Genomic DNA, 45,623 nt, shown 5'->3' on the forward strand with positions numbered 1-45,623 from the left:
TCGATCTCGAGGAGTTCCGTCCCGATACTCTCGACATCCAGGGCCTCGTACACGGATATGCGTACCTGAACCTGTCCAATATGCGCACCTTCGGCGCTCGCATGCCCGGCGCGAGTCCCGACCTGATGGACCGCACCTACCTGGGAGACACCGCGGCCCCGCCCTACGTCCCGCATCTCGATGACCACAGGCCGGAGTACGCCGGGCGTATCGCCGCCACCATCGGGCGGGTCATGTCCGAGACGAGCCGGCCGGATCTCGAGGTGCACCGGCAGCTGGCGGAGAAGTTGCGGGCCGAACGCCCCGATCTCGAGCGGCTGAGCGACGCGCAATTGCTCGAGCGGCAGCGTACCGTGCTCCGCGAGCACTACCCGCCCCTGCTGCGCACCCATCTGCGCATGGTCTACGAAGGTTCGGTCGTGGTCGGGGCGCTGGAGCAGGCGCTCGCCCCGCTCGATGATCCCGGACTGACGGTGACGCTGATGAGCGGTCTCGGCAACATCGCGTCCGCGACCCCGAATACGGCGATGTGGGAGCTGGGCCGCGCGATGCTCGCCTCCGCGGCGCTGTGGAAGGAGTTCGACGAGGGCCCCGTCGGGCTCGAGGCGCGGCTGCGCCGTTCCGACGACCCGGCCGTGGTCGAATTCGTGCGCGGTTTCGACGATCTGCTCTACCGCTACGGCTCGCGCTCGACCCAGGGGTGGGAGGCCAACGCGAAGACGTGGGAGTCCTACCCGGCGATCCCGCTCGGGATGATCGACCGGATGCGGCTGCAGCCGGAGGAGAAGAGCCCGGTTCGGCAGAGTCTCAGGCTGCGCCAGGAGCGGGAAGCGGCCTTGGCGCGGGTCCGGGCGCGGTTGGCCGACCGCCCCCGGGAACGCGAGGCGCTGGAAGCCGCCCTGCGCTCGGTGGCCGTCTACTCGCCGGCCAGGGAACAGAGCAAGACGAATACGGTGCGCGTGCTGCACGAGGGCAGGTTGCCGATGGTGGAGCTGGGACGTCGCTACGCGGCCGCCGGTCACTTCCGGCGCCCCGAGGATATCGTCATGTTTCGCGAGGACGAACTCGACGCGTTGATCGCCGATCCCGGCGGCTTCCGGTCGCTGATCGCCGAGCGCTGGGAGTGGTTCGAGCAGTTGTCCGAGGTCGAGCCGCCCTTCATCATCGAAGCGGGAAGGACACGGCCCATCACGTCCTGGACCAAACGCAAGGATCCGGTCGTGGACGTCGCCGTTGCCGGCGAGGTCCTGAGCGGACTTCCCGCGTGTGCGGGCGTGGCCACCGGTATTGCCCGCGTCATCGGCGATCCCGAGGACGCCGTCGACCTCGAACCGGGCGAGATACTGGTGGCACCGCTGACCGATCCGGGGTGGACGCCGATCTTCACCTCGGCTGCGGCCGTCGTCGTGAGCGTGGGCTCGTCGATGAGCCATGCCGCGATCGTCAGCCGTGAACTCGGTGTTCCCTGTGTACTGGGGGTGAAGAACGCCACCAAGCGGATCACCGACGGCGCCCTGCTCACCGTCGACGGTGGCGCCGGGACGGTCACCGTGCACTGATCGGCACCACACGAGCACGGGCCGGTTCCCCTCGTGAGAGGAGGAACCGGCCCTGCTTGCCTGTGTACCGGAACTCAGGTGGTGCGGCGCCGCGCGATGCCGAGCACCAGCAATCCCAGGCCTATCACGGCCATTGCCAGAGGCAGCCACAGCCCGAGGATCGACAGCATGGTCGAGTTCTTCGATATGGTGTCCACGGCGTCGGAGACCGCGGAGTCGGCGGTCCGCAGCTTCACGAGGGACAGGGGCAGGACGGGGACATCGCGGCCGTCGACGGAAACCGTGACGTACATGCCCTGGGCCTGACTCACCTGGAGCGGCGCGCCGAACTCCGCATCGACGGCGGCGCGGATCTCGTTGGTGCTGCCGAATCCGATCGGGGCCGGATCGGGCAGCGACGGCAGCGCGGCGGTGAGGGTCGCGCGTGACTGCTCGGGTACGACGCCGGCCTGCAGCAGCCCGCCGAGCACCGTCTTGGGCAGCTGCTTCGGGAAGTCCTTGAACTGGGCCAGTACCGTCGGGCCGGTGATCGGGCCCGCGGCGTCGATCCGGTAGTTGTAGACCTTGCGACCCTGCAGGTCGGTCTCGTCGACGAAGGTCGCGGGCTGTGCGGTGCGAGTTACCGAGTCGTAGAGGGCGGTCCCGTCCTTGGGGGGATCCATCGGCCAACTGAACGCCAGGCCCGAGTGCGGTTCGAAGGTGGCCTGTTTGTCCGAGGGGACCAGAGCGGACCGCTGCTCGTCGCCGAGTTGGGCGGGGGAGTAGTCGACCCGGCTGACCGCATAGGTGTGCACGTCGTTCTGGGTCGAGGAGTCGGGCAGGTTGATCACGGCCGTGCTGGTGACGATCGCGATATCGCCGTCGACCGCGTCCACCGTCAGCGAGCGGTCGGCCGTGATCGGCATCTCCGGAGTCAGCAGGTTGGCCAGATCACCGGCGGTGAAGGCCTGCGGGTTGATCGCCTGCATCGTTCCTTCGTACTTCTGCGCCTGACTGAGGTCGTCAGGCAGTTTCGTCAGTGATGGTAGGACCACGAACCTGATGATCACGGCGCCGACGATCAGCAGGATCCCCAGCAGTGACCACACCACCGAGGACTTTCGAACAGACATCGATGAGCTCCCTTGATTACCGATGGCACGCAACCGATCAGAGAGGGTTGCGCAGATTGGTCCGTCGCCCGGACCGAGTCGAGCGCCGTGAGGCGTGTGCCGGATTGTGCTCGCAGGGTGACGGGTGTCGTGTTACCCGTCACACTTTATCTAAGACTCGACTATTTCTTGTCATATCAAGGAATTTTGTTGTGACCAGTTGTGGCGCAGTCAGTTCGATGCCGGCGATTCGAGCTCGGTGAATGCGAACGTCTGCTGGGTGGCGCGGTCGAAGGCGGGGTGGATCTCCATGCGCTCGGCCGCGGCCGAGAGCGCCGCCAGTGCCGCGGGGAGATCGTCGGTGTCGATCTCGTAGACGGCGAGATAGGGCAATTCGGGGGTTTCGCCGTGGATACTCGGTACAGCGACGAAGCGGCGGGCCGCGACGAAGCCGTCCACCTGGAGTACATCCGGCAGGTGGACCATGTCGTACCAGGTGTTGTACTCGGCGTCGCGGCCGTCTCGGGGAGACGAGTGGACCAGCAGGATGTGGCGGGGCACGAGGGCGCTCCTTCAGGTGTCGGTGCGATCAGGTAGGCAGATACTCTAACCTTGGAGTATCTGCCTACTGCTCGTCTTTCTCGCCGGAAAGTCAGGCGTCACCGGCGGACTGACGCATGGCGGTGACTGCCGCGCGGAGCCGGGCGATGTCATCGTCGCTGCTTCCGCGCATGCCGAAATCGACCGCGGTGAGGGCGCGGGTGGCCTTGTCCGCGGTCTTTCGGCCGAGGTCGGTGATGGTGACGCAGGTGGCGCGCCGATCGGTCGGATGCGGGCTGCGCTGCAGCATGCCCTTGCCCTCCAAACGATCGGTGGCCAGGGTGGCCGTCGTCGCATGTACCAGCAGGTTGCGGGCAAGGCTGGAGATCAGGCGGGTGCCCGTCTCGGAGAGTTGCAGGGTCATCAGCAGCAGGTAGTCGGTCATGTTCAGACCGTGGCCGCGCAGCTCGGTGTCCACGCAGTCGGCGACGATCCGTTGATAACGCAGCAGGGAGGTGAGGGCGAGGAATCGCTGCTCGTCACCGTCGAGGTCCTGCTGTTCCCAGTAGTGTCGCGCCCAATCGACCGGGTCGGTGATGGTATCGGGCGTCCTGTGCGTGCTCGTCACGCTGGCCTCCTCGGTTCGGTAAGACCACTGAAAGTCTACTCTGCAAATATTTGAACAGCGACTTAACCTGCGGTAGCGGCTGGTCGTCGATCAGGGCTCACCTTCTGGAAAACTCATCTATTGAACAATATTTGTCTAATAGAGTTTAATATGTGTCGTGCGTCACAGTCCGTGGCGGTGAAGCTGTGGATCACCGCGGCGAAGCGCTTCGGCCGCCCTACGAATAGCAAGACCGAGGCGCACCGCGCCCGAGCAAGGAGATGCGTCGTGTTCATGGCCGTCAGCGACCCCATCCGCGGAAGTTCGGAGCCGGGCCGGTACTGGACCAGCACCAATCTGGGAGAGGCCTGCCCCGAGGTGATGACACCGATGTGCTGGAGCATTTGGGAGGAATCGGCCGAACTGGGCTGGCTCTACTCGATGTCCGCGTTCGGAGTCATCCCGAAGAAGAAGGTACGCATCTCCCCGGATGTCAACGAACGGGGGCTGTCGTGCTTCTACGGCAGGCAGGCGCTGAACGTCGATGCGATCAAGAAGATCATGGCGGGCCTGCCCGGTATCAGTGCCGACGACTTCGAGCGGGATCTGATGGGAAGCGTACGCCCGGATGCCCCCCGATTCCCGACCGGCTACACCCGCGTGCCGGTGCTGATGATGAAGGCGCCGTGGACGCTGCTGCGGACGGGCAAGCGGCTGCGCGGACTCCACGACCGGATGTACGAGAAGTGGCTGGAGACCGTGTACGCGCCGGACGACACCCGCGACTCCGGGCAGCGCCCGATCGAGCTGCTGGTCGCCGCCCGGGAGGACTTCGTCCGGAACTTCTCGGTGCACTGTGTGGTGCGATTCATGTTCCAGGGCGGGCAGAGTGCGGTGACCGGAGCCGCGGAGGCCGCCGGCGATCCGGGGCTTGCCGTGGAGCTGCTCTCGGGCGTGGGCGACGTCAACGAGACCCGCATGGCCGACGACCTGTGGCGGCTGGGCCGCGGGATGCTCACCGAGGACGAGTTCCTGAGGTCCTGGGGCTACCACGGTCCCAACGAGGGCAACCCCTACACCACGGTGTGGCGGGAGAACCCGGCGCCGATCCGGGCGCTGGCCCGCTCCGCGGCCGACCGGGAACGACCCGCCGAGCGCGCGACCCGGGCGCGGGAAGCCGGGCTGGAGGCCGAACGCAGGCTCCTGGCCGCCACCCCCGTCGCCAAGCGTGCGGGTGTGCGCTGGTTGCTGCGGCGGATGCGCAACATTGTGCGCACGCTCCAGGTCGGTAAAGCCGGGTACCTCCTGGCGATCGACGAATGCCGCTGGGCTGCCCGTAATTTCGGTGCGGAGCAGGCCCGTCTGGGCCGGTTGCAGGAGGTGGACGACGTCTTCTTCTTCACCGTTGAGGAGTGCCGCCGGCTCGACGCCGGTGAACTGGCCGACCCGCAGGCGATCGTCGATGCTCGTCGGGCCACCCGAGCCGGGTACAAGGCGATGGTGCTCCCGGTCTCCTTCTACGGTATGCCGGAACCGATCGTGGTCGACCCGGACATCGGCACGGATGAAACCATGGTGCTGAGCGGTGTCGCCGGCGGTGGCGGCGTGGTAGAGGGCCGCGCGCGGGTCGTGGTCGACCCGCAGCAGGAGATCGATCTCGAGCCGGGTGACATCCTGGTCTGTCGGTTCACCGATCCGAGTTGGGCGCCGCTGATGACGCTGGCCGAGGCGCTGGTGATCGACATCGGCGGCTCGGCCAGCCACGGCGCGGTCGTCGCCCGTGAACTCGGCCTCCCCTATGTGATCGGCACCGAGAGTGGTACCCGGGTGCTCCGGGACGGCGATCACATCCGGGTGGACGGCGCGAGCAATACGGTGCGAGTGCTCCAGCGTGGCACGACCGCGCGGACCGCCACGGCCTGACCGACGAGAAACGGCGGGCGAGCGCCTCATCGTGCTCGCCCACCGTGTGCCGAACCCGAACTCGGGGAAACCATTCCCGAAGGGATCAGCGTGGACTCTGCGCTGCCCTCAGGAAGTTGATCGTGGCCTCGGTTAACCCACCGTCGACATAGAGGACCTGACCCGTCACGTATCGGGAGTCCGCGCCGAGGAAGAAAGGCACCGCGTCGGCGATGTCCTCGGGCCGGGCGCGACGACCGAGCGGGACCACGGCATCGAAGCGGGCCTCACGTTCCTCGTCGGCAGAGACGGACGCCGTTCCCTCGGTCAGGACACCGCCCGGGGCGACAGCGTTGACCCGGATGCCGAATTCGGCCAGTTCCACCGCGCACAATTTGGTCAGCGACACCACTGCGGCCTTCGACGGGGAGTACGCGGCGGTGCCGGGGGTGACGACCTTCGCCGCGACCGAGGCGACATTGACCACTGCGGCGTCGGGTGCGGCGGTGAGCTGCGGAATGAACGCCTGCGTCATGATCAGCGTCCCGAGGACATTCACGTCCATCACTTTGCGGAACTGCTCCGGCGAAACGGTGGCGATCGGCGCCGGAGGAAAAATGCCGGCGTTGTTGACCAGTGCGTCCACCCGCCGCAGTGAGGCGGAAAGCTCCGCCGCCGCATCGGGGTCGGTGATATCGAGCGGCGCCGGTGTGCCGCCGACCTCATCGGCGATCCGCTTCGCGGAGTCGCTGTCGAGATCGGCCACGACCACGTGGTAGCCATCGCGGTGCAGCCGCCGGGCGATGGCCGCGCCGATGCCGCGTCCTGCTCCGGTGACGACGGCGACTGGAGCTTCGGTGGTCATCGTGCTGCGCTCGCTTCCGTGTCGAGAAGAGTAATGGCGGCCTTGTCGTCGGCCGGCATCGTTTTCATGGTGCGTTTGTCGAGTTTGCCGACCGCGGTGCGGGGCAGGGTGTCGACCAGGTACATGCGCTTGGGAAACTTATAGCCCGCCAACAGGGTTCGACCGTGTTGCTCGATCTCGGCCCGGGTCGGCGGATGCCGCGGGTCGGCGGGCACCACGAATGCGACGAGCATTTCACCCATCTCCTCGTGCGGCAGACCGAAGCAGGCGACGTCGCCGATCGCCGGATTCCGGATGAGGGCGTTCTCGACCTCGGCCGGGTAGATATTGACCCCGCCGGAGACCACCATGTCGGACTGGCGATCGGTGATCCACACGTATCCCTCGTCGTCCATCCGCCCGATCTCCCCGAGGGTGAATTCCGTGCCGCTGCGGGCGCCGGTGATGTAGGTGATGCCGTGTCCGCTGGTGTCGCGAAACCAGAGTGGCCCCTCGGTGCCGGGCAGTGCCGGTGTGCCGTCGGCCGCGCGGACGAACGCCTCGAACGGTGGGATGGCCCGGCCCACCGAGCCCGGCCGTTCCAACCATTCGGCGGCACTGATCATGCAGGTCGTGCCGACCTCACTGGCGCCGTAGCTTTCCCAGAGGATCGGCCCCCACCAGTCGATCATGGCCTGTTTCACCGGAACCGGACACTTCGCGCCCACCTGCAGCACGTACCGCAGCGACGAGATATCGGCCGACGCGCGTTGTTCCTTCGGCAGTGCGAGCAGGCGCTGGAAATGGGTGGGCACCATGATCGTCGAGCCGACCCGATCGCGCTCGATCACGCTCAGCAGGGTCTCGGCGTCGAACTTGCCGAGCACCGTCACCGGCGCGCCGCCTGCCAGCAGGCGAGTGGAGGTCAGCGGTCCGGAGTGGTACATCGGCCCGACCACGAGGTGGCGGCCGAAGGGGATCATCCGGTTCTGAGTGAGGCGCTGCAAATGGACGTCGACGGTGTCGCCGCCGACCCAGGAGGTGAACGGCAACTCGACACCCTTGGGCCTGCCGGTGGTGCCGGAGGTGTAGACCAGGGTCCGGCGAGGTGCCAGGTCGGTGCGGGGTTCGCTGTGGTCGACGCACCAGTCCCGCCACGCCGTCACCCCGTCCGGCAGCGGTTCCTCACCCCAGGCGACGACGGTCGTGATTCCCGCGGCGCGCGCGGCTTCGACTGCGACCGGGGCGGTTCGGTGGTCGCACATCACCACTCGTGCGTCGGAGTCCTCCAGGATGTAGCCGGCCTCCGGCGCGGTGAGGTGCGCGTTGACCGCAACCGCGGAAGCTCCGGCCAACGTGCACGCGACGTAGCCGAGCAATGTCTCCGCGGAGTTCCCGGCGAGGATCGCCACCCGTCCCGCGGGCCCCAGAGCCTGGGCCTGCAAAACGTTGACCGCGGGACGTAACCAGTCGTCGACCTGTTGCCAGGTGAAGGTGCGGTCGGCGTCGCGGACGGCGATTTCGTCGGGTCTGGCGCGAGCGAGATCGGCGGCGAAGGTCACGGCGTCACCTGTATGGCGGAGGCCCGGGCCCATTCCCGCAGCCGCTCGGCCGCGTCCCGCTCGGCGCCGTGCACATCGGCCAGCGGCAGCTCGCCGGCGAAGACCTCACCGCTCGTGCCGTCCACCGTGACGATCCGGCCGGTGAGGGCGTCCAGCGTCCCGCGGCCACAGCCCACCACGCACGGGGTGCCGAGTTCCCGGCTGACCACCGCGGCGTGGCTGGTCGATCCGCCGATCTCGGTGATGATGGCCGCCGAGACGACCATGCCACTGACGTCGTCGGGGTCGGTGGTGGGTCGGGCGAGCACGACGGCCACGCCGTCATCGGCGAGGTCCTCGGCTTCCTCGCAGGAGGTGACGACCCGTCCTGTCGCTACCCCAGGGCAGGCAGGCAGGCCGCTGACCAGCCGTTCGGCGCTCTGGCGGGCGACCGGGTCGACATGGGGGGCCAATGCCGCGGCGATCTGGGATTCGCTGACCAGGGCCACGGCCTCGTCCCGGCCGATGATGCCCTGGTCGGCGAGGTGAACGGCGAGGCGGACCGCGGCCTGCGGTGAGCGCTTGGCCGCGCGGGTTTGCAGCAGCCACAACCGTCCGGCCTCCACGGTGAACTCGATGTCCTGCACGTCGCGGCCGTGCTGTTCGAGTGTGGCCGCCGCTTCCAGCAACTGCGCGTGGACGTCGGGCAGTTGGGCTGCGAGTGCGTCGAGACGCAGCGCGTCGAACCGGCCGGACACCACGTCCTCGCCTTGGCCGCGCGGCAGCCATTCGCCGTACGGTTCCGGGTCGCCGGTGAGCGGGTTGCGGGTGAACAGCACGCCGGTGCCGGAGTTGTCGTCGTAGTTTCCGAAGACCATGCCCTGTACCGTCACCGCGGTACCGCCGTCGTGGCCGATACCGCGGTGGTCGCGGTAGGCCCGGGCGCGGGCGGAGTTCCAGGAGGCGAAGACCGCCTCGGCGGCGAGCGCGAGATCCTTCCACGGATCGCCGGTCGCGGGGGTGCCCACCACCCGCTCGAACTGTTCCCGGAATCGGCGGTGGGTGTCGGCAGCGAACGCCGGGTCGCCGGTGAACTCGGCGATACGTGCCGCCACGGCATCGTTCATACCCAGGTTGAGCACGGTGTCCATCATCCCCGGCATGCTCACCGCGCCACCCGAGCGCACCGATACCAGTAGCGGATGCTCTCCGCCCCCGAGGCGGCGCCCCAGGCTCTCCTCGAGCAGCGCGACACCGCGCTTGAGACAGTCCAGCACCGGCTCGGTGAGCTTGCCCTGGTTCGCGTTGACCTCGGCACAGAACTTGGTCGACAGGACGAAACCAGGAGGTGTGGGCATGCCCAGTGAGCGCATCCGGTTGATGCTGCGGGCCTTACCGCCGACGAGGGTCGGGTCGAGATCGGGACTGTCGCCCAGCCAGATGAGCGTCATTGCGCATTCCTCCTAGACGGCACGGCCGGCGGCCGCTTCTTCCTCACGAGTCCGGCCGAGCAGACCGATCAGCTCCTCGTGGAATTCGAACCACACCGTGTGGTAGCTGTCCGTGATCGGCCGGGCGAGGTAGCTGGTGTTGCCGGCGCGGATCTGCTCGACCGCGTTGCCGAAACGACGCTGGTAGGTGGCAAGACGCGGGGCGACCTGCGCGATCCGCGCGACGAGGAGCCGGAACTCGCTGTCGAGGCCGCTCAGCCGATCGATCACCGCGCGATCGTAGGCCTCGTCGGTGTGGTCGTTGGGAGCGCCGCCCTTGATCTGCCAGTCGCTGACGATCTGCTTGAGTGCGGTGTTGTGCCGGTCGAACTCTTCGTACAGGGCAGTGAGTGCCTGCTGGTCGATACCGGCGTGCTCGGCACGTACCAGGACGGCCAGCCGCTCGCGGCCTTCGGGAGTGAGGCGCACATTCGGTTCACCCTTGAGGTACCCGATCTCACGCAGAGCTGCGAGTTCGGCCTCGGCCGTCTCGGCATCGATGCCGCAGGAATCGGCGGCGAGCTGGGGGGACAAGCGCCCTTTGAGGCGGGTCGCTTGCAGGATGGCGAACTCGTGAGCCACGGAATTCCCCTCCTTCTCTGTCGTCGAACTTAATCTAGTTGTCGATCGTATAGTGATAGACTAATCGGAGCTTAGCTGAGAGCCTGATCACATGTCTACAAGGAGCCCTGCGTGCTGCTGACCCTCATGCGCCACGGTCTGCCCGTGCGCGACGACGGTAATCGGATGGATCCCGGCCTCTCGGAGGAGGGGTACGCCCAGGTCCGGGCGGTGGGACCTTATGCGCGCGCGAAGGGCTTTGATGTGGTCTACACATCACCGCAGCGGCGTGCGGCACAGACGGCGGACGTGGTCGCGGCAGCTCTGGATCTCCCGGTGGTTGTGGACGCAGGTCTGGTGGAGTTCGATCATGGTGCGGCCTATGTGCACTACGACAGTCCCGATGTCGAATTGTGGCAGCGCTACCGTGCCGGTGATCTGAGCCCCTGGGGTCTCACCGGCGAGGAGTTCCACGGCCGGATCGCGGCGACGATGGAACGCCTGTCCTCGGCGCACGCCGGGCAACGGGTGCTGGCCGTGTGTCACGGCGGCGTCGTGAACGCGTGGACGTGTCAGGTGCTCGGCGTGCCGGATCGGCTTCTCCTGTTCGAGCCCGGCTATGCCTCGATGCATCACTTCATATACTCCGGCGGCAAATGGGAACTGCTCGGACTCAATGAAGTTGCTCACGATCTGCCTCGACAGTTCACATAGTCTATGAATAGAGTAAATTGGGGCGGGGTCCGGAGGGAATGGCGATGGAGATGACGCTGGTCGGCGTCGGGGAAACGTCCGACGCGCTGCGGCGCGTGAGTGAGCGGCTCGCGGAGAACGACTGGACCGTTGTCCGGGTGCATGACGTCGTTGCCGGCCCGGTCGGCGAGAGCGGCGTGCTGGACGCCCTCTCCGGTTTCGCCGCTCGTCCCGAAGTCGTCGAAACCCTCGAGCTCGATCGGTTGATCGCCGACAACCCCGGTGGGCAGGTCCTCGTGCTGTGCGAGCCGGCGTGCGTCCGTGAAATGACGGCGCGGATTCTCGAGGTGCCGACGGAGTTGGTGCCACTACCCGAGAGCGGGTCGGTCACTCGCTTCCGCGCCGCCCGGTCCGAAGTCCGGACCGTGGTCTGTGTGAACGACACCCTGCACCTGGTCGATACCGCGGCCGTGCCGGACCTCGAGAGGATGTACTGATCGAATGAGCGACTTCGACGTCATCGTGATCGGATCGGGAGCCGCCGGGCTCTGTGCCGCCGTGGCGGCCGCGGAGTCCGGAGCCCGGTCGGTCCTGGTGGTGGAGGCCGAAGGACAGGTCGGCGGATCCAGTCGACTCGCGGGCGGCGTGATCATGGGCAGCGGCAGCGGCCCGCAACGCGCCGCGGGTATCGAGGACGAGCCGGAGAACCTGGTCCACGAGTATCTGGCCCTCAACGGTTGGGATGTTGCCGCCGGGCCGGTGCGCCGTTGGGCGCTGCGCACCGGAGAGACGATCGACTGGCTCGCCGACCACGGGGTTCGCTTCTTCGATCGCCTGATCTTCGGCGGTGACGAGCGGCAGGCCCGCTCGCACTGCGTCGACGGCGGCGGCCGAGCTCTGGTGGACGCGCTGAACGTCGCGGCACGCGGTCGCGGTATCGACTTCGCCTTCGGGCGCCGGGTCGATCGGCTCGTCGTCTCGGATGGTGAGGTGCGCGGTGTCGAGTCCGCCGGTGAGATACTCACCGGCGGATCGGTCGTGATCGCCACGGGTGGCTTCGGTGCCGCACCGGACCTGCTGCGTCGGTATTTTCCGTCGGCGTGGATTCCCGGCTGGAGCTGGTACATCGGCGCCGACTCCTCCCGCGGCGATCACTTCGCCTTCGCCGCTGCCGTGGGTGCGCAGATCACCGGCTTCGACCATGGGCTGCGCACGCTCGACCCGGGTTTGGCGCGTTTGAACGAGGCGTTCCTACCCGGATGGGCGGTCCTGGTCGGCTCCGACGGGCGGCGTTTCATCGACGAGACCGCCCCCTACGGACTGTTGGACCAGGTGGTGCGCGCGCACGGCGACCGGGCGTTCGTCGTGTTCGACGACGCCGCTCTGCGTCCACCCGCCGCGATCGCCGCGCGTTACCGGGACGCTTACAAGCAGGTGTGGCCCAACCACCCCCCATTTCGGACGAAGAACTACAACGCCGACATCATCGATGCCCATCTCGCCGACGGCGGAGACAGGGTTCATCGCGCCGATTCCCTGCACGACCTGGCAGCGGCGCTCGGTATGGATTCCCGGGGTCTGGTCGGCGAGATCGCGCGGTACAACGGTTTCGCGGCCGCGGGCACCGATCGGGATCACGGCAAGGCCGGCAAGTTCCTGCTGCCGTTGGAAACACCGCCGTTCTACGCCATCGAGGTGCGCCCGCTGACGATCAACCTGACCGCCTGCGGCCTGCGTATCGACGACCACGCCCGGGTGCTCGGGGAGGACGGGCGCCCGATCGCCGGACTGTTCGCTGCCGGTGAGTGCACCGGCGGAATCATCAAAACCTATATCGGAAGCGGGAATTCGCTGGCCAACGCCTGTGGGTTCGGCCGGATCGCCGGCGAGGAGGCGGCGCGCCGCGCTACCGATATCTCGATGCGAGAGGAACTCGGAGCATGACGACAGTCGGTGGCGCGGCAGCGCCCGCGACGCGGCCGGTGGACGCCGAGGCATATCGTCGGATGTACACGCTCATGTACGTCACGGCGCTGGCCGATCAGAAGTCCGTGGCCGAAGCCAAGGCCGGACGGTTGCAGGCCGCGTTCTATCCGATCCGCGGCATGGAGGCGGTGTGCGCGGCCCTGGGCGAGGTTCTCGATCCTCGCGACAGGCTGGTGTCGACCTACCGAAACCTCGGTGATGCCCTCGCCAAGGGCGTCTCGCTGCGCTCGATCATGGCCGAGCTGTACGGCCGTCGGGCAGGGCTCTCCCGAGGCAAGGGCGGCCCGATGCACCTGCAGGATCCGGCGATCGGCTTCAGTGCGACCACCGGCATCGTCGGGTCCGGTCTGCCGATCGCGGTCGGGCTGGCCATGGCCGCGCAGCTCGACGACGACGGCACCGCCACCGTCGTCACCTTCGGCGACGGCGCGACGTCGATCGGCGCCTGGCACGAGGCGATGAACTTCGCCGGGTTGTGGCAGCTGCCGATCGTGTTCGTGTGCCAGAACAACCAGTGGGGTGAGCACACCCCGATCGCGCGCTACGCGTCGAACACCGATCTCGCCGCCCGGGCCGCGGTCTACTCCGTGCCCGCCCGCACCGTCGACGGGTTCGACCCCATGGTCGCGCGCGAGGCCCTTGTGGAGGCGGTCGCTCGGGCGCGACGCGGTGAGGGGCCGACGTTCCTCGAGTTCGTCCACTACCGCTTGACCGGGCACACCGGCACGGCGGATTTCGGCTATGTGCCGGAGGACGAACTGAAGGCCGCCATGCAACGCGATCCCGCCCCGGCCTTCCGCAGGTGGCTGCTGGAGCACGGACATCTCGATGCCGTGCAACTCGACGCGATCGAGGAGCAGGCCCGCGCCACCGTGGACGACGCATTCGGCTACGCCGCCGGATGTGAGCTGCCCGCCGCGTCCGATATCTACACCGACGTCTTCGCCGACGACACCTGGGTGAGGAGCCTGCACAATGACTGACGTGAGGCCCGCCGCCGGCGCCCGCGAACCGTCCGGGACCACGACGATGACCATGGCGGCCGCGCTCAACTCGGCATTCCATCTGGCCATGGAGAACAACGACCGGATCGTCGTGCTCGGCGAGGACGTGGCCGATCCGATCGGCGGTGTGTTCAAGACGAGCAAGGGCCTGTCCACCGAGTTCGGTGAGCAGCGGGTGCGCGCCACCCCGATCTCGGAGCAGGCGATCGCCGGTGCCGCGGTCGGGCTGGCGCTGGGCGGCTATCGCCCCATCGCCGAGATCATGTTCTTCGACTTCATCACTCTGGCGATGGATCAGATCCTCAACCACGCCGCGAAGTTCCGGTACATGACCGGCGGTGCGACCCCGGCACCGATCACGGTGACGACCACCGTCGGCAGCAGCCATTTCGGGGCCCAGCACGCACAGTCGCTGGAGGCGTGGTTCATGCACACCCCGGGCATCAACGTGCTCTATCCGGCGACCCCCGCCGACGCCAAGGGGCTCATCGCGACGGCACTGGAATCTCCGGATCCGAGTCTGCTCATCCAGCACTCGGGGCTGCTCTACAGCGTCAAGGAACCGGTGCCCGTCGGGGTGCACAAGGTGCCACTCGGTGTGGCCAACATGGTTCGCTCCGGTACCGATGTCACCCTGATCACCTATGGCACCCAGCTCGGTGTGTGCCTGCAGTCGGCCGAGACCCTGGCCGAGTCGGGCCTCGAGGCCGAGGTGATCGACCTGCGTACACTGGTGCCGCTGGACTTCGCGACGATCGAGGAGTCGGTGGAACGGACCCGTCGGGCGGTGGTCGTGCACGAGGCGACCGAGTTCGTCGGACCCGGAGCCGAGATCGCGGCGCGCCTGAACGAGAAACTGTTCTCCGAGCTGCTGGCGCCGGTCGTTCGCGTCGGAGCGGCGTACACGCCGGTGCCGTTCTCGAGGTCACTGTCCGGATATCCCACCGTGGACAAGGTCGTCGCCAAGGTCCGCGGTTTGTTCTGACCCGCATCGCGGGCACCTCCGCCGGTCCGGCCCCGCTGCCGGACGATCGACCCGAACCAGGAGCGCAAGATGGGCGAACGCCTCGATGTCGGTGACCGCCGCGTCACGTACCAGGACGTACTCGCGTTGGACAGCAGGACGGTGCCCAAGCATCTGCTGCAGCCGGCCCCGGGGGAATTCGACTTCCACGAGGCCGCGATCGATCGCTACGTCTCCAGGGCCTACCACGAGGCCGAGAAGAAGCAGCTCTGGAACCGGGTGTGGCAGTTCGCCTGCCGTGAGGAGCACATCCCCGAGGTCGGCGATCACATCGTCTACGAGATCGCCGGAGCGTCCTACGTCGTCATCCGTTCGGCGCCGGACACCCTCCGCGCCTACCCGAACTCGTGCCTGCACCGTGGCCGGCAACTGAAGGACTTCGCGGGGCGATGCAGTGAGATCCGCTGTCCGTTCCACGGGATCGCATGGACGCTGGACGGTGAGCTGAAGCGGATTCCGGCGCCCTGGGAATTCGAACACGTCGATCGCGAGGAGTTCGCCCTGCCGCGCTGCAGCGTCGGCGTGTGGGCGGGATTCGTGTTCATCAACCCTGACCCGGATGCCGAGCCGCTGGAGAGTTACCTGGGTGAGCTGATCGATCAGTTCTCGCTCTGGTATGGCCACGAGCGCTATGTGGAAGCACATGTCTCCAAGGTCATCCGGGCCAACTGGAAGGTCGCGCAGGAAGCGTTCATGGAGTGCTGGCACGCACCGGCCACGCATCCGCAGACCGTGCCGTACGCGGCGTTCGGTGCCTGCCAGGTCGACGTGTACGAGAACTTCGCCCGGTTCATCACGCCGTCGGAGGTCGTCGGTCCGATGATGCCGTGGGACCCGAGCACCGAGGAGATGCTGCGCTCCACCATGGACGTGCGCCTGGACGAAGACCTGCCGGTGCGTCCCGAGCCGGGGGAGACCGCCCGCGACTACATCGTGCGCACGACACGGGAGAAGTGGCGGGGCCTGATCGGGGAGGAGGTCGAGCAGTGGTCGGACGCCGAGCTGGTCGACAACTTCACCTACACGGTGTTCCCCAACATGATGCCGTGGGGTGGGGTGCACAAGATCGTCTACCGCTTCCGGCCGAACGGTGACGATCACCGCACCTGCATCATGGAGGTTTTCATGCTCGCGCCGGTGGTGGGGGCACGACCCGCGCCCGCCGCGGAGATCGCCCTCGACGCCGATACGCCGTTCAGCAGCTCACCGCTCGGGATTCTCGGCAATGTGCTCGACCAGGATTGCGGCAACATGGAGAAAGTTCAGCAGGGCCTGGAGAGTGCCCGGAAGCAGACGGTGACCTTCGCGTCCTACCAGGAGAACAACCTCAAATGGATGCACCGCTTGATGGATCGTTACGTCACCGAGGTGGAGCGGTGAACGGCATCGTCCACCCGTACAGCAAGGATCTCTACGAGCGGGACCCCGAGGGCAACCGGGTGAAGGTGACCCGGAGCAATGGGGCGGTCGGTTATTTCGCACGCGATGGCCGCTGGCTGGAAGGTGAGCGGTTCGAGGCCGACCTGCACCTGTGCGGCTGGATCATGTCGCCCCGACATGCGCACCGTCTGGTGACCCGGCCTCCCACCCGATGAGAATGGTACTTCCCTCTCGCAAAGTGGTGCTTTCGTAATTTTCTCGACGATCGAGCCTGTCCTCTCGGGCTCGCGGAAGGACGCCTGTGGTGTTGAAGACCAGGTTCACCGAGGAATTCGGGATCGAACATCCCATCGTCTGTGGCGGTATGACGGCGGTGGGCAAGGCCGAGCTCATCGCCGCGGTCGCCGAAGCCGGGGCACTGGGGTTCCTCACCGCGCTGACCCAGCCCACCCCGGAAGACCTGGTGAAGGAGATCGCGCGAGTCCGGAAGATGACCGACAAGCCGTTCGGGGTCAACCTGACCATCCTGCCCACGCTCACCCCGGTGCCCTACGAGGAGTACCGGGACGCGATCGTCGACAGCGGGGTGAAGATCGTGGAGACGGCCGGCGCCAATCCGGAGCCGCATCTGCCGACATTCAAAGCGGCGGGCGTGAAGGTGATCCACAAGGCGGTCGCGGTCCGGCATGCGCTCAAGGCCGAGAGGCTGGGGGTGGACGCGATCAGCATCGACGGTTTCGAATGCGCGGGCCACCCGGGCGAGGACGATATCCCGGGCCTGGTGCTGATCCCGGCTGCGGCCCGCAAGCTGAGTATCCCGATCATCGCCTCGGGTGGGTTCGCCGACGGCGCAGGGCTGGTTGCCGCCCTCGCATTGGGCGCCGACGCGATCAACATGGGTACGCGTTTCGTCGCGACCACCGAGGCACCGGTACACGAGAACGTGAAGCGGCAGATCGTCGCCAACGACGAGCGCGCGACCACACTGGTGTTCCGGGAATTTCGTAATACCGCGCGGGTGGCGCGCAACGCGGTATCGGAGGAGATCGTCGAGATCTCGCGGCGCCCGGGCGCGGTCTTCGAGGATGTCGCGCATCTGGCGTCGGGGGAGCGCGGGCGTCGCGAGGTGCTGGGCGGTGGGGATAGGGACGGCGGCCTGTGGTGGGCCGGGCAGGCACAGGGGCTGATCGACGAGGTGCTGTCCTGCCGGGAGGTCGTGGACGGCATCGTCACCACCGCGGAGCAGATCATCGATAAACGGCTCGCGCAGATGCGTATCCCGTGAGCTTCGGTCTCGCCGCCCAGTGTGTGCCGGCGGAGGAAGCCGGCGCGTCGAGGAATGTGGCGATGGCAGTGGGCAATCCGGCTGCGCTGGTCATGGTGTCTCCGACGACTCTGAAACGGATGTGGACTCGGGACGTGCCCGTTCGGGTGGGCCCAGGTGTGGGAGCTCGCCCTCGGCCAATCGGCGCAGCACGCGATGCCGTTCACCGGCGTAGATATGCTCGCCCTCGATCAACCCGTCGGCGTCGATCGGCCAGAGCACCGTGGCTCGATGGCCGACCAGGTGGTAGTCATCGGGACGGACGTCCTCACCTGCCTCGGTGTGGGTGACACCGCCGAGGTCGCGCCCGGCGATGGCGTACTGGAAGTCACCTTCGGTGACGACGCAGTACTCGTCGACCACCACGCGAACGATTCGGTAGTCGAGCCGGTTGCGCCCGGCCGCTTGCAGCCGTCGATACCATTCGACCACGTGGTCGTAGCCGGATGGACCGGTGCTGTCGGATGCTCCCCACACGGTGTATTGCGGCTCGGCCACCAGCGTCGCCATCAGCGCCGGCATATTGCCGGCGACCTCCTCGACGACGTGGCGGGCGACCACCTCCAGGTTCGCTCGTCGGCGCGGATCGCGTTCGGCGGCGATCCGGTCGAGCAGTAGTTGCCAGCCCGGTGTCATGGTTTCACCGTAGCGTCGCGATGCCGCCGGTCAGGACATCTTTGCCGTCGCGGCCACGCACACCGAAGCGGACGGTCCGCTCGTCGGGCCGGGACAGGTCCACCTCGAGTGTGTCGCCCGGCCATACCGGACCGGCGAAGCGCGCGGCCATCGAGGCGAGGGTCCGGTCCGCTCCGGCCGACTCCAGGACGGCGCGGCCGGCGAAACCGAAGGTACACAGGCCGTGCAGGATCGGCCGGTCCAGACCGGCCCGGGCGGCGAAGGCCGGGTCGGAGTGCAGCGGGTTGTAGTCGCCGGACAACCGGTAGAGCAGCGCCTGGTCGGGGCGGGTGGTGTAGGTGATGGTCTTGCTCGGGCCGGTCGGTGCGGTGGCGGACTCGTCGTCCTTGGTGGCCGGGCCACGCTCCCCGCCCCAGCCGCCGACGCCGCGAATGAACAGCCCGGCCGAACTTCGCCACAGCGGCGTGCCATCGAGTGCCGTTCCGGTGGTTCGGGCGACGATCAGGGCGGCCTTGCCCTTGTCCCACATCTCGGTGATGTCGGTGACCGCCTCGGCCTCCCCTTCTACCGGGATCTCGCCCAAGATCTCCACTTTCTGCTCGGCGTGCAGGAGTCCGGCCCAGTCGAACTTGCCCGCCCGCTTGAGCACGCTGAAGTCCACGCCGAGGGTCACCGGCATGGTCGGGACCATCCGCTGTTCGACGCCCTTGGTGTTGTTCGTGGTGTAGGCGAGGTCGTCGACTCCGGCTCCGACGCCGAGGGCATAGAGCATGCAGTCACGCGCGGTCCAGGAGATCCGCTTGGGATTCGATCGCGCTCCGATAGCGCTGGGATCGAAAGGCGCGGAATCGGTCACGGTGCCTCCTCTGGATCGAACCCGGTTTGCCGGGCCGAGGTATCTACCCCTAGATTGTCGAGTCATAAATACTCTAGTACTCTAGCATTTGTTGAACGGCCTTCTGGGCCACTGTGGAAAGTCGGAGGATTCGATGACGCGAACCGTTCCCGCCGTCGACTACCTGGTGCTGGGCGACGCCCCGCATCTGGTGGCTCAGGAGTGCGGTAGCTGCGGTGCCCTGTACTTCGATCGCCGCAACGCGTGTGCGAAATGCTCGGAGACAACGTTCACGCGACGGGCACTGTCCAACGAGGGCGTCGTACGGGCGTACACGATCGTGCAGCGCGGGGCGAAATCCGGGCCCTTCACCTCCGTGGTGGTGGATCTGGACGGCGGAGGCGTGGTGAAGGCCAACCTTGTCGGTGTCACCGACCCGGACCGCATCCGGCCACAGACCAGAGTCCGGCTGGTCACCTTCGACGCCGGGACCGACGACGAGGGCACGGTGGCCGTGGCCTTCGGATACGAGCCGATCGGAGCGTGAAATGAGCGAGAACGTCTGGATCATCGGCACCTCGATGACGAGGTTCGGCCGGTTCCCCGAGCAGGACCTGCTCGACCTGGCCGCCACCGCCACGCTCGACACGCTGGCCGACGCCGACCTGACGATGGCCGAGATCGGCCTGCTCGCGCTCGGCAACGTGTACGAGGCCAACTCGCACAACGGCCAGCGCCTGCAGAAGCAGATCGGGCAGACCGGGATCCCGGTCTACAACGTGGTCAACGCCTGCGCGACCGGCGCCACCGCCGTACGGGTGGCGATGATGGGTATCAAGTCGGGGGAGTGCGATATCGCGCTGGCCGTCGGCGTCGAGAAAATGGGCAAGATGGGCATGCTCGGCAGCGCCGCGCGCCCTGCCGGCGAGAAGAAGATCTTCACCCCCAAGGGCCGGTACGGCTCGGTCGTCAAGACCGAGGGACTGCTCGGCACAGGTCTGATGCCCGGTGTGTTCGCCCAGGCGGGAACCGAGTACGCGCTCGCACACGGGGTCACGGCCGAGCAGTTCGCCAAGGTGGCGGTCAAGAACCACCTGCATTCCACACTCAATCCGCTGGCCCAGTACCGCAAGGAGTTCTCGCTGGAGGAGGTGCTGGGCGCCGAGGTGATCAGCTACCCCAACACGCTGCCGATGTGCTGCCCGACCGGTGACGGCGCCGCGGCGGTCGTGCTGGTCTCGGACGCCAGGCTGAAGATCCTCGACCCGGACGTTCGCCGGCGTGCGGTGAAGATCTCGGCGTCGGTGATGACCTCGGACCCGTGGACAGAGGGCGGCCAGGTGCAGCCCGACGTCAACACGCTCACCCGGATGGCCGCCGACCAGGCCTACGAGGACGCCGGTATCGGACCGAACGATCTCGACCTGGTGGAACTGCACGACTGCTTCGCGACCGCCGAGCTCATCCACTACGACAACCTGCGGCTGTGCGAGCCGGGCGGCGCGGGTGAGTTCATCGACTCCGGCGCACCGCTGCGAGACGGAACCCTCCCGGTCAACGTTTCCGGCGGACTGCTGTCCAAGGGACACCCGATCGGAGCGACCGGCATCGCCAACCTCTACGAGGTGGCCACCCATCTGCGTGGCGAGGCAGGCGACCGGCAGATCGAGGACGCCCGGGTCGGGCTGACCCATGTGATCGGCCTGGCGTCGGCCTGCGCCGTGCACATCCTGGAAGCGCCGGCCGCATGAGAGGGGATCGCTGATGGCAGGACCATTGGAGGGCGTGCGGGTGCTGGAGATCGCCAGCGCCGCGCCCGCGCCGTTCGCCTGCATGATGCTGTCGGATCTGGGCGCCGACGTCGTCACCGTCGACCGGGTATCGTCGCGCCGCCCGTCGTCGCGACGACCCAACGACCCACTGGTTCGCGGCCGCCGCTCGGTGGCGGCCGATCTCAAGACCGACGAGGGTGTGGCCCTGGTGCGCCGACTGGCCGGCAAGGCCGATGTCCTGGTCGAGGGCTTTCGGCCTGGGGTGATGGAACGGCTCGGGCTCGGCCCCGACCTGCTTCTGGCCGCCAACCCCGGCCTGGTGTTCGCGCGGATGACCGGCTACGGCCAGTCCGGCCCGTTGGCCGCCCGGGCCGGGCACGACATCAACTACATCGCCGTGGCGGGCGCGCTGGAGCCGATCGGGCGCAGCGGCGACCGTCCGCTGCCGCCGCTGAACCTGGTCGGTGACTTCGGTGGCGGCGGGATGCTGCTCGCCGTCGGCGTTCTCGCCGCGCTGCACGAGCGGACCCGCTCGGGCCGGGGCCAAGTGGTCGACGCCGCGATGGTCGACGGCGCCGCACTGTTGACCGCCTTCGTGCACGGAGTCCGCGCCGACGGGCAATGGTCCGACGAACGCGGCACCAATCTGCTCGACGGCGGCGCGCCCTTCTACGACACCTACGAGACCGCCGACGGCGGGTACATGGCCGTCGGCGCGCTGGAGCGCCGGTTCTACCGGCAACTGCTGGTGGGGCTCGGGCTCGGCGACGACCCGGACCTGCCCGCGCAGATGGACCGGGACCGCTGGGATGAGATGCGCGCCCGCTTCGCCGCGGTGTTCCGGACCCGGACTCGCGCCGAGTGGTCGGCCGTCTTCGCCGAACTCGACGCGTGTGTGTCCCCGGTGCTCGCGCCGTACGAGGTCGCCGATTCCGAGCACGCCCGTGCCCGTGCGGGTTTCGTCGATGTCGCCGGACTGTCCCAGCCGGCGCCCGCGCCCCGGTTCAGCCGTACCCCCGCGCGGGTACCGACCGCGCCACGACTGCCCGGCGAGGACACCGACGCGGTGTTCGGTGACTGGTGCGGTGCGGATGTCTCCCCGTCCCCGGCGATCGGCACCGTCGACCGGGAGCTCTCCGCGGAGGTGGCCTCGTGACCACCGTCGTGCCGGATGCCGACCCGGCCGCTTCACTGGAACGAGTTCGCGCCGAATTCCGACAGTGGGTGCGGGACAATCGAGACGATCTGGGCCGGTTCCGCGAACCCGCCGCGGAGGTGACCGAGACCTTCGCCCGGCTGCGGCTGTTGCAGCGGGTGCTCTACGACGCCGGCTGGATCCGGCTGGGGTGGCCGGAGGAGATCGGCGGCCTGGGCGGGCGCCCGATCCTGCGCAGCGTCGTCAGCGAGGAGCTCGCCGCGGCCGGCTATCCGCCGCCGTTCTCGTTCGCCACCCAAGAGGTTCTCGGCCCCGCGGTGGCCGAATTCGCCCGTCCGGAACTGGCGGCCGAGGTGCTGCCCCGGCTGCTGCGCGGAGACGAGACCTGGTGCCAGGGCTTCTCGGAGCCGGGAGCCGGAAGCGATCTCGCCTCCCTGCGGCTCAAGGCCACCGCCACCGACGGCGGGTGGCGGGTGTCCGGTGAGAAGATCTGGACCAGTTGGGCCCAGTTCGCCGATCGCTGCCTGTTGCTGGCCCGCACCGGCGCCCCGGACTCCGGGCACCGCGGCATCTCGGCCTTCCTGCTGGACATGGATTCCTCCGGTATAGAAGTGAGCCCACTGCGGAGTATGAACGGCGACGACGAGTTCTGTTCACTGTATTTCGACGACGTCTTCGTCCCGCGGGAACGCCTGCTCGGCACGGTCGACGGCGGCTGGCTCGTCGCCATGCACGTCCTCGCCGGTGAACGCGGCGCCGCGGCCTGGCAACGGCAGATCTGGCTGCGCTCGCGGCTGAACGACCTGGTCGCGGTGAACGACGCGAACGTCGGCGACGGTGTGATCGGCGAAGCCGCCGAACTGCTGATGGCGCTGCGGCTGCTGTCGCGGCGGACGGTACGCGCACTGTCGGCGGGTGAGCCCGTCGGCGCGACCACCTCGCTGGACAAACTGGCGATGTCGACCGCCGAGAAGTTCCTCTTCGACGCCGCACTGGCCGGAGTCGGCGACGCGATCGTCTTCGGCGGCGAGGACGCTGCGGAATGGCGTAACGACTACTTGTACAGTCGGGCGTCGTCGATCTATGGCGGAGCCGCGGAGATCCAGCGCAACATTATCGCCGAGCGGTTGCTCGGCCTGCCCCGCTGAGCACGGAGGACTCGACGACATGGATGCCGACGACGTCGCCCGGATAACCGCAAGCCTGCGCCAGGCGTTGAGCGCGGCCCCCGAACGAGCTCGGGACGCCGTCATGGACTTCGGCTGGCCGGAGATCCTGGCCGAGGAACCACAGGTCGCGATCACCACCCTGTTCCCGCTCTACGGCGAACTGCTCACCCCGGGTTCGGTGCTGGACCAGGTGCTCCTGCACGCCGGGGGCCTGAACGCATCCGGCGAGGACACTCGGGTGGTGCTGCCCCCGCCGGGCGGTCGCGAGGTCGCGGGGCGCCTCGAGGTGGACCGATCGGTCCACCTCGACGGAGTGACCCAGGCAGGTGCCGGCCCGCTGCTCGTCCCCTGCGTCGACGCCGCCGGGCATTGGGTACTGGCGATCTGTCCACCGGTGCCCGCCCGCACCGGCGAGCCGCTGGATCCGACCGCGGGATGGACCCGGGTCACCGCCACGGTCACCGCCGACAAGCTGCTCGACGCGGCCGCGCTGGGAGCCGATCCGGCACACACCTGGCAGCGGATGCTCGCCGCCGGACGCCGCGCACTGGCCTACGAACTGGTGGCGCTGGCCACCGCCATGGAAACCACGACGGTCGAGCACGTGCGCACCCGGACCCAATTCGGGCAGCCACTGGGAGCTTTCCAAGCGGTCAAGCACCAGCTCGCCGACGTCCACCTGTGGCGCCAGGTCGCCGTACTCTCGGCCGACGCCGCGTGGGAGGACGGCGGTCCGGAGAGCGCCGCGCTGGCGAAAGCCGCCGCGCTGCGAGCGAGCCGGACCGCCCGCACGGTGTGCCAGCAGCTGCTCGGCGGCATGGGCTTCACCTGGGAGCACGACTTCCACCGCTACCTGCGCCGGGCGCTGACCCTCGAGCCGCTGCTCGGAGACCGCGCGGCGCTGCACGCCGAGATCGGTGTCGCGGTCCGCACGGGCCGCCTCGACAACTCCGTGGCCGCGCTGAGCCGGCCGGTGTACCCCGAATCCGTATCCGAGGAGGAAACCCGTGCGTGAGGCATGGATCATCGACGGTGTCCGCACCCCGCGCGGCAAAGGCAAGCCGTCGGGCGCGTTACACGACGTCCATCCGCAGGAACTGCTCGGCGGCCTGCTGCGAGAGCTGGCCGAGCGCGGTATCGAACCGGCCGACGTCGACGACGTGGTGATGGGCAACGGTGAGCACGCCGGCGACCACGCCAACGACATCGCGCGTTCCGCGGTACTCACCGCGGGATGGCCGGTCGCCGTCCCCGGACTCACGCTGAACCGGTTCTGCGGTGGCGGCCAGCAGGCCGTCATGCTGGCCGCCACCGGCGTGCGGGCCGGCTGGCAGGACCTGGTCGTCGCCGGTGGGGTCGAGTCGATGTCACGGCACAGCTACGGACAACCGCTCGACGCCGGGAACGCGGCGCTGCGCGCCCGGTACCCGCTGGTCCCCCAGGGCATCGCCGCCGATCTGATCGCCACACTCGAAGGCTTCGACCGCGAAACCGTCGACCGGTTCGCGGTGCGCAGCCAGGAGCGCGCGGCGACGGCGCTCGAGGAAGGCCGCTTCGAACGCAGCCTCGTCCCGGTCCGGTCCGAATCCGGTGCCGTCCTCCTGGACCGGGACGAGCACCCGCGTCCGGGCACCACCGTGGAGTCACTGGCCGGCTTGCCGGCATCGTTCGAGCGGTCCGGCGCCAAGCCGCGCGAGGGCGGTCGCTCCTATGACGACATGTGCCGCGAGACCTACCCACAGGCCGGACCGATCCGGCATGTGCACCACGCGGGTAACTCCTCCGGGGTGGTCGACGGCGCCGCCGCCGTGGTGGTCGCCTCCGACGACTACGCGCGGGCCAACGGTTTGACGCCGCGCGCCCGGATCCTGGCCGGCGCTGTCCGCGGCGCCGAACCCGTCATCATGCTCACCGCCCCCGGGCCCGCCGCGCAGCTCTGCCTCGCCAAGGCCGGGATGACCGCGGCCGATATCGACCTATGGGAGATCAACGAGGCCTTCGCGGCGGTGCCGTTGAAGGTGATCAAGGACCTGGCGCTCGACCCCGATCGGGTCAACGTAAACGGCGGGGCCATCGCGCTGGGGCACCCGATCGGCGCCACCGGGGCGATGCTCTTCCAAACCGTGCTCGACGAGCTCGAACGACGCGACCTGACCACCGGCCTGGTCACGATGTGCACCGGCGGTGGCATGGCGACCGCCACAATCATCGAGCGGATCTGACCCCACTGCCGCCGATTGCGAGGATTGCCATGAGCTACGACACGGTTGACGTCACCACCGACGGCCACGTCGCGGAACTGCGGCTGAACCGGCCGGAAAAACTCAACGCCTTCGATGACCTGCTGGTCAACGAACTTCCCGGAGTGCTCGTCGCGCTGGCCCGGGACATGAACGTGCGCGCGGTCGTGTGGACCTCGACCGGGAAGCACTTCTCCGCGGGCGGAGACGTGCAGACGATCCTGGCCGGGCACGCAGACCTGAACACGCTGCTGCGCGGTGTCGACGACGGCCGCAGGCTGTTCCGCGCCTTCGCGGACTTCCCGAAACCGCTGATCGCCGCAGTACACGGCAGCAGCTTCGGCGTGGCCACCAGTCTGGTGTTCACCGCCGACGCCGTGGTCGCCACGCCGGTGACCACACTGTCGGATCCGCACGTGCACATGGGCCTGGTCGCCGGCGACGGTGGCTGCGTCACCTGGCCGCTGAGCGCGGGACTGGCACGGGCGAAACGCAAACTGCTCTGGGGCGAGCCCCTGACCGGTCAAGAGGCGTACGACCTCGGCCTGGTCACCGATCTCGCCGAGGACCCGGAGGCGGTGCGCGAGACCGCCTTCGCGCTCGCGTACCGCGTCGCGGCCATCCCCCCGATCGCCACGCAACTGACCAAGCGTGCCCTGAACCGCGTGCTGGCCGCGGCCACCGACCAGGTACTCGACACCGGTTTCTACCTCGAGGCGCTGTCGAACCGCAGCGCGGACGCGGTGGAAGCGGTGAACGCATTCATCGAGAAACGAGAGGGACAATGGACGGGCGCATGAACACCACGACCGAGGTGATCTGGGGCGAGAGCGTCGTCGACGGACACTATGCCGGTCACCCCGGGCGGGTGTACGAGCACTCGCCCGCCTCACTGCCCGCGATGCTCGACTCGGTGGGCCGCTGGGACGGTCGTGATTACCTCGTCCAAGGCGATCGGCGGATCTCCCATCCCGCGTTCCGGGATGCGATTCCCGCCGCGACCCAGCGGCTGGCCGCGCTCGGTGTCGGGCGCGGTGACCGTGTGGTACTGCACTGCTACAACCGTCCTGAATTCGCGCTCGTGACCTGGGCGACGTGGTGGCTCGGCGCCGTCCCCGTCTACGCCAACCGGTGGTGGAGCGGCCACGAGATCGAGCACGCGCTGCGGCTGACCACCCCGGCACTGGTCCTGACCGACGCGCCCGAGCTGTTCGCCCCCGACCTGCTGGGGCAGACCTGCCGGTTGGCATCGATCGCGGACCTGGCCGAGCTGTGGGACCGGGCCGAGCCGGGCCGCCCCCCGGTACTCGACGTCGACCTGGACGCGCCGGCGCTGATCCTGTTCACCTCCGGCAGCTCCGGCGCGCCCAAGGCGGTCGAGCTCTCGGTGCGCTCGGTCATCACCAATCAGCACAACCTGATGGCCCGGTCACGCCGACTGCCGCAGAACCTGGATCCGACCGCGCCGCAGCCGGTCACCCTGGTCTGCACCCCGCTGTTCCACATCGGCGGCGTCTCCAACGTGCTGACCAATCTGATCATCGGCGGCAAACTGGTGCTGACCACGGGCCGCTTCGACGCCGGTGAGGTTCTGCGGCTGATCGAGGTCGAGCGGGTGCAGACCTGGGGCGGTGTCCCTACCATGGCCGTCCGGCTGCTCGAGCACCCGGAGTTCGACGCGCACGACCTGTCGAGCCTGCGCTCGTTCCCGCTCGGGGGCGCGCCGCTGCCCGCGACCCTGCTACAGCGGATGACGACCAAGCTGCCACAACTGCGCAAGCGGGGCCTGGCCAACACCTGGGGCATGACCGAGACCGGCGGGTTCATGACGGTCGCCGGCAACGCCGACCTCGAGGCCCGGCCGGGTACCGTCGGACGCCCCTATCCTGTAGTGGAACTGCGCATCGCCGATCCCGAGGAGGCCGGCTCCGGCGAGGTGCTGGTGCGCGCGCCCACGGTGATGCTCGGCTACCTGGGCTCCGACGACGGCACCGTCGACGCCGAGGGCTGGCTGCACACCGGCGACCTCGGGCACGTGGACGCCGACGGCTATCTCTATCTCGACGGCCGCAGCAAGGACATCGTGATCCGCGGTGGGGAGAACATCGCCTGCGCGCACGTCGAGCAGGCGCTGCTGAGTCACCCCGCGGTGGTCGAGGCCGCGGTCTTCGGTGTGCCGCATGAGGATCTGGGCGAGGAACTGGCGGCGGCGGTCACGCACCGCGCCGGGCAGCCGGTGGACACGGAGGAACTTCGCGCCCACCTGAAGGGCACCCTCGCCTACTTCGAGGTGCCGTCGCTGTGGCAGATCGACGACCGGCCGCTACCGACCCTGGCGGGAGAGAAGCCGGACAAGAAGTCGCTCAAGGCCGCGTTCGCCGAATCCGTGCGGAAAGGATGACCATGCACCTCAGCGCCGCCGACGAGTACTTCACCCATCAGACCGCGCTCACCCACGCCATGGTCGCCACCAGCGACCCCTCCTGGCGGGAACGCTACTGGGTCAGCTTCCAGGACACCGAGGGCGGCGATACCGTGCTGACCGTGGGCCTGGGCCGCTACCCCAACCAGGACGTGATGGAGGCCTTCGCCTGCCTGTCGCACCAGGGCCGGCAGACCAACCTGCGGCTGTCGCGCACCCTGCTGCCGGACAGCCACGGCATGCAGGTCGGCCCGTTCCGCTGTGACATTCGGCAGCCGATGCGCGAGCTGCTGTTCACCCTGGGCGACAACGACTCCGGCCTCACCTTCGAACTCACCTTCACCGCCTCCTTCGAGCCTATCCTGGAGGGCAAGTTCTTCCAGATCAGCAGGGCGAGAACCACCTACGACGCCATCCGCTACGTCCAGCACGGCCGGGCATCGGGTCGGATCCGCACCCCGGACGGCGCGACGATCGAGGTCACGCCGCAGCGGTGGTGGGCCGAGCGGGACCACTCGTGGGGCACCCGCCCGTTGCCCCGCGCCGAGGGGCAACCGCCCGGCGAGCGGCCGGAATGGCGGATGCTGCTGTTCGCCCCGCTGCAATTGCCGGACTTCGGGGTGCACCTGTATCTGCAGGAGTCCGAACCCGGCCGCCCGGTGCACCTGTCCGCGGGGATCGCCTACCCGCCCGGCGACGAGCGGGAGACCCCGGTCATCGTCGGCGTCGATCACGACCTGGAGTGGGAGAAGGACGCGGCGGCGCCGACATTGCACGGCGGAACGATCACGCTGCTGCTGCACGGTGGTGAGCGGCTGCGACTGGAACTCGACGCCCGCCCCGGCCGGGCTCACCTGCGCGGTGGGGGCTACGAGGGCTGGAACGGCTGGAAGCAGGGCCAGTGGCGCGGTGAGCTGACCGCCGAACACGACGAATGGGATCTGGGCGACCGGGCCGCCTTCTACCGCTATGCCAAGGCCGGCTCCGATCACCTGGTCCGGGTGCGCTGCGACGGCGTGGTGGGGCACGGCATCGTCGAATACATGGTGTTGCCCGGCTACGGGCGGTATGGCGAAGCGTTGTCCCCGCCCCGGGATTCCCAGGGGCGGCAGCGATGAGCGCGCTGCGGGACGCGTTGCTGGCGCTGCTGGCCGAGGTGGGCGTCCACGACATCACCGAGCCGACCCGGCTCGGTGGGGGCAGTTCCCAGGAGAACTGGGCCTTCGACGCCGATATGGACACCCCGGACGGACCGGTCCGGCGTCCGTTGCTGATGCGGCGCGAGCCGGTTACCGGGGTCGTCGACACCGCGAGAGACGTCGAGTTCGCGCTGCTGCGGGCACTGGGCGAGACCGACCTGCCGGTGCCACGGGTACACCTGCTCGACGACGGCACCCGGCTCGAACGCGGTGCGATCATTGTCGACCGGCTCCCCGGTCGTGCGCACCGCGCCGTGTTGCGCGACACCGACCCGCTCGAACTCGGGAAGCAGGCTCGGTTGCGGCTGGCCGAGCGACTGCCCATCCTGCTCGCCGGTGTGCACGGTCTCGACGTGGAAGCCGTGGGCATCACCGCGATTCTTCCGGAGGCGGGGGATCCGGCGCGCACCGAGCTGGATCGCTGGGAGCGCGAATTGAACCGGGTCGAGCTCGAGCCGCACCCGGGGTTGCGCGAGGTGATCGCCTGGTTGCGCGACCGCCTCCCGGCACCCGGCCCGGTGCGGCTGGTGCACGGCGACTTCCGGCCGGCCAACGTCCTGGTCGACGATGATGGGGTCGTCGCGCTGCTGGACTGGGAGCTCGCGCACCTGGGCGATCCGCACGACGATCTCGGCTGGTACACCTGCTCGGTCTACCGCCGTGAGCACTTCCTGGACGGCCGGTGGAGTCCCGCCGACTTCCTGGACAGCTGGTCGGAGGGCAGCGGACTGGGTATCGATCCGGCCCGTCTGCACTTCTGGCAGGTGATGTCGACCTTCCGGCTGGCCGTGATCGCCCTGACCGCGGTGCGGGCGTTCTGCGACCGGACCACCGACCGCCCCGCCGGGCCGACCGGAGCGATCGAGCGGCTCGCTCTGCGCGAGACGGGACTGCTCGACGCCGCGTCCGAGCCGATTCGGAGGTTGCCGTGAGACCCCGTCCGTCCGAAATCATCGCGGGTGTCCGAGCCGTCCTGGCCGAGACCATCGCACCCGAACTGACCAGCGAGCACGCCCGGTCCCGCCTCGCCGAGATCCGCGCCGTGCTCGCCCAGATCGACTGGGACAGCATCGGTTTCGAGCTGATGGCCCGCACTGAATCGCTGTCTCGGGAACTCCGAAACGCCCGCCGGTTCGCCGACGTGGGCGTGCCGGAGCCACCCACCGAGAAGACCGCCGACGCCTACCGGCGCTACCACGAGCAGCTGGCCGCGGCCGCGACCGTGGCGCTCGCCGCGCTGCGTGCCCACCTGAGCGCCCGGCCCGCCGACGACGAGGCGCGCGCGGCATATCGGGCACTGCTCGAATCCCTCTGACCCCGACAGAGCTTGTTTGTCTGGATATAAATAATCTATTCTCATAAAAGTCGTGTACTAGACTATTGAAGGCGGTGACCCTGTGACTCCCACGATCGAGGAGTTCGTGAGTGGTGCACGCGCGTTCCTGGAATCGGTCTCCACAGGGCGCTCCCGTGCGCAATCCGGCACCGGGAAATCGCGGTATGCGCTCTTCTCCGGCTCGACCGAGGAGGAGATCACCGCGGCGATCGAGTATCAGCGGGCCGCGTTCGATCACGGATATGGCTGGATCAGTGGTCCGGTCGAGGAGGGGGGAGCGGGTCTGCCGGTCGCCTATGAGAAGGCGTTCGCCGCGGTCGAGCGCGAGTACACCATCCCGTCCAAGGGCCCCCTGTCGGTGAGTCTGGGGATGGTGGCACCGACGCTGGCGCAGTTCGGTTCGGCGGAGGCCAAGAAGCGATGGCTGCTGGGCCTGCGCCGGGCCGAAATCGTGGGCTGCCAGCTGTTCAGCGAACCGGCCGCCGGTTCGGACCTGGCCGCGGTGCGCACCAGGGCCGAGCCGAACGGGGATGGAGACTGGATCGTCACCGGACAGAAGGTGTGGACCTCCGGGGCGCACTACTCCGATATCGGTATCGTGCTGACCCGGACCTCGGAGGGGCCGCGGCATCGCAACATGACCGCGTTCGTGGTGGATATGCACGCCCCCGGCGTGGAGGTGCGTCCGCTGCGCCAGATCACCGGCGCGGCCGATTTCAACGAGGTCTTCCTCACCGACGTGCGGATCCCGGATTCGTGCCGGCTCGGCGAAGTCGGACAGGGCTGGTCGGTGGCGATCGCGATGCTCATGCACGAGCGGGGCGCGATCGGCGGATCCTCCAGCGGGGGCAGTGGACTGTTCCGGATGGACGATCTCGCGGCCTGGATCACCGATCAGGGCAGGCAGGACGACCCGGCAGTGGTCGACGCCTTCGCCCGGGTCTACTCCGGTGTCACCGCGGCCAAGGCGATGCGGGTGCGTGCCGACGCCAATCTCGAGGCGAACGGGGTTCCGGGGCCGGAGATGTCGCTGGGCAAGTTGGCGCTCACCGCGAACCTGCAGGCGCTCAGCGATCTGGTGACCGTGGTCCTCGGCCCTCGACTGGTGGTCGACACCGGTACGCCCGCGTCCTTCGCGTGGTCGGAGTTCGTGCTGAGCGTGCCGGGCATGCGCATCGGTGGCGGCACCGACGAGATCCACCGCAATACCGTCGCCGAACGCTCGCTGGGCCTACCCAAGGACAAACCGGTGCGGACATGAGCGCCGTGCGGACACGGCGGAAATGGACACAGCGAGCCCGAGTGGGCCGTTGACGAGAGTAGGGATGGAACCGATGGGACATTTGGACGGCAAGACCATCATCGTGACCGGCGCCGGTCGCGGCATCGGTCGGGAACACGCGCTGTTGTTCGCCCGGGAGGGCGCAAACGTGGTGGTGAACGACCTGGGCGGCGCCCAGGACGGCAGCGGCGCCGCGATCGGTCCGGCCCAGGAGGTCGTGGACGAGATCACCGCCGCCGGCGGCCGCGCGGTCGCCAACGGTGACGATGTCGCCGATTCGGCCGGCGCGGCGCGGATCGTGGCGACCGCCCTGGACACCTTCGGCGGTGTGGACGGCCTGGTGAACAATGCCGGCATTCTGCGCGACCGGGTGCTGGTCAACATCGAGGACGAGGACTGGGATCTGGTGCTGCGGGTGAACCTGCGCGGCAGTTTCCTGATGACCCGCGAGCTCGGCCAGTACTGGCGTGAGCAGAGCAAAGCCGGTGCGGCGGTGTCGGGTTCGGTGGTCAACACCAGCAGCGAATCCGGTGTGTTCGGCAACCCCGGTCAGGCCAACTACGCGGCGGCCAAGGCCGCGGTGGCGTCGCTGACCCAGGTCGCGAGCAAGGAACTGCGGCGCTACGGCGTGCGCGTCAACGCGATCCTCCCGCAGGCCCGCACCCGCCTCACCGAGGGCGCCTTCGGTGACGCGCTGGCAGGCAAAGAAGGCGAGTTCGACCGATTCGACCCGGCCAACGTGTCGCCGTTCGTCGGCTACCTGCTCTCCCCGAACTGCGAACTGAGCGGCGAGGTCTTCCTGGTCGGTGGCTCCCGGGTGCAGCGTATCCGCCCTTGGACCAAGGACCCGGAGTGGAAGCTGATGACCGAGGGCCGCTGGACCCTCGACGCGCTGGAGAAGGCGGTCGCCGACGCCGGTGTGCCCGCGGACACCAACAGCTGGACCGCCAACCCCGGAAAGGGCTCGAAGTGACCGCGGTCGAGCCGGTCTCGGTCGACCGCACGACCGAGGCCAAGATGCCCGAGGCTGTCATCACCGACGAGATGATCGCCTCGATGAAGGCACGCGCCGGTGTGGACCTGCGGATCGACCACTCGGTCAACAACGAGGAAGCCACCCGCATCGCGGTGACCAAGTTCGCCGGCGGCATCGGTGATGTCAATACGCTGTGGACCGACCCCGCCAGGGCGGCCGAGTCCGACTACGGCGCACCGGTGGCGCCGCCGTCATTCGTGATCGGCTGCTTCTCCGGAATCCAGTTCGGCTGGCCCGGACTCGGCGCCTTCCACAACGCCACCCAGGCGCGCTTCCACAAGCCGATCTACTGGGGCGACAAGATCACCGCGACCTGCCGGTACGAGGGATTCACCGGGCCCAGGCCGAGCAAGTTCGCCGGTCGCATGGTGACCGATCACTTCGTCAACGGCTACCGCAACCAGCGCAGTGAGCTCGTCGCCGAAATCGACTGGCAGGTCGTCAACTTCGAACGCGCGTCGGCCAAGTCGCGGTCGAAGGAAGCGGCGAGCGACGGCTCGAAGCCCACGCTGGAGCTGCCGCACCCGTGGACCGAGGACCAGATCCGCGAGGTGGAGCGGCAGGTGCTCGCCGAACAGCCACAGGGCGCCGAGCCGCGCTACTGGGAGGACGTCGAGGTCGGGGAGCAGATCCAGACGCTCACCAAGGGTCCGATCGGACTCACCGACGAGGTCGCGTTCATCGCCGGCGGCGGTACTCCGATCCCGCGATTGAAGGCGCACGCCGCTGCGCTCGCGGATTATCGGACGCACCCGGCGTGGTCGTTCCGAGACCCCGTGATGGGCTCGAGCGAACCGATCTACGCGGTCCACTACAACAAGGCCGCCGCCAATGCCATGGGCGTCGCCTTCCAATACGACGTGGGCTTCCAGCGACAGTGCTGGCAGGTGCAGTTGCTGACGCACTGGTGCGGTGACAACGGATGGGTGGTTGCCTGCAGCTCCCAGTACCGCGGCTTCGTCTACCTCTCCGACGTGGTGACTCTCGGCGGCGAGGTAACCGGCAGGTCGGTGACCGAGGACGGCGAGCACGTCGTCGAGCTGACCACCTACGCACGCAATCAGCGCGGCGTCGACGTCATGCCCGGTACCGCCACGATCGCGCTGCCAACCCGCGAGGGGCGCTCACCCGTGGCGAGCCGCGCCCGGACGGAATAAGGGAACGATATGGGTATCGACGCGCGAGAGCGCCGAGAACTGGCCCGCGCGGTCCGGGACGCGGCGGCATCGGGCCCGCGGAAATTCCTCGACGAGCACGGGTGTCCGCGCCGCGACGCCCGGCTGTGGAAAGTACTGACCGAGCAGATGGGTTTGGCCGGGCTGCTGCTTCCCGATCCCCATGCCGAGGCGAGGGCCGGGATCGCCGAAGTGGCACTCGTGTTGGAGCAGCTGGCGCGATCGCTGGCCGTCGTGCCAGGGCTGTCGTCGCTCGGCTGCGCGGGCACCTTACTGCGCGTCGTGGACACCGAGGCCGCGTACGCCCTGATGGAGCGCATGGCCGAGGGTGCGGTGACCGCTACCGTGGTGTGGCCCGACGCCTCCTCGACCAGCGTCACCCCGGAGTTCGTCGCCGAGGGCCCCACGGAGGAGGGGGCGGTCACGCAGGTCACCGGCCGCGCCGAGATCGTCGTGGACGCCGCCGACGTCGACGTCCTGCTGGTACCGGCGCGCAACGGCGCCGAGACCGTCGTCGTGGCGGTCGAGGTGAGCGCGCCGGGCGTAGCGCGCGAGGCCAGAAGCGGTCTCGACCTGACCCGTGGCCTGGCCGCGGTGGACCTGGCGCAGGCACCGGGCACGGTACTCGGCGCCGAGGTGGATCTGCAGGCCGCTCTCGACCTCACCCTGGTGTTGATCGCGGCCGAACAGGTCGGTATTGCCCAGCAGTGCCACGACGCGGCGGTGGAGTGGGCCAAGGAACGGATCCAGTTCGATCGCCCGATCGGGCAGTTCCAGGCGATCAAGCACCGCCTTGTCGATCTGTTGATGGCGCTCGAGCTGGCCCGCTCGGCGCTCGACGTCGCCGGCCGGGCCGGGGACGACTATCTGGCCGAGCCCATCGCGGCCCGGGCCCGGGCACTGGCCGTCGCCGCGAGCATGGCCAAGGCACGGTGTGGCGAAGCGGCGACCCTGGTCGCCGACGAGTCGCTGCACATCCTGGGTGGCATCGGATTCACCTGGGAACACGATGCGCACCTCTTCCTGCGCCGCGCGAAATCGCTCGAGGTGCTCTTCGGCGCGCCGGCGGCACACCGCGCGCGGTTCGCGAATCTGCTACTCCAGGAGGCTGCCCATGCCTGAGCCGAACCCGATACTCACCGAGATCGACCCGGCCGGTATCGCGACGCTCACCCTGAACCGGCCCGACCGCAAGAACGGCCTGAACAAGGCGCTGGTCGACAAGGCGATCGCGGCACTGGAGCGGATCGCGGCCGACGACGCCTGCCGGGTGGTCGTGCTCACCGGCGCGGGCTCGTCGTTCTGCTCCGGTATGGACCTGGCCGAGCGCATCGAGCCCGACGAGCTGACCTTCATGCGCCGGGTGGGACATCTGTGCGATCTGATCCACCGGCTGCCGCTGCCGGTGATCGCGAAGGTGCGCGGCGGCGCCGTCGGCTTCGGCGCCAACCTGGCTCTGTGCGCGGACCTCGTCGTCGCCGGCGAGAGCGCGGTGTTCGGGGAGATCTTCGCCGAGCGCGGGCTGTCCATCGATGGCGGCGGTTCCTGGCTGGTGCCGCGGCTGGTCGGGCTCGGCCGAGCCAAGGAGATCATGCTGCTGGCCGCCCGGGTTCCCGGCGCGGAGGCGGCCCGGCTCGGTCTGGTCAACCGGTGCATCCCGGACGCCGACCTCGACGCCACGGTGCGGGAATGGGCTGCTCGCTTGGCCGACGGCCCCCGCCGTGCCCTGTCGGTGATCAAGCAGCAGCTCAACGCCTCGTTCGAGCGCTCCTTCGCCGACGCGATCGAAGCCGAGGTGCTCGGCCAGTCGCTCGCATTCCGGTCCAAGGAGTCCCGCGAGGGCGCGCGGGCGTATTTCGAGAAGCGTACGCCGGACTTCCGGTCCTGCTGACGCCGGAAAGGCAAGAGGGGCACCGTCGCCGACGGTGCCCCTCTTGCGATATCTCAGCGAACCGTCACCCGCAGCGACGACATACCGTGCAGCACGAAACTGCGGTGGAAGCCGAGCTCGGCATCGGGGTCGGCGAGCGCGATCCGCGGGTAGCGGGCGAGCAGCACGCCCAGCGCCAGCTTGGCCTCCAGTTTGGCCAGGTTCATGCCGAGGCAGGCGTGCTCGCCGCGGCCGAACGACAGATGCCGGGCCCGGCCCCGGTCCAGTTCCAGCGCGTCCGGCTCCGGGTATGTCTCCGGATCCCGGTTCGCCGCACCGGTGACCAGATAGATCAGACCGTCCGCTGGAATCCGCACACCGCCGATCTCGACATCGGTGGTGGCGACACGCCAGATGCCCTGCACCGGCGGCTCGAGCCGCAGCACCTCCTCGACGAAGTCCGGGATCTCGGTGGGATGTTGCCGGAGACGGTCCTGTAGCGCGGGATCCGCGGCCAGCTTCCAGACCGCGGTGGTGAGCAGGTTCGTGGTCGTCTCGTTGCCCGCCACGAGGAACTGCACCAGCGTCTGCAGCAGCTCGGCCTCGCTCAACGGCTCCTCGCCGTCCATGCGCGCGGCGAGCAGGTCGCTCAGCAGGTCATCGAGTGGGGCGGTGCGGCGCTTGTCGAGTTCTTCGGTGAAGTAGTCGTAGAACTCGTTCACCCGGTCGAACATATCCACCACGGCGTCTCGGTCCTGCTCCAGCGCCCCGACCCCCCGGGTGAAGGCGTCGGACCACTTTTTGAAGGTTTCCATCTTCTCCGGCGGCACACCGAGCAGCCGGGCGATGATCGTCATCGGGATCGGGTGGCTGAAGGCGGGGACGATGTCGAAGGGTGTATCGGTGGGGAACCGCTCGACCAGGCTCTCGACGAGCGCGATCACGGCCTGGTCCATCTCGGCCACCCGCTTGGGCGTGAAGCCGGCGTTGACCAGGGCACGCTGGCGCTTGTGCAACGGCGGGTCGGCGAAGAGCAGGATCCGGGCCTTGCTGAGCTCGATGCGCCGCGCGGCGGCCGCGCGGGTGCGCTCGGGCAGGGTGTCATCCTCGATCACCCGCTGCGCCAGCCCCGACACCGAGCTCGGCCCGCTGGCCAAGCGGTTGGAGTAGGTCTCTGCGTCTCGCAGCACCGCGAGGATGTCGTTGTACCGCGTGACGACCCAGCCGCCGAGCCGTTCGTTGTAGGCGACGGGTTCGCCGGTCCGCTGCGCTTCGTAGGCGCCGTAGGGGCAGCGCACCACATCGGGCCGCAGTGCCAGCAGATCGTCGAACGTGGCAACCGGGCAGGTCCCGGCTTCCGCTGTCCGAGTCATCCCAACTCCTCGTCAATAGCTGATGTGTCAATCATCGAATATTAGAGTATTCGTGGTGGGTTCGGGTGTCGACCCGTATGGAAAACCCGAGGCCAACGCCGGCGGCGTCGGATCGGAGGGGTGCGGGGTGCCGGTCACCAGTTACAGGTCCAGGACCAGCCGCGTGCCCTTGCAGCGGCCGACACAGATCATCATCATGTCGCCGTTCTCCTGTTCGTCCTCGGTCAGATAGTCGTCCTGGTGGTCGGGTGTGCCCTCCAAAACGCGGGTCTCGCATTCACCGCAGTAGCCCTCCTCACATGAGCTGGGGTGGTCGGGCAGGACCTTGTGCACCTCCTGGAGGATCGTGCATCCCTCACCGACGGTGAAGGTGACACCCGACTGTCGCAGCTCCACCTCGAAGGCGTCGCCGCCGACGTCGATCGGTCCGGTCGCACCGAAACGCTCGAAGTGCAGCCCGCCCAGATGCGGGTGGTTCGGGTATTCGGCGGCCACCGCGTCGATCATCGCGTTCGGCCCGCACATGTAGACCTGGGTTCCCGGTGCCGCCTGGCCCAGGATCCGGGGCAGGTCCGGGTAGCCGCGCTCGGCCTCGACCCAGACATCGATCTGTCCGCCGAGGGCTACGAGGGATTCGCGGTAGGCCATCGAGGAGGCACTGCGGCCGCCGTAGACCAGCCGCCAATCCGCGCCGCGGCCGCGTGCCTCGGCGATCATCGGGATCAACGGGGTAATGCCGATGCCGCCGCCGAGAAACAGGTAGGAGCCGGCCTCGACGAACGGGAAGTTGTTCTTCGGGATGCGGACGTCGAAATCCACGCCCTTCCGCGCGATCGCGTGCACCGCCCGAGATCCACCACGACCGTTCTCCTCGCGTAGTACCGCGATGACATACGACGACCGATCCGCCGGGTCACCGCACAACGAGTACTGCCGGGATAGACCCGAGGGCAGCCGCAGTTCGATGTGCGCGCCCGGTTCCCACGCCGGCAGCGGTTCCTCCCCGGGATGGGTGAAGGTGATCTCGATGATGTCGTCGGCGATCGGGCACACCGTCGAGGTCCGCAGAGTGAGTCGTTCGGCTGTGGTGGTGGTCATCGGATGGTCCTTCGGCTGATGGCGGGTCGCTCATCCGCGGGCGGCGTCGACCAGCGGCTTCAGATTGCCGAGGACGTCGAGCCAGGCCGCGGGTGAGGTGATCTCGGAACAGAAATTGGTCTCGACGATGACCCCGTCGAGACCGGCGGCGACGCATTCGGCGACTCGTGTGGTCATCTCCTCGACGGTCATCCGTTTGCCCGCGGTGGACTGCTGTGCCAGTCGATAGATCGCCCCGATCGGGGGCTTGCCGGCGGGTCGCCGGTCGTTGAGGCGCGTCAGGGTCGCCACCACCGCGTCCACCGGGATCGAGCCCGGATTCCACAGGTCGAAGTCGCGGGCGGTGCGGGCCAGCCCGCGGTCGGAGTACATGCCCGACATCAGCCGCGGCCGGGTGACCGGTTTCGGCTGCATGATCGCCGGACCGATGTCGAAGAACGGGCCGTGGTGCTCGACCAGGTCGTCGCCCCAGCAGGCGAGCAGCGCGGGCACGAAGTCGTCCATGCGCCTGCCCCGGCTCTCCGGGTCCACGCCGACAGCGTGGTGTTCCTCCGCGGACCATCCGACACTGAGGCCGATCACCGACAGCCGACCGCTGCTGAGCCGGTCGATCGTCGCCAGCCGGTTGGCCAGCTGGGCGGGCCAGTGGTTGCCGCCGACCAGGATACTGGTGCCCAGGTGCAGGCGCTCGGTCCAGCCGGCGACTGCGGCGAGCAGTTCGGTGGGTGCCCAGACCGATCGGTAGATCTCGGGCTGGCTCTGCGCGCTGCCGCCGTACTCGCCGCTCTGACGCAGTGCGTAGAGGAAATGGTCCTGCACCCACAGGTCGTCGAAACCCATATCGTCGGCCTGCTGGACGAAGTCTCGGAGCAGTGATGCCGAGACCACGGGCCCGAGCTGGGGCAGAGTGAGCCCGATGGTGGTCATGCCGTGTCCATTGGGCATGCTCGGGCGGCCTTCGTGGTCACGCTGCGCTACCTCCTCCGGCCGCTGACCGCTCATGCCGAGGCCGCCCGGTCCCGCTTGGGCAATACGTCGCGCTGGATGCGGGTCAGGCGGCTGTGGCTGATGCGCCACTTCCCGTCCGCGCAGCGGCGGTAGCGCTCGGTGTAGTGCCCCCAGCCCTCGTGTGAGACGTATCCGCTGCCCGCCGGTGACTCGACCCGGTCGTACATCGGCCATATCGCGGTGGCGGTGGTGTCGTCGAGGATCTCGATCTCGGGGATGTGTCCGTGGTGCACCGAATAGCCGGAGCGGAAATGGTTCGCCACGCTGCTCAGGAACTCCTGCTTGCCCGTGGGCAGTGAGGTCGATTCGGCGAAGTCCACTTCCAGGTCGTCGGTGAACAGGTCCGCGAACTCCTCCCACAGCCGCAGGTCCACGCATCGGAAGTAGCGGGCCTTCAACTGCCGGATGTCCTCGATCGCGGCCAGTCTGCGTACGGTTTTCGCCAGGTCGTTGTCGGTCATGTTGTCCTACCGTTCGACGTCGGGAATCCGGGGCGGATCAGTGCCGGTGCCGCGGAAAGCGTTCCTTGATGGGGGAGTCGGCGTTGTAGTCCGCGTCGTGCGATGCGGCCGTCCTCGACCACGAACGTGCCCGTGATCGGGACCTCCATCAGCACCGTGCCGTCGGCGCTGTGCACGCGGACCACGCGCTCGGTGAGCACGACATTGTCGCGGGAGGCGATGTTGAACAACTCCGCGGTGCAGTATTTCATCTCGAGGGTGTCGTCCAGGGTGGACAGGAACCGCATGGCCTCCTGTTTGCCCTCGGTCGCCGGCGAGCCGGTGTTCTCCCATGACATGTCGTCGGTCATCCAGCGGTCGTAGCAGTCACGCATGTGTGGCCAGGCGCCAGGACCCCAGTCCTCCAGGAAACCGACCACCGTCTTCTCCGCCTCGGTGTGGGGCTCGGCGCCAGGGTGGATATGCATGTCTGCGAACTCCTCGTCGAAAAGCCTGTGAGAAAAATAGTCGCATGCCATACTATTTATCGTCAATGTAAATTGGCTCGAATGACTGTTTCGGGGAGGCTGTCGGATGGAGAACGGCTCGGTGGTTGTGGCGGGCGGCGGCGCTTACGAGGGCACCGAACCGATCGGCGTGCAGCGGCCCTCGGTCGAGGATGCCGCAGCCGGCCATCGAGGACCCCGAGGTGGCGTTGGCGACGAAGCGGTACGCGCACTATTTCGACCGCGACGTTCTGCGCACCCCTGCGATCGCCGCCAAGCTCGCCGTGTGGCAAAAGCAGGGGCGCACGGTTGTCCGCAACGACCCGGCAGTGGTGCCCGGGCCGATGGGCCGATCGTTCCGTAACCTGGGACCGGGCCCGGCGGATTTCCGCCGGGCCCGGTTGCTGTAACGGACGGGTTTTGTCACCCCCGCTGCGGCGGTGTGCCCCATCTCCTGGGCCGGCGATCGGGGTTGGGTTGCGGTGCCCAGGCTGTCGGTGTAGCGGTGGATCTTGCCGTCCCGCCCCTCGGGCACGCCGGCGACGTGAAAGTCCATGATCTTGGTGCTGTCGGCCTTGCGCATGGTGTCCACGCATTCGGTGAAGACGAGGTCACCGGCCGAGGCGATGTTGATGACGTTGATATCGCAGTAGGCCATGCCGGTCTGCTCGGCCGGCGTGTCGAGATACTTCAGCGAGTCCTGCAGGTTCGGATGGTGGTCGAAGCCGACGCTCTCCCCTTCGGCGTCCTCGGTCGGGAACCTGTTGTAGGTTCGCTTGAACGAGGCCGGATCCGGGACCATGTCCGCGAAGAAATCCAGGACGAACTGTTCCTTGTCGTTCCGTGCAGTGGTCATCGAGACCCTTCAAAGTCTTATTGTAAATAGTCTTTGGCTAGACTATCGTGACGTAATATACATCACAGCATGCCGGTCCGATAACAGGACCGAGGGCTTCGATCCGCAACCACATCCCCGGTACTCAACCGCGGTTCGCTATGAGCGAAAAGCTCAGCAAGAGAGGAAATTTCGTCATGGTCGACATCACAAGCCCCTGGGTGGTGGACAACGAGCTCAGTGATCGGTGGCCGGTCTACACCCGCGGTAATGTCGGCGAGGTGTCGTCGACCGCGGCCACCCCGTTGTTCTGGAGCATGGTGGGCGGGCCACCGGCCGAGCGGGAATGGAAGCAGGCGCTGGTCGAGTTCGGCGCCTTCGACATCGACGAGTTCCGCCCCGACGTGATCGACATCCAAGGCCTCGTGCACGGATACGTCTATCTGAACCTGTCGAACATGCGAACCTTCGGCGCCCGGATGCCGGGCGCGACTCCGGACCTCATGGACCGCACCTACCTGGGGGACCGCCAGGCGCCGCCCTACGTGCCGCACCCCGACGACGATAAGCCCGAATACACCGAGCGCATCCTGGCCAGCGTGCAGCGGGTGCTCGGCGAGACCGCGCGGCCGGACGTCGACCTCCAGCGAGAAACCGCCGAGGAACTGCGGTCCCGCCGGCCGGACCTGGCCGCGCTGACCGAGCGCCGGCTGATCGCACGGGCCCGCGCGGTAATGCGGGAGGACTACCCGCCCTTCATCCGCACCCACCTCCGGATGGTCTACGAGGGGTCGGTTGTCACCGGGGCGCTGGACGAGGCACTGGCGCCGCTGGAAGATCCGTCGCTTGCGGTGGCGCTGACGAGCGGACTCGGCAATGTCGCTTCTGCCGCTCCCAACGAAGCGATGTGGAAGCTGGGGCGTCGGGTCACCGACAGCACGGTGTTGACCGCGGAATTCGCCCGGGGTGTGCAGGATCTCGCCGAGCGGTTGCGGGCCTCGGCGGAGGCCGACGCCAAGGCGTTCGTGAAGGAGTTCGACGACTTCCTCTACCATTTCGGCTCCCGGTCGACCCAGGAGTGGGAGGTCAACGCCAAGACCTGGGAGACCCACCCCGCGATTCCGCTGGGCATGATCGACCGGATGCGCCTGCAGCCGGAGGACAAGAGCCCGGCCGCGCAGGGTGCGCGCCTGCGGACCGAGCGGGAGGCGGTGCTGGCCGATGTCCGCTCCCGGCTCGCGAGCATGCCCGAGCAGCTCGCAGCCCTCGAACGGGTGCTGAACTCGGTCGCGGTCTACTCCCAGGCCCGGGAGCAGAGCAAGACCAACACGATCCGCGTCCTGCACGAAGCGCGGATATGTGTGGTGGAGCTGGGTGCGCGTTATGCCGAGCGGGGGATCTTCCAGCGGCCCGAGGACATCGTGATGGTCCGCGCGGACGAACTGGACGCTCTCGTCGAGGATCCTTCCTCCTTCGCCGGCGCCATCGCCGAGCGCTGGGAATGGTGGCGTGAACTCTCCGAGTTGGATCCACCGCTGATCATCGAGAAAGGCAAGGTGCCGCCGGTCACCGAGTGGCGCAAGCGGGGCGAGCCCGGGGTCGAGCGGGCTGCCGCCGGGGAGGTGCTGGCGGGCCTGCCCGCGTGCGCCGGTGTGGCGACCGGGCGGGCGCGGATCATCGAGGACCCGGAGGACGGCGTGGATCTGCAGCCGGGCGAGATCCTCGTCGCGCCGTGGACCGATCCCGGCTGGACGCCGCTGTTCACCTCCGCCGAGGCCGTCGTGGTGAACGTCGGCTCCTCGATGAGCCATGCGGCGATCGTCAGCCGGGAACTCGGCATCCCGTGCGTGCTCGGGGTCACCGACGCGACCAAGCGCATCGTCGACGGCACGCTGCTGACCGTGGACGGCGCAGCCGGTACGGTCACAGTGCACTGACCTAGGCGCTCACCAGGCGCCGACGCAGGGCCTCCAGGGTGCTGTCCTGGAGGCCCAGGCCGTCGCGGAGATAGTTCGTCACGGTGCCGTACCGGGCGTCGATCTCGGTGATTGCGGCCTCGAGATAGCTGCGGTCGACGGTCAGCAGCGGTGTCATGGCCTCGGCCGCGGCCGGCCCCCGGCTCTGCCGCAGCGAGTCCACCGTCCGGGCAACCGATTGCGAAGAGCGCGAATTGGACTCGAGGAAGTCGCCCATGGTGGTGTCCACCGGCACGCCGGCGATCTGGTGCAACAGGTAGGTGGCGAAGCCGGTCCGGTCCTTGCCCGCGGTGCAGTGGATCACCGCCGGCCCGCTCTCGTTCGCCAGTCCGGTGAGCAGCGCGGCGAACGCCCGGCGCTCGGTGTCCCCGGCGACGAAGCCGCGGTACAGGTCCCGCATCAGCTCGCTCGCCTCAGAAGCGGAGTTCAGGGCGGCCATGGCGTCGTTGAACTGTGCGCCGTCACCGATGACGGAGATCTGCCGATAGATCGTGCCGGTCGGTATCCGATCGGGGGTCTTGGTGGCCTCGTCCGGGGTGCGCAGGTCGTAGACCGTGCTCAGGTGCAGGCCGGTGAGGACGGCCAGGTCCGCGTCGTCCGGGGCAAGGGCGTTGGAACGGTAGAAGACGCCGGTCCGCAGGTGTCGCCCATCGCCCGTGCGGTAGCCTCCGTCACCGCCTGCGACATCCCGGAAGTTGTCGAGGCCGGCGAGCACGGGCGCGGCGACTGTAGTGGTCGTGGCCGCCGGTATGGTTTCGGCGGCCTGTGTGGCGCAGCCGGTGGGGGAGAGCAGCAGCGCTGCTCCCATCAGGAGCGCCGATGCGGTCGTGGTGAGCCGGGTGAACATTTTTCTCCTGCGGACGGGTCGTCGACAGCGGGTGTCTCACGACGATATCCACAGTAGTCAACTGATAAATAGTCTATAGGTGGAGTTATACTGACCGACTGGTGGCGGCCGGGTTAACCCGTTCGGGAGGCATCGCCGGTCTTGCCGTTGGCGGCCCGGGCGTCCCCGGCGGCGGTGCGCAGCCGGCTCAGCAGTTCGATCAGGCGAGCGATGTCCTCCGGTGTGGCGTTGCCGAGCCCGAATCCGATCTCGGTGAGCGAGGCGTTGGCCTTGAGCACGAGCTTGCGACCGGTGGGTGTGATCGAAACGAGGGTGGCGCGCCGGTCCGTGGGGTGCGGCTTGCGGCTGATCAGCCTGCGCTTCTGCAGCCGGTCGGTGGCCAGCGTCGCGGTGGTGGCGTGCACCATGAGGCTGCGGGCGAGATTGCTGACGAGCCGGGTGCCGTTGTCACTCAATTGCAACGTCATCAGCACCAGGTAGTCGGTGAGGTTGAGGCGGTGCTTGCGCAGTCTCGCCTCGACCGGATCGATTACCAGTCGCTGGTAGCGGAGCAGCGACGACATGGCCAGGAACCTCTGTTCGTCGCCCTCCAGCCCCTGTTCGGTCCAGTAATGGTGCGCCCACTCGACAGGATCGGTGGTGTCGGGCAAGGTAGTTTGTGTCTTCTGGGTGGTCATGGGTCCCCCGCTCGAATTCGTGTCGTCGATGATCGTTGACTGAATAGTCTACGGGTAGGTGATCGGCGCTGCTCGATGCGGGCGGCGATGGGGAATGCGTGTCGGCGGAAAGACACGCGCCGGCGCCTTGTAGGCAGTCGTCTCCATGTCGGCGGTGACGTAGGGTCCATAGTGCCAGGCGGACGTTCCTCGGTGACCGCAATCGTCTCACCGCGGACTCGGCCGAGTCGCTGCATCGGTGGATAGAAGGCACGGACCGTGATTGTCGAGGTCGCCGTCACGATCGGCAGCGCCACCGCACCCGTGGTGATCGACGCCGGAGCGTGTGGTCTGCCGAGGTCTCGACAGTGCTCTGCACATCGTCGTACCGGTCGTGCCGCAACGCGGCGGGCCGGCCACCCACCTGGGCGGCGACTGTCCTACACGTGGCCTTGTCGAGCCGAGGGCACTGTGGTGGGAGCTTCGCCGTGGGGTGCCCCGCTTCGATATCGCTCTCGGCGGAGTCCGAGCGGATCGGCAGGTCCCTCCGGCGTCCGTGCGTCCGGACCGGCGGTGAGTCGCTCGAGCCCGATGCCGCCGTAGCCGCTCGCGCTCCACACGATGTCCGGCCGCGCGTGGTAACCGCACACGTGCCACACGAACCCCTCGGCCGATCGGCGGGCCGGGTTGCTCCGTTCGCGGTGGCATCCGCGAGGTCGCGCGGCGATGATCCCGTCCACCACGGGGTAAACCGGCCCTGAGCGGCCACTGGAATCACAGTGGCCGAGGACTCCTCGGCTCGGTGATCGTCGAGAAAGTCGTGTAACAGATCTGTTCGGCAATTCGAGAACCGGCGTCACGTAGGTCGCCCGGTGCCCGTAAAGGACCTGGCGCCGGGAGCGCATCACCCGGTCCGTGGCGACTGTGGTGAACAGCAGCATCGCGGTCACGTACGGTCCGATCACCAGGTTCGCAGTTCCGCTCGGCGAAACAGGGCGGCCGGCGCCTGACCTCCGCCGATGCACATGGTGACGATGCCGAGTTCGCGATCGCGGCGCAGCAGATCCTTGACGACCCGGAGGGTGAGGATCGCGCCGGTCGCCCCCACCGGATATCCGAGGGCGATCGCGCCGCCGAAGCGGCCTACGGGGGTGCGGCTCCGTCGAGGACGACAATTCGTTCGGCGGGGGCCATGGGGGTCCGATCTCGT

General features: G+C 68.2%; 44 protein-coding genes and 1 pseudogene. 27 read left to right on the forward strand and 18 right to left on the reverse strand.

Going from position 1 to position 45,623, the window contains the following annotated elements:
- A partial coding sequence (locus ON20_RS29040) for a PEP-utilizing enzyme (RefSeq protein ID WP_051163593.1) occupies positions 1-1,559 on the forward strand: 1,559 nt, incomplete at its 5' end.
- 74 nt (positions 1,560-1,633) lie between these two features.
- Here the strand turns inward: ON20_RS29040 and ON20_RS29045 are convergent.
- The 3 genes from ON20_RS29045 to ON20_RS29055 all read right to left on the reverse strand — a co-directional run bounded on the left by ON20_RS29045 (position 1,634) and on the right by ON20_RS29055 (position 3,818).
- Complete coding sequence (locus tag ON20_RS29045) at positions 1,634-2,671, reverse strand: porin PorA family protein (protein ID WP_083865425.1); 1,038 nt, start codon at positions 2,669-2,671, stop codon at positions 1,634-1,636.
- A 210-nt stretch (positions 2,672-2,881) separates the two neighbouring features.
- Positions 2,882-3,211 carry a hypothetical protein gene (locus ON20_RS29050; RefSeq protein WP_051163595.1) on the reverse strand — a complete coding sequence of 110 codons (330 nt, stop codon included), beginning with the start codon at positions 3,209-3,211 and terminating at the stop codon, positions 2,882-2,884.
- A 91-nt stretch (positions 3,212-3,302) separates the two neighbouring features.
- Positions 3,303-3,818, reverse strand: a complete 516-nt coding sequence (locus ON20_RS29055) for a MarR family winged helix-turn-helix transcriptional regulator (RefSeq protein WP_040840952.1) — start codon at positions 3,816-3,818, stop codon at positions 3,303-3,305.
- Positions 3,819-4,091: 273 nt separating this feature from the next.
- Between ON20_RS29055 and ON20_RS29060 the strand changes: the two genes are divergently transcribed.
- Positions 4,092-5,720, forward strand: a complete 1,629-nt coding sequence (locus tag ON20_RS29060; RefSeq protein ID WP_040841011.1) for a PEP-utilizing enzyme — start codon at positions 4,092-4,094, stop codon at positions 5,718-5,720.
- 85 nt (positions 5,721-5,805) lie between these two features.
- Here the strand turns inward: ON20_RS29060 and ON20_RS29065 are convergent, their stop codons facing one another.
- Genes ON20_RS29065 through ON20_RS29080 form a run of 4 tightly spaced genes read right to left on the reverse strand, consistent with a single transcriptional unit; the run spans position 5,806 to position 10,156 of the window.
- Positions 5,806-6,564 carry an SDR family NAD(P)-dependent oxidoreductase gene (locus tag ON20_RS29065; RefSeq protein ID WP_040840954.1) on the reverse strand — a complete coding sequence of 253 codons (759 nt, stop codon included), beginning with the start codon at positions 6,562-6,564 and terminating at the stop codon, positions 5,806-5,808.
- Positions 6,561-8,105, reverse strand: coding sequence for an AMP-binding protein (locus tag ON20_RS29070; RefSeq protein ID WP_040841013.1), 1,545 nt, complete (start codon positions 8,103-8,105; stop codon positions 6,561-6,563). Before ON20_RS29070 ends, ON20_RS29065 begins: the two co-directional genes overlap by 4 nt.
- Positions 8,102-9,535: a pyruvate, phosphate dikinase gene (locus tag ON20_RS29075; protein ID WP_083865427.1), complete on the reverse strand. Its 1,434-nt coding sequence runs from the start codon at positions 9,533-9,535 to the stop codon at positions 8,102-8,104. The genes ON20_RS29070 and ON20_RS29075 overlap by 4 nt, the downstream gene beginning before the upstream one ends.
- 12 nt (positions 9,536-9,547) lie before the next feature.
- On the reverse strand, positions 9,548-10,156 hold the full coding sequence (locus ON20_RS29080) for a hypothetical protein (protein ID WP_040840955.1): 609 nt from the start codon (positions 10,154-10,156) through the stop codon (positions 9,548-9,550).
- 111 nt (positions 10,157-10,267) lie between these two features.
- Here ON20_RS29080 and ON20_RS29085 point away from each other — a divergent pair, with 111 nt between their 5' ends.
- From ON20_RS29085 to ON20_RS29120, 8 genes are all read left to right on the forward strand, one after another.
- Positions 10,268-10,849, forward strand: a complete 582-nt coding sequence (locus tag ON20_RS29085) for a histidine phosphatase family protein (RefSeq protein ID WP_051163596.1) — start codon at positions 10,268-10,270, stop codon at positions 10,847-10,849.
- A 44-nt stretch (positions 10,850-10,893) separates the two neighbouring features.
- Entirely contained in the window at positions 10,894-11,325 is a 432-nt protein-coding gene (locus ON20_RS29090) for a hypothetical protein (RefSeq protein ID WP_157229105.1), read from the forward strand.
- Positions 11,326-11,329: 4 nt separating this feature from the next.
- On the forward strand, positions 11,330-12,772 hold the full coding sequence (locus tag ON20_RS29095; protein ID WP_040840960.1) for an FAD-dependent oxidoreductase: 1,443 nt from the start codon (positions 11,330-11,332) through the stop codon (positions 12,770-12,772).
- Positions 12,769-13,797 carry a thiamine pyrophosphate-dependent dehydrogenase E1 component subunit alpha gene (locus ON20_RS29100; protein ID WP_040840962.1) on the forward strand — a complete coding sequence of 343 codons (1,029 nt, stop codon included), beginning with the start codon at positions 12,769-12,771 and terminating at the stop codon, positions 13,795-13,797. Before ON20_RS29095 ends, ON20_RS29100 begins: the two co-directional genes overlap by 4 nt.
- A complete protein-coding gene (locus ON20_RS29105) occupies positions 13,790-14,803 on the forward strand; it encodes an alpha-ketoacid dehydrogenase subunit beta (protein WP_051163597.1) in 1,014 nt (337 codons plus the stop codon). The genes ON20_RS29100 and ON20_RS29105 overlap by 8 nt, the downstream gene beginning before the upstream one ends.
- Before the next feature lie 69 nt (positions 14,804-14,872).
- Positions 14,873-16,222 carry an aromatic ring-hydroxylating oxygenase subunit alpha gene (locus tag ON20_RS29110; protein WP_040840966.1) on the forward strand — a complete coding sequence of 450 codons (1,350 nt, stop codon included), beginning with the start codon at positions 14,873-14,875 and terminating at the stop codon, positions 16,220-16,222.
- Positions 16,219-16,437: a hypothetical protein gene (locus tag ON20_RS29115; RefSeq protein WP_040840969.1), complete on the forward strand. Its 219-nt coding sequence runs from the start codon at positions 16,219-16,221 to the stop codon at positions 16,435-16,437. Before ON20_RS29110 ends, ON20_RS29115 begins: the two co-directional genes overlap by 4 nt.
- An 89-nt stretch (positions 16,438-16,526) precedes the next feature.
- Positions 16,527-17,507: an NAD(P)H-dependent flavin oxidoreductase gene (locus ON20_RS29120; protein WP_040841019.1), complete on the forward strand. Its 981-nt coding sequence runs from the start codon at positions 16,527-16,529 to the stop codon at positions 17,505-17,507.
- Positions 17,508-17,597: 90 nt separating this feature from the next.
- On the opposite strand, the gene ON20_RS29125 is transcribed toward ON20_RS29120, so the two are convergent.
- Positions 17,598-18,182 (reverse strand): hypothetical protein, encoded by a 585-nt coding sequence (locus ON20_RS29125; RefSeq protein WP_051163598.1) that lies wholly within the window; start codon positions 18,180-18,182, stop codon positions 17,598-17,600.
- 4 nt (positions 18,183-18,186) lie between these two features.
- Entirely contained in the window at positions 18,187-19,038 is an 852-nt protein-coding gene (locus tag ON20_RS29130; protein ID WP_040840971.1) for a MaoC/PaaZ C-terminal domain-containing protein, read from the reverse strand.
- Between the two features lie 133 nt (positions 19,039-19,171).
- Here ON20_RS29130 and ON20_RS29135 point away from each other — a divergent pair, with 133 nt between their 5' ends.
- From ON20_RS29135 to ON20_RS29210, 16 genes are all read left to right on the forward strand, one after another.
- A complete protein-coding gene (locus tag ON20_RS29135; RefSeq protein ID WP_040840973.1) occupies positions 19,172-19,564 on the forward strand; it encodes a Zn-ribbon domain-containing OB-fold protein in 393 nt (130 codons plus the stop codon).
- A gap of 1 nt (position 19,565) precedes the next feature.
- Entirely contained in the window at positions 19,566-20,768 is a 1,203-nt protein-coding gene (locus ON20_RS29140; protein ID WP_040840975.1) for a thiolase family protein, read from the forward strand.
- A 13-nt stretch (positions 20,769-20,781) separates the two neighbouring features.
- Positions 20,782-21,945 carry a CaiB/BaiF CoA transferase family protein gene (locus ON20_RS29145; RefSeq protein WP_083865429.1) on the forward strand — a complete coding sequence of 388 codons (1,164 nt, stop codon included), beginning with the start codon at positions 20,782-20,784 and terminating at the stop codon, positions 21,943-21,945.
- Positions 21,942-23,093: an acyl-CoA dehydrogenase family protein gene (locus ON20_RS29150; protein WP_040840977.1), complete on the forward strand. Its 1,152-nt coding sequence runs from the start codon at positions 21,942-21,944 to the stop codon at positions 23,091-23,093. Before ON20_RS29145 ends, ON20_RS29150 begins: the two co-directional genes overlap by 4 nt.
- Positions 23,094-23,112: 19 nt before the next feature.
- Entirely contained in the window at positions 23,113-24,129 is a 1,017-nt protein-coding gene (locus ON20_RS33635) for an acyl-CoA dehydrogenase family protein (RefSeq protein ID WP_051163599.1), read from the forward strand.
- 7 nt (positions 24,130-24,136) lie between these two features.
- Positions 24,137-25,336, forward strand: a complete 1,200-nt coding sequence (locus ON20_RS29160) for an acetyl-CoA C-acetyltransferase (RefSeq protein WP_245547561.1) — start codon at positions 24,137-24,139, stop codon at positions 25,334-25,336.
- 29 nt (positions 25,337-25,365) lie between these two features.
- Positions 25,366-26,154: an enoyl-CoA hydratase/isomerase family protein gene (locus ON20_RS29165; protein ID WP_040840982.1), complete on the forward strand. Its 789-nt coding sequence runs from the start codon at positions 25,366-25,368 to the stop codon at positions 26,152-26,154.
- The gene (locus tag ON20_RS29170; protein ID WP_051163604.1) at positions 26,151-27,755 is read left to right on the forward strand and encodes a class I adenylate-forming enzyme family protein; all 1,605 of its coding nucleotides are present in this window, start codon (positions 26,151-26,153) and stop codon (positions 27,753-27,755) included. The genes ON20_RS29165 and ON20_RS29170 overlap by 4 nt, the downstream gene beginning before the upstream one ends.
- Positions 27,752-28,894 (forward strand): Rv3169 family protein, encoded by a 1,143-nt coding sequence (locus tag ON20_RS29175; protein ID WP_245547558.1) that lies wholly within the window; start codon positions 27,752-27,754, stop codon positions 28,892-28,894. The genes ON20_RS29170 and ON20_RS29175 overlap by 4 nt, the downstream gene beginning before the upstream one ends.
- The gene (locus ON20_RS29180) at positions 28,891-29,907 is read left to right on the forward strand and encodes a phosphotransferase family protein (RefSeq protein ID WP_051163600.1); all 1,017 of its coding nucleotides are present in this window, start codon (positions 28,891-28,893) and stop codon (positions 29,905-29,907) included. The genes ON20_RS29175 and ON20_RS29180 overlap by 4 nt, the downstream gene beginning before the upstream one ends.
- Complete coding sequence (locus ON20_RS33640) at positions 29,904-30,290, forward strand: hypothetical protein (protein ID WP_051163601.1); 387 nt, start codon at positions 29,904-29,906, stop codon at positions 30,288-30,290. Before ON20_RS29180 ends, ON20_RS33640 begins: the two co-directional genes overlap by 4 nt.
- 106 nt (positions 30,291-30,396) lie before the next feature.
- On the forward strand, positions 30,397-31,572 hold the full coding sequence (locus tag ON20_RS29190; protein WP_245547559.1) for an acyl-CoA dehydrogenase family protein: 1,176 nt from the start codon (positions 30,397-30,399) through the stop codon (positions 31,570-31,572).
- Positions 31,573-31,645: 73 nt separating this feature from the next.
- Positions 31,646-32,566: an SDR family oxidoreductase gene (locus tag ON20_RS29195; protein ID WP_040841034.1), complete on the forward strand. Its 921-nt coding sequence runs from the start codon at positions 31,646-31,648 to the stop codon at positions 32,564-32,566.
- Positions 32,563-33,786 (forward strand): FAS1-like dehydratase domain-containing protein, encoded by a 1,224-nt coding sequence (locus tag ON20_RS29200; protein ID WP_040840986.1) that lies wholly within the window; start codon positions 32,563-32,565, stop codon positions 33,784-33,786. The genes ON20_RS29195 and ON20_RS29200 overlap by 4 nt, the downstream gene beginning before the upstream one ends.
- A 9-nt stretch (positions 33,787-33,795) precedes the next feature.
- A complete protein-coding gene (locus ON20_RS29205; RefSeq protein ID WP_040840988.1) occupies positions 33,796-34,926 on the forward strand; it encodes an acyl-CoA dehydrogenase family protein in 1,131 nt (376 codons plus the stop codon).
- Positions 34,919-35,695: an enoyl-CoA hydratase/isomerase family protein gene (locus tag ON20_RS29210; RefSeq protein ID WP_040840990.1), complete on the forward strand. Its 777-nt coding sequence runs from the start codon at positions 34,919-34,921 to the stop codon at positions 35,693-35,695. Before ON20_RS29205 ends, ON20_RS29210 begins: the two co-directional genes overlap by 8 nt.
- Positions 35,696-35,748: 53 nt before the next feature.
- On the opposite strand, the gene ON20_RS29215 is transcribed toward ON20_RS29210, so the two are convergent.
- The 6 genes from ON20_RS29215 to ON20_RS29240 all read right to left on the reverse strand — a co-directional run bounded on the left by ON20_RS29215 (position 35,749) and on the right by ON20_RS29240 (position 40,955).
- Positions 35,749-37,047, reverse strand: a complete 1,299-nt coding sequence (locus tag ON20_RS29215) for a cytochrome P450 (protein ID WP_040840992.1) — start codon at positions 37,045-37,047, stop codon at positions 35,749-35,751.
- 141 nt (positions 37,048-37,188) lie between these two features.
- Positions 37,189-38,145, reverse strand: coding sequence for a PDR/VanB family oxidoreductase (locus ON20_RS29220; RefSeq protein ID WP_040840994.1), 957 nt, complete (start codon positions 38,143-38,145; stop codon positions 37,189-37,191).
- A 30-nt stretch (positions 38,146-38,175) separates the two neighbouring features.
- Positions 38,176-39,072 carry a TIGR03619 family F420-dependent LLM class oxidoreductase gene (locus ON20_RS29225; RefSeq protein ID WP_040840996.1) on the reverse strand — a complete coding sequence of 299 codons (897 nt, stop codon included), beginning with the start codon at positions 39,070-39,072 and terminating at the stop codon, positions 38,176-38,178.
- 71 nt (positions 39,073-39,143) lie between these two features.
- Positions 39,144-39,614, reverse strand: coding sequence for a nuclear transport factor 2 family protein (locus tag ON20_RS29230; protein ID WP_040840998.1), 471 nt, complete (start codon positions 39,612-39,614; stop codon positions 39,144-39,146).
- The gene (locus ON20_RS29235; protein WP_245547560.1) at positions 39,611-40,081 is read right to left on the reverse strand and encodes a limonene-1,2-epoxide hydrolase family protein; all 471 of its coding nucleotides are present in this window, start codon (positions 40,079-40,081) and stop codon (positions 39,611-39,613) included. The genes ON20_RS29230 and ON20_RS29235 overlap by 4 nt, the downstream gene beginning before the upstream one ends.
- Positions 40,082-40,331: 250 nt before the next feature.
- Positions 40,332-40,955, reverse strand: coding sequence for a nuclear transport factor 2 family protein (locus ON20_RS29240; protein ID WP_083865431.1), 624 nt, complete (start codon positions 40,953-40,955; stop codon positions 40,332-40,334).
- A gap of 176 nt (positions 40,956-41,131) precedes the next feature.
- On the opposite strand from ON20_RS29240, the gene ON20_RS40075 reads away from it, so the two are divergent.
- The gene (locus ON20_RS40075; RefSeq protein ID WP_040841000.1) at positions 41,132-42,871 is read left to right on the forward strand and encodes a PEP-utilizing enzyme; all 1,740 of its coding nucleotides are present in this window, start codon (positions 41,132-41,134) and stop codon (positions 42,869-42,871) included.
- 1 nt (position 42,872) lies between these two features.
- Here ON20_RS40075 and ON20_RS29250 read toward each other — a convergent pair whose 3' ends face one another.
- From ON20_RS29250 to ON20_RS35225, 3 genes and pseudogenes are all read right to left on the reverse strand, one after another.
- Positions 42,873-43,757 carry a tyrosine-protein phosphatase gene (locus tag ON20_RS29250; RefSeq protein WP_040841003.1) on the reverse strand — a complete coding sequence of 295 codons (885 nt, stop codon included), beginning with the start codon at positions 43,755-43,757 and terminating at the stop codon, positions 42,873-42,875.
- Positions 43,758-43,870: 113 nt separating this feature from the next.
- On the reverse strand, positions 43,871-44,434 hold the full coding sequence (locus tag ON20_RS29255) for a MarR family winged helix-turn-helix transcriptional regulator (protein WP_051163602.1): 564 nt from the start codon (positions 44,432-44,434) through the stop codon (positions 43,871-43,873).
- A 940-nt stretch (positions 44,435-45,374) separates the two neighbouring features.
- Positions 45,375-45,623 (reverse strand): annotated as a pseudogene (locus tag ON20_RS35225) (hypothetical protein); the annotation flags it as partial.

The sequence above is a fragment of the Nocardia brevicatena NBRC 12119 genome, from assembly GCF_000308495.1.
Classification (GTDB): Bacteria; Actinomycetota; Actinomycetes; order Mycobacteriales; family Mycobacteriaceae; genus Nocardia; species Nocardia brevicatena.

Bases quoted from the DNA above. Each gene is read 5' to 3' on its own strand.
- ON20_RS29235 (WP_245547560.1), bottom strand. From the start codon at position 40,081: ATGCATATCCACCCTGGCGCCGAGCCCCACACCGAGGCGGAGAAGACG.
- ON20_RS29090 (WP_157229105.1), top strand. From the start codon at position 10,894: ATGGAGATGACGCTGGTCGGCGTCGGGGAAACGTCCGACGCGCTGCGG.
- ON20_RS29210 (WP_040840990.1), top strand. From the start codon at position 34,919: ATGCCTGAGCCGAACCCGATACTCACCGAGATCGACCCGGCCGGTATC.
- ON20_RS29065 (WP_040840954.1), bottom strand. From the start codon at position 6,564: ATGACCACCGAAGCTCCAGTCGCCGTCGTCACCGGAGCAGGACGCGGC.
- ON20_RS29095 (WP_040840960.1), top strand. From the start codon at position 11,330: ATGAGCGACTTCGACGTCATCGTGATCGGATCGGGAGCCGCCGGGCTC.
- ON20_RS29220 (WP_040840994.1), bottom strand. From the start codon at position 38,145: ATGACCACCACCACAGCCGAACGACTCACTCTGCGGACCTCGACGGTG.
- ON20_RS29140 (WP_040840975.1), top strand. From the start codon at position 19,566: ATGAGCGAGAACGTCTGGATCATCGGCACCTCGATGACGAGGTTCGGC.
- ON20_RS29195 (WP_040841034.1), top strand. From the start codon at position 31,646: ATGGGACATTTGGACGGCAAGACCATCATCGTGACCGGCGCCGGTCGC.
- ON20_RS29135 (WP_040840973.1), top strand. From the start codon at position 19,172: ATGACGCGAACCGTTCCCGCCGTCGACTACCTGGTGCTGGGCGACGCC.
- ON20_RS40075 (WP_040841000.1), top strand. From the start codon at position 41,132: ATGGTCGACATCACAAGCCCCTGGGTGGTGGACAACGAGCTCAGTGAT.
- ON20_RS29225 (WP_040840996.1), bottom strand. From the start codon at position 39,072: ATGACCACCATCGGGCTCACTCTGCCCCAGCTCGGGCCCGTGGTCTCG.
- ON20_RS29145 (WP_083865429.1), top strand. From the start codon at position 20,782: ATGGCAGGACCATTGGAGGGCGTGCGGGTGCTGGAGATCGCCAGCGCC.
- ON20_RS29175 (WP_245547558.1), top strand. From the start codon at position 27,752: ATGACCATGCACCTCAGCGCCGCCGACGAGTACTTCACCCATCAGACC.
- ON20_RS29250 (WP_040841003.1), bottom strand. From the start codon at position 43,757: ATGTTCACCCGGCTCACCACGACCGCATCGGCGCTCCTGATGGGAGCA.
- ON20_RS29240 (WP_083865431.1), bottom strand. From the start codon at position 40,955: ATGACCACTGCACGGAACGACAAGGAACAGTTCGTCCTGGATTTCTTC.
- ON20_RS29255 (WP_051163602.1), bottom strand. From the start codon at position 44,434: ATGACCACCCAGAAGACACAAACTACCTTGCCCGACACCACCGATCCT.
- ON20_RS29075 (WP_083865427.1), bottom strand. From the start codon at position 9,535: ATGACGCTCATCTGGCTGGGCGACAGTCCCGATCTCGACCCGACCCTC.
- ON20_RS29165 (WP_040840982.1), top strand. From the start codon at position 25,366: ATGAGCTACGACACGGTTGACGTCACCACCGACGGCCACGTCGCGGAA.
- ON20_RS33635 (WP_051163599.1), top strand. From the start codon at position 23,113: ATGGATGCCGACGACGTCGCCCGGATAACCGCAAGCCTGCGCCAGGCG.
- ON20_RS29125 (WP_051163598.1), bottom strand. From the start codon at position 18,182: ATGACACCGGGCTGGCAACTACTGCTCGACCGGATCGCCGCCGAACGC.
- ON20_RS29110 (WP_040840966.1), top strand. From the start codon at position 14,873: ATGGGCGAACGCCTCGATGTCGGTGACCGCCGCGTCACGTACCAGGAC.
- ON20_RS29180 (WP_051163600.1), top strand. From the start codon at position 28,891: ATGAGCGCGCTGCGGGACGCGTTGCTGGCGCTGCTGGCCGAGGTGGGC.
- ON20_RS29170 (WP_051163604.1), top strand. From the start codon at position 26,151: ATGAACACCACGACCGAGGTGATCTGGGGCGAGAGCGTCGTCGACGGA.
- ON20_RS29205 (WP_040840988.1), top strand. From the start codon at position 33,796: ATGGGTATCGACGCGCGAGAGCGCCGAGAACTGGCCCGCGCGGTCCGG.
- ON20_RS29105 (WP_051163597.1), top strand. From the start codon at position 13,790: ATGACTGACGTGAGGCCCGCCGCCGGCGCCCGCGAACCGTCCGGGACC.
- ON20_RS29045 (WP_083865425.1), bottom strand. From the start codon at position 2,671: ATGTCTGTTCGAAAGTCCTCGGTGGTGTGGTCACTGCTGGGGATCCTG.
- ON20_RS29100 (WP_040840962.1), top strand. From the start codon at position 12,769: ATGACGACAGTCGGTGGCGCGGCAGCGCCCGCGACGCGGCCGGTGGAC.
- ON20_RS29230 (WP_040840998.1), bottom strand. From the start codon at position 39,614: ATGACCGACAACGACCTGGCGAAAACCGTACGCAGACTGGCCGCGATC.
- ON20_RS29215 (WP_040840992.1), bottom strand. From the start codon at position 37,047: ATGACTCGGACAGCGGAAGCCGGGACCTGCCCGGTTGCCACGTTCGAC.
- ON20_RS29060 (WP_040841011.1), top strand. From the start codon at position 4,092: ATGGCCGTCAGCGACCCCATCCGCGGAAGTTCGGAGCCGGGCCGGTAC.